Here is a 56,280-nt window from a genome sequence, read left to right as displayed (position 1 = left end):
GCCTGCTATCCGGAAACCCATCCGCAGGCCGAGGACGCGCTCACCGACCTGCGCCACTTCAAGACCAAGGTCGATGCCGGCGCCAACGGCGCCATCACCCAGTATTTCTACAACGCCGACGCCTATTTCCGCTTCGTCGACGACGCCCGCGCCGCGGGCGTCGAGGTCCCGATCGTGCCCGGGATCATGCCGATCTCGAACTTCACCCAGCTGCGGCGGTTTTCGGAAGCCTGCGGCGCCGAAATCCCGCGCTGGGTGGCCAAGCGCATGGTCGCCTATGGCGACGATGCCGAGAGCGTCCGCAAGCTGGGGACCGATGTCGTTGCCGGGCTTTGCCGGCGTCTTGTGGACGGCGGCGCGCCGGGGCTGCACTTCTATACCCTCAACCTCGCGCGACCGACGATCGCGGTGCTCGACCAGCTGGGCTGATCCACCCGCGAACGCTTCTGCGCGGCAGGCCGCCGCTGTACCCTTGGCCGATGCCGTACCTGCGACACCCTGCCCTGGCCGGCGCGCTGCTGTCGGCCGTGGCGATCGCCGCGGCCCTGCCCCCGCCCGCCGCCGCCCAGATCCGGCGCTGCACCACGCCCGACGGCGGCGCGGTGTACACCGACCGCAGCTGCGAGTCCCTGGGCGCGGTCGAGAACCGGCCGCGCACCGGCGGCACCGTCGGCGGCGCCGCGCTCCGCTATCGCGGCGGCTGCTCGCGCCGCCTCCAGGACCTGGTGTTCGAGGTCACGGCGGCGATCGACGCCGGCGACACCAACCGCCTCGCGCGCAGCTACCACTGGGTGGGCATGTCGCACCGCAACGGCTATGCGGTGATCGAGCGGCTGGACGCGATCGCCCGGCGCCCTCTGCTCAACATCTCCGCGCTGCGCCCGGCGGAGGCGGTGGTCGCATCGGCCGATCCCGCGCCGCTGGCCGCCATCGACGGCCGCGCGGCGCTGCCGGCCACGCCGCCCGCACCACGGCGGCCGGTGGCGCTGCGCGTCGACCAGGCGCTGGCCGACGGCATCACGCCGTCCAGCACCACCTTCGGCCTGCGCCGGCACATGGACTGCTGGTGGATCACGCTCTGAGCGCACTGCGGCACAATGCCGCTTCCACACAGCGGAGCGGCGCGATGCAGTACCCGGAATGGATCTGGCACAACGGCGGCATCAAGCCCTGGGCCGAGGCGACCACGCACGTGATGTCGCACGGCCTGCACTACGGGTCTTCGGTGTTCGAAGGCATCCGTGCCTACAGGACGCCGCAGGGCAGCGCGATCTTCCGCCTGCAGGACCACAACCGTCGCCTGTTCGCCTCGGCACGGATCCATGAAATGCAGATCCCGTACACGCTCGACGAGCTCAACGCCGCCTGCCACGAGGTCCTGCGCAGGAACGGATTCGAGCAGGCCTATCTGCGCCCGGTCGCGTGGCGCGGCCTCGGCGGCTTCGGGCTCAGCGCGGAGACGCCGATCGACGTCGCCGTCGCCACCTGGCACATGGGGCCGTACCTGGGCGAAGGCGCGCTCACCGAAGGCATCGACGCCTGCGTGTCGAGCTGGCAGCGGGTCGCGCCCAACACCATCCCGGCCGGCGCCAAGGCCGGCGGCAACTACCTCTCGGGCCAGCTGGTGGCGCGCGAGGCGCGGCGCCTGGGCTTCGGCGAGGGCATCGCGCTGGCATCCACCGGACTGCTGTCGGAAGGCGCCGGCGAGAACCTGTTCCTGGTGTTCGACGGCGCGCTGCACACCACGCCGGTCAGCGCCGCGCTGCTCAACGGCATCACCCGCGACTCGATCATCCGCCTGGCGCGCGACGTCGGCATCGAGGTGATCGAGCGCGACCTGCCGCGCGAATACCTGTACCTGTGCGACGAGCTCTTCATGTGCGGCACCGCCGCCGAGATCACGCCGATCCGCTCGGTCGACGGCCGCCAGGTCGGTGCCGGCAAGGCCGGTCCGGTCACGCTGCGCCTGCAGGAGCTCTTCTTCGGACTGTTCGAGGGCCGCACGCCGGACAAGTATGGCTGGCTGGAGCGGTTGGACGCGTAGCCGCGCGCCCCGCCGGCCTCAGCCGGCCTCGTCCGCGTCGACATCGAAGCGCAGCGTGGCCACCACGCCGCGCTCCGCTCCCGGCACCACCCGCACCTGCCAGTCGTACAGCCGGCACAGCCGGCGCACGATCGACAGGCCGATGCCACCGCCGTGGGTATGCTCCGCGTGGCTGCCACGGTAGCCGCGCTGGAACAGGTGCGCGGCGTCTTCCGCGCTCAGGCCGGGGCCCGAGTCGATCACGTCCACGGCGCGCTCGCGCAGGCGCACGATGACCGTACCTGCGGTGGTGTACTTCACCGCGTTGCCGATCAGGTTGCCCAGCGCCACCGACACCGCCGACTCCGGCGCGTCCACCACCAGGGTGCCCGCCTCGCCTTCCAGCAGCAGCTCCAGCGCCTTGCCGCCGAGCTGGGAGCGGTGTGCCTCCAGCAGCTGCTCGGCCACGCGGCAGACATCGGTGCTGCCGTGTCCACGCTCGGCGCGCGAGAGCAGCAGCAGGGCGCTGATGAGGTCGGTGCACTGCTGCTCGGCGCGCTGGATGCGCTGCAGGCGCGCGACGGTTTTCTCGTCCAGGTCAGGCCGGCTGAGCAGCAGCTCCACCGCGCCCTTGACCACCGCCAGCGGCGTCCGCAGCTCGTGGCTGACGTCGGCGTTGAACTCGCGGTCGCGCTGGACCACCTCGGTCAGGCGCGCGGCGTAGTCGTCGAGCGCGGTGGCCAGCTCGCCGACTTCGTCATCCGGGAAGTGCGGTGCCAACTCGCCGGGACCCGCCTTGTCGCCCGACGCGCCGAGGAGGTTCGCCAGTTCCGACACCGGTCGCATCACCCGCGCCGCCGACCACCAGCCGATCACGCCGGCCAGCAGGGTGAACAGCACCACCGCGGCAATCAGGATCAGCTTGATGCGGGCGCGCACCTCGGCAGTGCTGGTCATGTCCTGGGCGAGGAAGAACCAGTAGTCGGGGTCCTTCTTCACCACCACGCGGTAGACGAAGGGCTCTCCGCTCTCCTCGCCGGTGATGTTGTAGACGCCGGTGTCGAGCTCGGCCCACTCCGGGGGCACGTTGTGGCGACCGCCGGGCCCGTAGACATGCGCGCGCACGCTGCCCAGCGGAGCCCACTGCGCCGTGCGGTCCTCGTAGAAGCGCTGGGCGTAATCGTCCACGTTCTCCTTGAGCACGCTGCCGACCGCCTGGTCTTCCACGACGGCGCCGACGAAGGCCGCCGCAATCGCGAACATCGCCGTCAGCCCGAGTCCGAGCAGGGCGAACGAGAGGATGATGCGGCTGCGCAGCCGACGCCGATAGCGCCGCCGGCCGGGGAACGCCGGCGCCGGAGCGCCGCCCTCAGCTTGCGACATCGGGCGCGGCGATCCGGTAGCCGATGCCATGGCGGGTCTGCACCAGCAAGGTCGGGAACGGCTTGTCGATCACCGCGCGCAGGCCGTGGATGTGCACGCGCAGGCTGTCCGAATCCGGCAGTTCCTCGCCCCAGACGCGGGTCTCGAGCTCCTGCCGGGTGACCACCGCCGGCGAGGCTTCCATCAACGACTGCAGGATCTTCAGCGCCGTGGGATTGAGCTGCACCAGCTTGCCGGCGCGGCGCACCTCGAGGGTGTCGAGGTTGTATTCCAGGTCGGCGACTTCCAGCACGCGCGTCTGCACGCCCTTGCCGCGGCGCGCCAGTGCGTTGAGCCGGACCTCGACCTCCTGCAGCGCGAAGGGCTTGATCAGATAGTCGTCGGCACCGGAGTCGAAGCCGGCAAGCTTGCTGTCGAGGCTGTCGCGGGCGGTCAGCATCAGCACCGGGGTCTGCTTGCGGGCCTCGTTGCGCAGCTTGCGGCAGACCTCGAGGCCGTCCATGCCGGGCAGGTTGAGGTCGAGCACCACGGCGTCGAAATCGTGGACGACCGCCAGGTGCAGGCCGGTGACGCCATCGGCGGCGAAGTCGACCGTGTGGCCGCGGTCCTCCAGGTAGTCACCGATGTTGGCGGCGATGTCCTGGTTGTCTTCGATCACGAGGATGCGCATGCGTGGGTCCTATGGATGGGTCTGTATTGGACCGCGGCGCAGCCCACACGTTCCGATGCGGCCGATTCTTGCACAGGCCGCCGCATGCCCGGCGCGACGACGGCGGCGCGCGCAGAAAAAGGCCCGGGCAAACCGCCCGGGCCGAAATGTATTGCCCCGATGACCGCAATCCACGACTGACGACAGGAGAGATCCGATGACGCACAAGGGATTTCGGTCGGGCCAAGCTACCCGCGCTGCGATTAAAGAGGCGTTAAACGCGACGTTAAATTTTCATTCCGGAACGGCGTCTCACGCGCTTGCGCGACGGCATCCCGGTTCCGGTGGCGCCGGCCGCAACAAAATCGACGATCCGGCCCGCCACGTCCACACCGGTGGAACGCTCGATGCCTTCAAGCCCCGGCGAAACGTTGACCTCGAGCACCAGCGGACCGCGCGCGGACGAGACTAGGTCGACCCCGGCCACGCCCAGGCCCAGGGCCTGCGCAGCCCGTACCGCGACCTCGGCTTCGGCCGCGTCCAGCTGTACGCCCTCGGCGCTGCCGCCGCGATGCAGGTTCGCCCGGAAGTCGCCTTCGGGAGCCTGCCTGCGCATCGCCGCCACCACCTCGTCGCCCACCACCAGGCAGCGCAGGTCCGCGCCGCCGGCCTCGGCGATGAATTCCTGCAGCAGGAAGGTCGCGTACAGCCCGCGCAGCGCGTCGACCACGCTGCGCGAGGCCGAGGGCTTCTCGGTCAGCATCACCCCGCGCCCCTGGCTGCCCTCGGTGAGCTTGATCACGTGCGGCGGCTCGCCGAGCATCGCCAGCAGGTCGTCGGTGTCGTCGGGGTTGTCGCCGAACACGGTCACCGGCATGTCGATGCCCTGCGCCGCCAGCAGCTGGTGGCAGCGCAGCTTGTCGCGCGCGGACATGATCGCCGCCGACGGGTTGGGCGTATGGCAGCCCATCAGTTCGAACTGGTGCAGCACGGCGTTGCCATAGCGGTTGATCGAGGCGCCGATGCGCGGGATCACCGCGCCATAGCCGGCCAGCGACTGGCCCTTGTAGCGCAGCGCGAAGCCTTCCTTGCCGATGCGCATGTAGCAACGCAGCGGGTCGAGCACGCGCACGCTGTGGCCGCGCTGCCGCGCCGCCTCGACCAGGCGGCGCGTGGAGTACAGCTTGCTGTTGCGCGAGAGGATCGCGAGCTTCATGGGCGCCTGCGCGGGGAGGATTGCGGGTGGAGCAGCGTGGAGAACGGCGCGCGCAGAGCGTGTGACGTCAGCGCGTGAGCTTCGCCGCGCCGTCGAGGTACTTGCTGCCCTGCGTCTTCACGACATCGACTTCGTAGCGCTCGGACGCCACGTGCACGTCCTCGAGGGTCTCTTCCAGCTCCTCGACTTCGGACTTGATCTTCGCCAGCGCGTTCTCGAGCGTGTAGGTCAGCTCGTGGATCTTCGCGGTGTCCTCCGGACCGAGTTCGTCCTTGGCAAGGATCGCGGCAAGCTGCGCGTTGTACTCGCCGAGGTTGGTCATCGCTGCGTCCAGCGTGGGCGAAGCCTCGCCCTTGTAGTGGTCGGGGCGCTCGTCGGCCTGGGCGATGAATGGCAGGGACAGCACGAGCAGGGCGCCGGCAAGCAGCGCGGTCGGAAACTTCATGGGGAACTCCTGGGGTCTGGGCAGCGAATGATAATGAATCCCATTACCAAATGCATGCACATGCGGCTGCCGGCAGCACGCCGACGGACAAGGGTCCAGGTCGGGAGCTGGAGCGGGCGAAGGGAACAGCACCCGTTCGCTAACTCGTTTATTACGAACGTCTTTTCCGATCCAAGCGTCACGGAATGGACTCGATTGTGGACTCAAGTCTTCGGCCTGGTCAACGCAGGCCGTTGCGGGTGATCCAAAGCGAGCCAAGCACATCCACCAACAGCCAGAGCATCGGATTTCATTCCGAAGTCTATCTGTCTACTGGCACACCACGCCACAGGTCGCAACGGACAGGCGAGCTGCGTCCTCAAAGGACCGGCTCATCATCGATCGGCGCGGCCTCGTCTTTCACCCGCTCGATGAACCGCTTCATGGGCTCCGAGGGTTCGCCCTGGCGGCGCAGCAGGTAGGTAGAGAGCATCGGTGGGGTGCCGGCCAGGGGACGAATGGAGATGTCCGGGCGCTGTAGGGTCTGCACTTGCGAGGCGATGGCGAAGCCGATGCCGTAGCCGGCGCCGACCAGGGTCAGCATCACGCCGAGGCTGGTCACTTCATCGACCAGCTTGAGCGGCGTGCCCGCGTCCTGCAGCATCGCTTGAATCTGATGGCGGCAGCCCGATCCCGATTCGGGATGGCACAGAACCAGCGGGAACTTCAAGGCTTCGGCCAGCGGCACCTGCATGTGTGCCAGCAAGGGGTGGCGTGCGGGCACGATCACCGACAGTGGATCGGTCCACACCGGCTCAGCGACGAGGCCAGCATGCACCGCGTTTGACAACGCAAAGCCGATGTCCAGCAGATCGTTGTGCAGCATCTTGAGCTGCTGCGCGAACGGCAGCTCGAAGACGCGAATCTCCAGCTCGGGCTCATCCTCGCGGCTGCGTGCCAGCAAGGTGGCGATGTGGGGCTGCGCCAGGCTGTCGCAGATGGCGATGCGCAGATGGCCCTGGTAGCCCTGTGCCGCCGCCTTGGCGCTCTTGACTGCCTGCTCCACGGTGGCCATCACGCGCCGGCATTCGCCGAGGAACACCTGGCCGGCCCAGGTCAGCCGCGTCAGGCGTGTGCTGCGGTCGAACAACTGCACGCCAAGCTGGCTTTCCAGGTCGCGCATCGCACGCGACACAGGCGACTGCTCGATGCCCAGACGCTCGGCTGCACGGGCCAGACCGCCAGATCGTTAGTGCGACGCGGTTGAAGCGGGTATGCGGCCGCACGGCGTTGCCGGCGGGACTGCGCGACCGGCCAGCGACCAGCAAGCTGTTCGCATGGCTGGCCCAGACCCTCAACGGCGATATGTTTCCGCCTTCTTTGGTGAAAACGACACCGGCCGCTCACCACTTGACGCGGGTTGCGGAGTTCCTGGCGGCTGTCGATCCTGAAAGCGGGCAGCTCAGCTTCTTCCCCTACCAGTTCGAGGTGATTCCGATCGAGCTCATCAGCTCGATCTACGAGCAGTTCGCGCACGCTGAGCCGTGGACAGATGGAAAGCGCACAGAAGCGTTGCAAAACGGCGTGCACTACACGCGACTGTCCGTCGTCGTCTCGCTGATCCTCGATGAGGTCATGGATGGCCTATCTGGACGGGAGCGGTGCTGGATTTGACGTGCTGCTCCGGTGTCTTCCAGGCCGAAGCGTTGTGGCGCTTCGTTCATCTTCGCTCGCAAGGTCAGCCGCCCACGAGGGAGGTGATTCGCTCGACGCTCTACGGGCGAGTCTATGGCGTGGACATCAGCGAAGCCGCGATTTGCGTCGCTGCGTTCAGGCGTCCGCGCGCCCCTGCTTTAGTTGCGTGCCCTCGTGAACTGCTCGCTCCCGCACGCATTGAGGCGGCGTTCCGCCAAGCTGCGCTGCCACCGTCCGCTAAAGAGATCGGGTCGCACGGCGCAAGCGGTCGTGTATGGCCGCCCATGCCGGTTCGTCCGGCGGCAGCGCAATCAGCAAGACCTCGCAACTGGTGGCATCGGCCTCGTGCAAAGCCGCGTAAAGCGCGCGCGCATAGTCTTCGGACTGCGAGGGCATCGGCCAGAACTTCGCCACCGGCCAATTTGCGGGGCGCTGCGCAAGCAGCCCGGTACGCCGGCCTGGAAACGGCGCCTCGGCCAGCCCGGCCGGGATCCGGTAGCACGGCGTGCGCGGCGCGTAATGCGAGGCCAGGGCGCCTGGCACGCGAGGCGCTGCCGCAGCAACGGTGCCCGCAAGAAACAGGTGGCGCGCGAGCATATCGGTGGTGATGGCGCCGGGACGCAGAATGCGCGGATGTTCACGACTGAGATCGACGATGGTCGACTCGATGCCGACCAGGCAGGGGCCGCCATCGACCACCGCCGCGATCTTTCCGGCCAGGTGTCGCCGCACATGCGCCGCCGTGGTCGGACTGATTTGACCAAAAGGATTCGCGGATGGCGCGGCCAGGCCCCGACCGAACTGTCGCAAGACGGCCTGCGGTACCGGATGTGCCGGCACGCGTAGCGCGACGGTCGTTTGGCCGCCGGTCACCAGCGGCGAAACCGTTCGCGCGGCAGGCAGCACCAGGGTGAGCGGACCTGGCCAAAAGGCCGAAGCCAGCCGCCAGACCACCTCCGGTACCTCGGTGACCCAGTCCGACAGTTGCTCGGTGGCGGCGAGATGCACGATCAGCGGGTGATCGGCCGGGCGGCCTTTGGCGCGAAAGATCGCGCGCAAGGCATCGGGGTTGGTCGCATCGGCGGCCAACCCATAAACGGTCTCGAAAGGCAGCGCCACGAGTTCCCCCGCCCGCAGCAGGTTCACGGCGGTGGACAGATCGTCCGGGTGGGAAGTAAGTTGCAACATGATCAGGACTCCCGCATTTACCGCGCCATTTGGCCGTCGCCCTGCGGAACGAAGACCGCGCCGCGGGCGGCTTCCAGGACGGCGCGAACCTCCGGATGCTGGATGCGCCGTTCCGTGCTGATCAGCCAGAATGCCTCGCGCACCTCCTCCAGCCGCCCCACCTCGCTGACGCCGTAGCGCGCGCAGATCTCGTCCGAGAGGATCGCGGGCGCGGGGAAATAGCCTTCACCCGCCTGTGCAAAGACCTTCATCAGGGCGCTGTCATCGAACTCCCCGATGACCCGTGGGTACAGGCGTGACTCGCCCAGCCAGAGGTCGATCTCGCCCCGTACCGCCGCGTTCTGACCGGGCAGCAGCAGTGGCGCCCCGTTCAGACAGGCTGGAAAAGCCGCGCCGCGCCGCGCCAGCTCGGGCGCGGCAAAAAAGGCGACGGCACTTTCACCCAGCTTGCGGCTGTGGCCGCGGACCGCCAACCCTGCCGGCATCGGGCGATCGGCCAGCACCATCTCCAGCCGGTGCAGTGCCAATTCCCCGAGCAACCAGTCGATCGTGCCCTCGTGGCACACCAGCCGTATCGGCTTCTCCACCCTCTTCAGCGAAGCCAGCAACCGGTGTGTCAGCGACTTGGGGATCGCATCGGAAATACCGACGCGAAACGTAGCCATCGTCTGCTCCGGGATTGCGTTCGCCCGCAGCGAGGAGACCATCTCGTGACCCAGCGCGAAGATCTCGTCGGCGTAGGACAGCGCAACGCGCCCCGCCTCGGTGAGTTCGAGTCCGCGTCCGGCAGGCTTGAACAAGGCCGTTCCGAGGTCGTCCTCGAGCAGCTTGATTTGGGCGCTGACGGTTTGCGGCGTCAGATGCAACTGATTGGACGCCGCCGCCACACTCCCGGCGTGGGCCACCGCCCAGAAGTAGCGCAGGTGTTTGAGATTCATTATCTGCTATTCGCAACTTTTTACGAAGTGTCTGTGAATTATATTCGACTTTATATGAATCATCCAGACCGTCAAAATTCACCAGGTTACCTTCCGGGTAACAACAGGACGGGTCCTGCACGGCCTTTCGCGCCTCAGGCGCTCGTGGTGAGAAGCGTCCAGTGCCCGCCACCTACGCAGGGGATGAAGACATGCCGACCGAGTCCAGAAGCGCCTTCTTGCTCGTGCGCAGCGATGGGGATCTGGAGCGCGCCAGCGAAGATCTGGCCGCTTACCTGTCGATTCTGGGCCGCCGGTTGCCCGCCAGCGACGTTGAAACCGTGCAAGGCATCTGGATCGACGAAGAAGGCGTGGCGAACTTGCCGTGCGCGCTGGTTCTGCCGGATGCGGCCGGCGCGCGGCGAACCGTCCGTATCCTGGAGACAACAGGGATCAACGGGATCTGGATGCTGTGCTGGCTCGAGACGGCGGCAAGCGCCGTCTCCCGCGTCGACCTGGTGGCGGCGCTGTTGGACTGCTTCGGCCATGAAGACGCGACCACGCTCGCCGCACGCTTCATCCCGGTCTTCGCAGGCAATGCGCCCGACTCCAGCGTGAGCGCGGAGCTGCAGGTGCTCGAAGCACGCTACCCGGAACTCGTGCTGCCGCCGATCTACCAGGACGCCGGCGGCAGCCTGGTCCTGCCATCGGCGCAGCCGCACGATGAAGGAACGCCATCTTGAGCACCCTCGACCCCGTCCTGCTGTTCTTCCTGCTCGGCTTGGCCGCTGGCCTGCTGCGCTCGGAGCTGCGACTGCCCGCGGCCGTCTATGAACTGGTGAGCATGCTGCTGCTGCTCGCCATCGGCCTCAAGGGCGGCATCGAACTCGCCAGGCAACCCTTCGGTGACCTCGCGCTGCAAGCCCTCGCGGTCATGGCGATGGGCGTACTGTTGCCGCTGGTCGCCTTTCCGGTGCTGCGGTTCATGGGGCGTTTCCCCCGTGCGGACGCGGCATCCGTTGCCGCCCACTATGGCTCGGTGAGCGTCGGCACCTATGCCGTCGCCACCACCTATTTCGCCAGCCGGCAGATCGAGTTCGAGTCGCACATGCCGTTCCTGCTCGCCGTGCTGGAGATCCCGGCCATCCTGGTGGGGATCCTGCTGGCCCGCGGGTTCTCCCGTGACATGCGGATCGGCACGGTCGCGCATGAGGTGTTTCTGGGCAAGGGCATCGTGCTGCTCGTCGGCGGGCTGCTGATCGGCTGGGCCGCCGGCCCGGAGGGACTGACTTCCGTCAAGCCGCTGTTCTTCGATCTGTTCAAGGGAATCCTTGCCCTGTTCCTCCTGGAAATGGGGCTGATCACGGCCGCCCAGTTCGGCAGCCTGCGGCGGCACGGCCTGTTCCTCGTGCTGTTCGGCATCGGCATGCCGCTGTTCTCCTCCGTGGTGGGCATCGCGCTGGGTTACGGACTCGGGCTGTCGCTGGGGGGCACGGCCATGCTGGCCATCCTGGCAGCGAGTGCGTCCTACATCGCCGTGCCCGCCGCCATGCGCATTTCGGTGCCGGAGGCCAACCCGACGCTGTCGCTGGCCGCTTCCTTGGGCGTCACTTTCCCGTTCAACGTCCTGGTCGGCATTCCGCTCTATCACGCCATGGCGACGCAAGCATTCGCCCTGACCGGAGGCTAGGTTCATGAACAGTTCGATGCGCAAACTGCTGACCATCATCACCGAGGCCGCCCTGGAGAGCGTCTTGATCAAGGACCTCGAACGCCTGGGAGTCCGGGGCTACACCATTACCGACGCCCGCGGCAAGGGCAGCCGGGGCGTGCGCAGCTCCGCGTGGGATGCGAGCAGCAACATCCGCATCGAGGTCGTATGCGATGCGGCGACCGCCGAGGCCATCGCCGCACATCTGCAGGCCCGCTACTACGAGAACTACGCCATGATCCTGTTCGTGTCCGACGTCGCGGTGCTGCGGCCGGAGAAGTTCTGATGGCAAAAAGAAACTTGGCGCAGGCCGCATCGTGGCTGGGAAATATTCGGGCGCGCACCTGGCTGATCCTGGGCGGGCTCGCCTTCGCCATCGTCGGCCTGCTCGTCTGGGCCGGCATCGCGCTGTTGTCCTGGCTGTGGGCGCAGGCGCCGGTGGCGACGGAGACCGGCAAGCGTTTGGCCGACGAGGCGGCGGCAACGGTTGAACAGGCAGCGCCCGGTCTCAAAGAGCAGGCGGAGCGCTGGCTGCCGGGCATTCAGGAGCAGGCGGACCGGTGGCTGCCGGGCCTCGGCGAAGCGCCGCCCGCGCGCGATGTCAGCGGCACCGACCTCGGCCCGGTCCCGCGCTTCCCAGGCCTGGTGCGCAGTCATTACGCGCGCGATGGCGAGACGACCGAAGTGCGTTACGCCGGCCGCGCGGGTTTCGACGCGGCGCTGGCGCACTATGTCCGGGGCTTCGCCGACGCCGGGTTCGTCCAGGAGGTGATTTCCGCCATGCCAGAGGAGGAAAGGCACCGGTTTCGACATAGTCAGGAGTCCATCGAGTTCGCGCTGATGCGCCGCCCGGGCGGTTTGATCGAAGTTCGTTTGCAACATTCCTCACGGCAATGATGCCAGGGAGCCGAGCATGAAGCGCATCGTCCTGTTTCTCGCCACCAACCTGGCCATTTTGCTGGTGCTCTCGGTCAGCATGCGCCTGCTGGGGGTGGAGCCATGGCTGAACGAACAGGGACTGAACTTGACGGCGCTGCTGATCTTCGCCGCGGTGATGGGCTTCGGCGGATCGCTCATCTCGCTGGCCGTCTCCAAGTGGATGGCCAAGAAGATGATGGGCGTGCGGGTGATCAAGGCGCCATCGAATACGACCGAAGCCTGGCTGGTAGATACGGTTCGCAAGTACGCGCGGCAGGCGGGCATAGGCATGCCCGAGGTAGGCATTTACGACGCGCCCGACGTCAACGCCTTCGCCACCGGGATGAGCAGGAACAAGGCGCTGATCGCCGTCTCCACCGGCCTCTTGCAGCAGATGACGCGCGAGGAGGCAGAAGCCGTGCTGGGCCATGAAGTCGCGCACGCCGCCAATGGCGACATGGTGACGCTGGCGCTGATCCAGGGCGTGGTGAACACCTTCGTGCTGTTCCTCTCGCGGGTGATCGGCCACACGGTGGACCGGATAATCTTCAAGAGCGAGAACGGGCACGGCCCGGCATTCTGGGTGACGGTCATCATCGCCGACTTGGTGCTGGGCATCCTGGCCTCCCTCATCGTCATGTGGTTCTCGCGCCAACGGGAGTTCCGCGCCGACGCGGGCGGCGCGTCACTGGCCGGGCGCGGCGCCATGATTGCAGCGTTGGAGCGGCTCAGTGCGCTGCAGCCTGCGCCCCTGCCCGACAAGATGACGGCCTTCGGCATCGCCGGCGGAGGTGCGTCGGGTCTCAAGCGCCTGTTCATGACCCACCCGCCGCTGACCAAACGCATCGCGGCGCTCAAGGCAGCGCAATGAATGCGCACGCGGCTTGCAGCCCGCCTGTTGCTGGGCGCGGTGGTGGTCTGAGTCCTACTGCCGTTCGATCTGATTTCCCGACTATAGCTGGCCATTGGAAAGGAACCCGCGCCATGTTGAAAATACTCGTTCCGGTCGACGGCTCAAGCAACTCGCTCCATGCGGTGCGGCACGTCGTCAATGAATTCAGGAAGAACGCGGCGTTGGAAATTCATCTATTGAATGTTCAGACGCCATTTTCCCAATACGTTTCACGATTCGTGAGCAGAAGAGATCGCCACGATTTCCATCGCGATCAGGCCGAGTTGGCGCTGCTGCCAAGCAGACAGATGCTAGACAGGTTCGGGGTGCCCTATGAAGCGCACATGGAACTTGGGGAAAAGGCATACGTCATTACCGACGCGGCGCGCCGCCTCCACTGCGACCATATCGTGGTGGGTGCCGCACGCAAGAGCTCGCTGATCCGGATGGTCGAGAACTCGACGATCAACAAGGTGATTGAGCTGACGACCGTCCCGGTCAAGGTTGTGGCAGGAGACCCGGTGTCCCCGCTGGAACGCTACGGCATTCCAGCCGGCGTCGGCACGGGCTTGGCATCGTTGTTCTTTGCAGCCGCCGAATGATTGCCATGAGTCGACTCCCTGGCAACCAAGAAGAACGCGTGCACAAGCTGAGCATGAAAGCAACGGCGCAACAAGCCATCACGAGCAACGCGTCTGCTATGAATGGTGGTTCCAGCGGCGCTGCGGGCATGCCGGATCGGCAGCCGTGGCACGCACTGGGCGTGGACGAGACGGTCGCGCGTATGGAGACGCGTCCGGATGGCCTCACCAACGCGGAAGCCGTGCAGCGTCTGAAGACCTACGGGTCCAATGTGATCCCCCGGGGCAAAGGGGACACCGCCCTCGACCTGATCTGGCGGCAGGTCAACAACCCCTTGATCTGGGTGCTGATCGTGTCGGCGCTGGTGGCGATGGCTGTCGACCCCACCGGCGGGGTCAAGAACGGGCTGGTGATCCTGGCGGTGGTGGTGCTCAACACGATCATCGGCTTCGTGCAGGAGTTCAAGGCCGGCAAGGCGATCGAGGCGCTCAGCCGCATGGTGCCGGAGAATGTTTCCGCCTTGCGCGAGGGCCGCAAACTCACCCTCCCGGCAGCGGATCTCGTCCCCGGCGACATGGTCCTGCTCGCCAGCGGAGACAAGGTGCCCGCGGACATGCGCCTGATCCAGTTGCGCAACCTGCAGATCGAGGAGGCGGCGCTCACCGGCGAGTCGGTGCCGACGGAGAAACGGCTCGCCCCGGTGGCATCCGAGGCGGGCATCGGCGACCGAACCTGCATGGTCTTTGGCGGCACGCTGGTCACCTACGGGACGGGGACCGCGGTGGTGGTCGAGACCGGCGCCAGGACCGAGCTCGGCCGCATCTCCACCATGCTGAGGGAAACGACCGATCTGCAGACTCCGCTCACCAAGGCGCTGGCCAAAATCGGCTGGTACATCACCATCGCGATCGTTGTCATCGCGATCGGAATCCTCTTGCTCGGGACCTGGCGAACCATGGCCGAGACCGGGGTCGAGTGGCTTCCGGCCCTGCGCGAGACGGTCATCTTCGCCATCGCGCTGGCGGTGGGCGCCATCCCCGAGGGGCTGCCGGCGATCGTGACCATCGCGCTGGCGATCGGCGTGCAGCGCATGGCGACGCGCCGTGCCGTGGTGCGCAAGCTCCCCGCCGTCGAGACCCTCGGCTCGACCACCGTCATCTGCTCTGACAAGACCGGGACCCTTACCCGCAACGAGATGACCGTGCAGGAGCTCTGGACGCCCGCCTCCGGCGCCTTTGCCGTGTCGGGCGTCGGCTACGCGCCCAAGGGGCAACTGCAGCGCGAGGGAACGCTCGTCAAGACGGCGCCTGCGGACCTGACTGATCTGCTGCTCGCCGGGGTGCTGTGCAACGACGCCTCGCTCGCGAACGAGGAGGGGCAGTGGAAGATCCATGGCGATCCGACGGAGGGCGCGCTCGTTGTCGCCGCGGAAAAGGTCGCGCTGGACGTGGAGAAAGCGCGGGCGCAACACAAGCGCCTGGATACGATTCCGTTCGAGTCCGAGAACCAGTTCATGGCCACACTCCACGCGCAGGACGGCGGACGCATCCTGCTCAAGGGTGCGCCGGAGGCCGTGCTAAAGCGTTGCGCCACGACGCCGGGCGGCCGTGTGCTCGATATGGAGGCGGTGCTACGCGAGGTCGAAAAGCTGGCCGCCAAGGGGATGCGGGTGCTGGCGTTCGCCGCCCAGCCCGCGCGCGGGCAGACTGGCATCGAGATGCACGACACGCAAAGCGGGTTCACCTTCCTCGGGCTCCAGGGCATGATCGACCCGCCGCGTCCCGAGGCAATCGCGGCGATCGCGCTCTGCCATCAGGCCGGGATTACCGTGAAGATGATCACCGGCGACCACCAGGGCACGGCGCAGGCGATCGCGGACCAGCTCAACATCCTCCCTAAGAATCCCGCAGCACCCAAGGCGATCGCCGGGGCCCAGCTCGCGCAGATGTCCGAAGTGCAGCTGCGTGATGCGGCGGGCGCGTGCAACGTCTTTGCGCGCGTCGCGCCGGAGCACAAGCTCGGCCTGGTGCGTGCCCTGCAGAGCCGCAACGAAGTGGTCGCGATGACCGGCGACGGCGTCAACGATGCGCCCGCGCTCAAGCAGGCGAATATCGGCGTGGCGATGGGGATCACCGGGACCAGCGTCTCCAAGGAGGCGGCGGGGATCGTGCTCGCCGACGACAACTTCGCTTCCATCGCCGCGGCGGTCGAGGAAGGGCGGCGCGTCTACGACAACCTCATCAAGTCGCTCGCCTTCGTGCTGCCGACCAACCTCGGGCTGGCGCTGATCCTGATGTGGGCGGTAGCCTTTTTCCCGTTCGCCGATGTCACGCACGTCATCGACGGCGTCGCCCATACGATGCGCGAGCTGCTGATGCCGATGACGCCGGCGCAGTTGCTATGGATCAATCTGGTAGCGGCGGTGGCGCTGGCGCTGCCGCTCGCGTTCGAGGCGAAAGAGCCCAACGTCATGAGGCGCCCACCGCGCAACCCGGCCGCGCCAGTGCTGAGCGGGTTCGTCGTCATGCGCACCTTCGTGGTGGCGATCCTGATGACCGCCGGGGCGCTCGGGCTCTTCCTCTACGAGTTCCGAGCCGCGGGAGACAGCGGACCCGCAGCGCTCGCCAAGGCGCAAACGATGGCCGTCACCACGGTGATCATGTTCCAGATCTTCTACCTGCTCAACTGCCGCTCGCTGCGTGACTCGATGCTGAAGATCGGGGTGTTCAGCAACAAGACCGTGTTCGTCGGGATCGCGGCGATCCTCGTGCTGCAGGCGCTGTTCGTCTACGCCCCGTTCATGCACGAGATCTTCGCGTCCGCGCCCCTCTCCGCTGGCGACGTGCTTTTGAGCATCGTTGTCGGCGCCCTCATCCTGCCGGTGATCGGTCTCGAGAAGTGGTGGCGAAATCGTGGCTGAAATCAAGCACGGGGCGCGCCGGGGGGCGGCGTGCCATTCCACTGCACCTTCTTCGGCATCCGGGAAAAACAACCCACTGATCGAACTGCTGATCGCTATCGTCATTCCCTCTCTGATCCTGATGAAGCTGAGCGGCCCGGAAGACCTGGGCGCCGTCAACGCGCTGCTGCTGGCGCTGGCTTTCCCGCTGGCCTGGGGCGCGCGGGATTTGCTTACCCGGCGCAAGCTCAACCTGTTCGCCGTGCTCGGTCTGGTCAGCATCCTGCTTACCGGCGGGATCGGCCTGCTGCAACTGGACACGCGGTGGCTGGCCATCAAGGAAGCCGCCATTCCCGGCCTGATCGGTCTGGCCGTGGCCATTTCCGCCCATAGCCGCTACCCGCTGGTGCGGGTGCTGCTGTTCACGCCGGCGCTGATGGATGTCGAGCGGATTCAGCGCGGCCTGGACGAACGCGGCAAGCGTGCCGCCTTCGAGACGCGCCTGCGGGCCGCCACCTGGATGCTGGCCGGCTCGTTCTTTTTTTCCTCCGTCATGAACTACTTTCTCGCCACCTGGATCGTCACCAGTCCATCCGGCTCCCCCGCCTTCAACGAAGAGCTGGGGCGGCTCACCCTGTTTAGCTATCCCATGATCGCGCTGCCCTCCATGTTGATCATGATGGCCGCGCTCTATTTCCTGGCGCGCTCCATCCGCGAGTTGGCCGGACTGAAACTCACCGACGCACTGAAAGGACACGCATGAACAGCAAACCTGAACGCGATGTGGAAAAAACCTACCCCCTGCCGGAGTTCATTGCGAAATTGCGGCGCCTGGCCGATGCGCTCGAACAGGGCGAACGCTTTGAAATCCAGATCGCGGGCGAAAGAATCTCGGTGCCGGTGCGGGCGGTCTGCAACATCGAACACGAACGGGAAGGCGAGTCGGAAGAAATCGAATTCCAGATCAGATGGAAGAACCCGCAATGAACCCCGAACAGCAGAAAGCCATCCTCGCCATCGCCCTCCACGCCGCCTTCGCCGACGGCGCCAAGCACGACCGCGAGCGCGAGGAAATCCGCCGCATCGCCGAGTCGCTGGGCGGCGAAGCGGGCGCGCCTGATCTCGCCCGCCTCTATCAGGACGTGCTGCTCAAGCGCATCAGCCTGGATGCCGCCGTTACCGCGTTGCAAGACCCCGGCGAGCACCCTGAAGGGCATGAACGCCAGCTGGCGTATGAAATGGCGGTGTGCGTGTGCGACGCCGACGGTCGCCAGAGCGAGGCCGAGCAGCGCTTCCTGAACGAGCTGAAAGCCCTGTTGAAGCTCGATGCGGGGCAGACCGCCGCCTTCGAGCGCGAGGCCGACGCCATTGTCGAGCTCAGCGAGGCCGCGGCCCCCGTAGCCGCGGCAGGCGCCGCCGCTGTAGCCGCCGCGCCCGGGCCGGTGGTGGCGGCGCAGCCGAACGTGTCCGAGGCGGAACTCGACAAGTCCATCCTCAACTACGCCTTGATGAACGGTGCGCTGGAACTACTGCCGCAGTCCTGGGCATCGATGGCCATCATCCCGCTGCAGATCAAGATGGTCTACGGCATCGGCAGCGCCCACGGCGTCCAGCTCGACCAGGGCCACATCAAGGAATTCATCGCCGCCGCCGGGGTCGGCCTCACCTCGCAATATCTGGAGCAGTTCGGCCGCAAGCTGCTGGGCGGCCTGCTCGGCAAGGCAGCGGGCAGGACCTTCGGCAAGGTGGGAAGCGCGGCCACCGGCATGGCGTTCTCCTTCGCCACCACCTACGCCCTGGGGCAGCTCGCCAAACGCTATTACGCCGGCGGCCGGGTGATGAATACGGTGATGCTTAAGGATACGTTCCAGAACCTGCTCGGCCCCGCCAAGCAGATGCAAACGCAATACCTGCCCCAGATCCAGCAACAGGCTGCAACGCTCGATATGGGGCGGGTCATGGCCATGGTGCGCGGGCGGTGATCGGCGATGCGGGTTTTCCCCACAGTGCGCGCATCTTTTGGTCAGACTTCTTGAGGCTTTGATTTCATGACGCTTACGGTTGTTGTTTTTCTGGTGCTGGGCCTGGTGCTGCTGGTGGCTGGCGCCGAGTTGCTGGTGCGCGGCGCCGCGCGCCTCGCGGCCCGTTTCGGGATTTCGCCGCTGGTGATCGGACTCACCGTGGTCGCCTTCGGCACCAGTTCGCCGGAGCTGGCGGTCAGCGTTCAGTCCGGTCTTTCGGGACAGGCAGACATCGCCGTCGGCAACATCGTTGGCAGCAACATCTTCAACGTGCTGGTGGTGCTCGGGCTTTCTGCGCTCATCGCGCCGCTGGTGGTTCAGCAGCAGCTCGTCCGCTTCGACGTGCCGCTGGTGATCGGTGTGTCGGTGCTGTTTTGGGTCATGGCGCTCGATGGCCGCATCGGCCTGTTCGATGGTCTGCTGCTCACGGCCGGCATCGTGGCTTATACGGTCTTCGCTATCCGCCAGAGTCGCCAGGAAAGCCCGGAAATACAGGCCGAATATGCGCGGGAGTTCGACGGCGGCGCGAGCGCATGGATCGACCGGTTGCCGGTCCAGATCGTCTTCATCGCCGCGGGCCTGGCGCTGCTCGTGCTCGGCGCCACCTGGCTGGTCGACAGCGCGGTGGCGATCGCGCACGCCTTCGGGGTGAGCGAGATCGTCATCGGCCTGACCATCGTCGCCGTCGGCACCAGCCTGCCCGAGCTGGCCACTTCCCTGGTGGCCGCGCTGCGCGGCGAGCGCGACATCGCCGTGGGCAACGTGATCGGCAGCAGCCTGTTCAATCTCCTGGCAATCGCCGGCATCGCCGCCTTGGTCACGCCCGGCGGGCTCGACGTGGCCGCCGCGCTGGTCCGCTTCGATCTGCCGGTGATGATCGCGGTGGTGCTCGCGTGCCTGCCCATCTTCGCCACCGGCCACCGGATCGCGCGCTGGGAGGGGGCGCTGTTCCTCGGCTATTACGCCGTCTATGTGTCGTACCTGATTCTTGCGGCCACGCAGCACATGGCACTGCCGGCGTACAGCGCCACCATGCTGGGCTTCGTGCTGCCGCTCACAGTCATCACGCTGATTGTGCTGCTGGCGCGCCATCGGACGCTGCCGACCGCTGCGGCGCCATGACCCGCGTTGTCTACGCCGGAACACGCATCGCCCTGCTCACCCAGCACGGCAAGGAGCGCGTGATTGCCTCGGTGCTCGACACAGCGCTCGGCTGCCAGGTGGAACGGGTCGGCGGCTACGACACCGATCTCCTCGGCACCTTCACCCGCGAGATCCCGCGCGCCGGCAAGCAGCTCGAGGCGGCGCGCAAGAAGGCGCGCCTCGGCATGGAGATGTCCGGACTTTCGCTCGGGCTCGCCAGCGAGGGCTCGTTCGGGCCGGACCCGATGGTGGGGATGTTCCCCTGGAACGTGGAGTTCCTCATCTTCATCGACGACGAGCAGGGGCTCGAGATCGTCGGCGTCGCGCAGGGCAAGGCGATCCACGCGCATCTTCTGACCGGCGACTGGACGGCGGCCGAGGCCTTCGCCCGGCAGGCGGCGTTTCCCGCGCACCATCTGGTCGTGCGCCCCGAGGGCGAGAACGACCCGCGCCTGCGCAAGGGGATCGCCGCCTGGGAGGAGCTTAAAGCCGCGTTCGCCTGGGCGCAGGCGCAATCGGCGAGCGGCCAGGTGTTCCTGGAGACCGACCTGCGGGCCCACGCCAACCCCACGCGCATGGAGATGATCCGGCTTGCGGCCGAGGACCTGGTCGCCAAGCTCGGCTCGCCCTGTCCGGCCTGCGGCGCGCCGGGGTTCTGGCTCGTCGAGCGCATTGCGGGCCTGCTCTGTGGCGACTGCGGCGCCCCGACCCGCGAGACCCGCGCCGAGGTGTACGGCTGCCTGAAGTGCGCGCATCGCGAAACGCGCGAGCGCCCCGAGCCGCAGTACGCCGATCCGGGGCGCTGCGATTACTGCAATCCATGAGATCCCATCAATGGCCACAGCACGCCTGACCCTCACCCGTCCCGACGACTGGCACCTGCACCTGCGCGACGGTGATGCACTGGCCGCGGTCCTGCCCGACACCGCGCGGCGGTTTGCGCGCGCCATGGTCATGCCCAATCTCGATCCACCCGTGCGCACGGTGGACGAGGCCCGCGCCTACCGCGCGCGCATCCTGGCAGCGCTGCCGGCGGGCATGGCCTTCGAGCCGTTGATGACGCTCTATCTCACCGACCACACCACGCCCGAAGAGATCCTGCGGGCCAGGGCGAGCGGTTTCGTGCACGCGGTGGGTGAAGCCTTTCTCGTTGGCGCAACAACCAACTCTTCATTTGGCGTCACCGATTTCGCGCGCTGCGACGCGGTGTTCGCGGCCATGGAGGAGACCGGTCTGCCGCTGCTGCTGCATGGCGAGGTGACCGATCCCGAGATCGACGTGTTCGACCGCGAGGCGGTGTTCATCGAGCGACATCTGCAGCGCATCATCGAGCGTTTTCCGCGCCTCAAGGTGGTACTGGAACACATCACCACGCGCGAGGTGGTCACGTTCGTCGAGCGGGCCGGCCCCAACGTGGCCGCCACCATCACTGCGCACCATTTATTGCTGAATCGCAACGCGATGTTCGCCGGCGGCATCCGCCCGCATGCCTACTGCCTGCCGGTATTGAAGCGCGAGCCGCACCGCCAGGTGCTGATTGCCGCCGCCACCAGCGGCAACCCGAAATTCTTCCTCGGCACCGACAGCGCCCCGCACCTGCGCCGCGCCAAGGAGTCGGCCTGCGGTTGCGCCGGCATCTACACCGCGCACGCCGCCATCGAACTGTATGCAGAGGCCTTCGAGCAGGCCGGCGCGCTCGACCGGCTGGAGGCGTTCGCCAGTTTCCACGGCCCCGATTTCTATGGGCTGCCGCGCAATACGGGGCGCATCACACTGGAGCGCCAGGACTGGACCGTGCCCGAGGAGCTGCGTTTCGGAAAGGAAACAGGCGTGCCGCTGCGCGCCGGGGAAACGATTGCGTGGCGGTTGGCAGAGTGAACTCGTAAGGCATTCGTTTGCAAGATTCCACACCCAATGTCCCCGGTCACGGCGCTTTGGGCACGGCTCATATCAGGAGATAAATCATGCCCGACAACCGCAGAAGCAAAACCGTCACCCAAGGCGTGCAGCGCTCGCCCAACCGCGCCCTGTTGCGCGCCACGGGGTTCGACGATGGGGATTTCGACAAACCCATCGTCGGCGTGGCGAACGCGCACAGCACCGTCACGCCGTGCAACATGGGCATCGGCGCGCTCGCCGCGCGCGCCGATGCCGCGTTGAAAAAAGCCGGTGCCATGCCGCAGATGTTCGGCACCATCACCATCTCGGATGGCATTTCGATGGGCACCGAGGGCATGAAATATTCACTGGTGTCGCGCGAGGTGATCGCGGATTCCATCGAAACCGTGTGCAACGGCCAGAGCATGGACGGGGTGCTCGCCCTCGGCGGCTGCGACAAGAATATGCCGGGGGCGATGATCGCCATCGCGCGCCTCAACATCCCGGCGATCTTTGTTTATGGCGGCACCATCAAGCCGGGCCACTATAAGGGCTGCAATCTCACCATTGTGAGCGCCTTCGAAGCGGTCGGTGAGTACACCGCGCATAAAATTGACCAAAACGAGTTACTGGAGATCGAGCGCCGCGCCTGCCCGGGCGCGGGCTCCTGCGGCGGCATGTATACCGCCAACACCATGGCCTCGCTCTTCGAGGCCATGGGCATGAGCCTGCCGTATTCCTCGACCATGGCCGCGGAGGACGCGGAAAAGGCCGACAGCGCGGCGAAATCGGCCGAGGTGCTGGTGCAGGCGATCCGTAAACAAATCCTGCCGCGCGACCTCCTCACCCGCCGGGCGTTCGAGAACGCCATCGCCGTGTTGATGGCGCTGGGCGGCTCCACCAACGCCGTGCTGCACCTGCCCGCCATCGCGCACGCCGCGGGAGTGAAGCTGACACTCGATGATTTCGATGCATTCAGCAGGCGCGTGCCGGTGCTGTGCGATCTGAAACCGTCCGGACGCTACGTCGCCACCGATCTACACCAAGCGGGCGGCATCCCGCAAGTGATGAAGATGCTGCTCGCCCACGGCCTGTTGCACGGAGACGCGCTGACCGTGACCGGCCAGACTCTGGCCGAGGCGCTCGAGAGCGTGCCCGAAGAGCCGCGCCATGATCAGGATGTCATCCGGCCCTGGGGCCGGCCCATGTATCCGCACGGCCATCTCGCCATCCTCAAAGGCAATCTTGCCATCGAGGGGGCGGTGGCCAAGACCAGCGGGGTGAAGGTTCCGAGGATCACAGGCCCCGCACGTGTGTTCGACTCGGAAGAGGCGTGCATGGAAGCGATCCTGGCGCAGAAAATCAAGGCGGGCGACGTGGTGGTGATCCGTTACGAAGGCCCGAGGGGCGGCCCCGGCATGCGCGAGATGCTCTCGCCCACCTCCGCCCTGGTCGGCGCGGGCATGGGTGACAGCGTGGGTTTGATCACCGACGGCCGTTTCTCCGGCGGCACCTACGGCATGGTGGTCGGTCACGTTGCACCCGAGGCCTTTGTGGGCGGCACGATCGCGCTGGTCGAGGAGGGCGACTCGATTACCCTGGACGCGGAACAACGCTTGCTGCAACTCAACGTGCCCGAGGACGAAATCGCGCGCCGAAGCAAAGCTTGGCAACCGCCTGCACCCCGCTACACGCGGGGCGTATTGGCGAAGTACGCCAAGCAGGTATCGTCGGCGAGCAAGGGGGCGGTGACCGATTGAAGCCATGACAGATCTGACTCGAGCGATGGGAGCCGCCCTGGCACAGGCTGCCGATGGGAATTGACAGCGAAGTCAAGGTTGGGCCGGACTGGGCGGACGCGCTGGCCTTCGACCGCGCCCATCTCTGGCATCCCTATGGCTCGATGACCGATCCGCTGCCGGCGTGGCCGGTGATCGGTGCCGAGGGGGTGCGCTTGAAGCTCGCCGACGGGCGCGAACTGGTCGACGGCATGGCCTCGTGGTGGGCGGCGATCCACGGCTATAACCACCCCCGGCTCAACCGCGCGGTGGAGGATCAACTACGGGGCATGGCGCACGTGATGTTCGGCGGTTTGACCCACGCGCCGGCGATCGAACTGTCGCGGCGGCTGGTGGCGCTGACGCCCGCTCCGCTCGAAAAGGTATTTTTGTGCGACTCGGGTTCGGTGGCGGTGGAGGTGGCCATCAAGATGGCGATCCAGTACTGGCAGGCCCGGGGCCGCCCGGACAAGCGCCGGTTGCTCGCTCTGCGTGGTGGCTATCACGGTGACACCTTCGCCGCCATGTCGGTGTGCGACCCGGTAACCGGCATGCACCACCTCTTCAGAGGGACACTGCCCGAGCAGCTCTTCGCGCCGCGCCCCGGCTGCCGGTTCGACGACGCCTGGAATCCGTCCGACATCGCCGGGTTCGCGCGCCTGATCGAGACGCACCGCGACGAACTCGCGGCGGTGATTCTGGAGCCCGTCGTGCAGGGCGCGGGCGGCATGTGGTTCTACCACCCCGAGTACCTGCGCCAGGTGCGCGCCCTGTGCGACGCGCACGGCGTGCTGCTGATCGCCGACGAGATCGCCACCGGCTTCGGGCGCAGCGGGAGGCTGTTCGCCTGCGAGCACGCCGGCATCGCCCCGGACATCCTGTGCCTGGGCAAGGCGCTCACCGGCGGCTACCTGACGCTCGCCGCCACGCTCACCACCGCCGAGGTCGCGGAGACCATCTCCCGCGGCGGCGCCGGCTGTTTCATGCACGGGCCGACCTTCATGGCCAATCCGCTCGCCTGCGCCGTGGCCGTGGCGAGTGTCGACCTGCTGCTGGATCAGGACTGGCAGGCGCGGGTGCGGGACATCGAGCGCCAATTGCGCGCGGAACTGGCCCCCTGTGCCGCGCTGGCGACGGTGCGGGAGGTGCGGGTGCTGGGCGCGATCGGCGTCATCGAGATGCATGCGCCGGTGGACCTGCGCGCGCTGACGCCGCGATTCGTGGAGGCCGGGATCTGGCTGCGTCCTTTCGGCCGCCTGGTCTACATGATGCCGGCCTACGTGATCGAGCCGCAGGACCTTTCGCTATTGACGGGCGCGGTTCGGCGCGTCCTGTCGGAGATCGATGGACGTGGGGCAATGCGATGAGCGGAAGCGGCGACTCGATGGAGCGGCAATTCCTGCGGTTGTTGCGTCACGTCCTCGCGCATGGGGCGCTAAAAAAAGCGACCGCACCGGCACCGGGACGTTGAGCCTGTTCGGCCATCAGATGCGCTTCGACCTGTCGGCACGGCTCCCGCTGCTGACCACCAAGAATATCCACCTCCGTACGGGGAGAACCACGCAATCGGCTTCATGGTGGGCTATGTTCTCTCCGGCTCGCCTCCGGACTCCGCGGATGGCGTCAACGCTTACTTGAGACGAGTTTCGCGCTCGGTAGATCGCCTCGCCCCGAGCGACATCAGTGAAGGGACTTGGCAGAGCCTACATGCGCGCTCCAAGCCGTCGATGCCGATTCGCTTGCATCATGCGTTTCTTGGGTTCGCGGGCACCTCAGCGTCGCGCGCCTGACCTCCGCCTCCTACAGGAGGCAAACGCAATGCTCACAACGGCATAGGCATGAAACCGGCAGGGCCCGACTGCGGTTTCTTTGTCGCGCCACATCGGCACTTGAAGTCGACTGCGACCTTGATCGATTTCAAGGACACCCGATATGCCGGCCCCCTTCTTCAGGGCTTCGCCCCAGCTGCTGATCATCAGCATTGCCCCCGGACTGTGGGCAGTTCTGTTCATGTTCAGCCAGGCTGCGGTGGCGGCGGACGTGCTCGTCGTCACCGACAGCCGTCATCCGGTGCAGGCCCTGGCCGGCGTGCGTGTCATCGAGCTGGACCAGCCGGCGCACATCGAGGCCGAACTCACGGCGCACCTGCCCGCTGACCCAGCCCAGGCGGAGGCCCTGGTACGGCAGCGGCTGCTCGATGGCGGCGCCGACCTGCAGCGCCGAATCGGCCAGGCCTACCAGGGCGTCGCCGATGCCTGGGGACTGGGCATCGTCAAGATCCCTGCTGTGGTGGTCGATCGGCGCTACGTGGTCTACGGCGAGCCCGACGTGGCCCGCGCCGTCGCGCGCATCGACGCCTACCGGAGCGCACGCCCATGAGCCGCCTGATGACTTCCCGGCGCCTGCGCGCCATCGTCGCCTCGCTGATGCTGGGCGCGGCCACCTCGGCGTTCGCCCTGAACACCGCCACCATCGTCTCTTCGGCGTTGTCGCCCGACTGCCTGGAGTACCGTGTCGTCGGCATCTGCTACTGGCTGTACTGCACGCCGTTCGGCTGCTCGGTGCGCACCTCGGTGAAGGTACGCCACTACGTGCCCGATGCCGTCGTGTCGAGCTACAGCAACACGGGTGAGAACCCCTGGCTGGAAGTGCGGGCGATGAGCATGCCGAATCCGACCGCCAAGGCCGGCGGCGACGGCACCACCAACCACGACAACGAGAACAACCTGGCGAAGTTCAAGAACGCTGACGTGATCGGCCACCCCGCCGGCCTGGTGTTCAGCCAGTTCGCCGCCACCTCCGGCTACTCCTGCGAGGGTGCGGGCACGGCCTTCATGCCCTACCTGCTGAGCACGCTCGATACCATCGCCTGGCGCTACAACATCCCCGAAGCGTTCTACCCCGAAGCTCTGATTCCCGGACGGCGCGAGATCGGCACGCGCGCCGGCCTGAACCTGTGGGGCAACGTCTATCCGCGTGGCGGTTTCCTGCACCAGACCGACGACTACAAGAGCGGTGCCGTGGTCGCGCAGCGTGCGGGTGACATCGTGACGCGCCGCGGCCAGATCCACGTGTACCAGCCGCTGCTGGCCAACGCCCGCGACGGCTACTGGCCGGCCGGCGCGCTGATGGAGACCGACGCCTCGACGGGCAAGTGGCAGGAGCTGACGCCCACGCTCTCGAACAGTTGCGTGGTCTTCCCGCACAGCCGCACCCGCGTGCAGGCCCAGCAAGGCGACTACGCCTGGGCCTTGTGGCGGCCGTACTCCTGCTGCCGGCGCCGTGGCCAGGTCTTCCTCGGCAGCGTCGATTTCATGTGAGGAACCCACGATGAACGCCTCCCTCCCTGACTTCCTGCGCCGCGCGAAGTCGCACCTGCGGGCCACGCTGCTCGTGGCGGCCATCACGCTGGCCGTCGGCGCCGCCTGGGCGCAGACCCGCATCGACCCCAATGGCGTGAATGTCAGCGGCAGCGTGATCGGCGACGACGTGCTCTACAGCATCGGCGGTGGCCGCGCCGTGTCCATGGGCGGTGCGGGGAACATGCAGAGCATCGGTGTCGGCATCGGCTGGAACAGCAACCTCATCTGCGGCGACATGAGCATCACCACGACGCTGCAGAACCAGTTGAACGGCCTCACCAATGGCTTCCAGACGATCATGTCGAACGTGATCCAGAACGCTACTGCCGCGGTGGCGTCGCTGCCGGCGCTGATCATCCAGCGCGCAGATCCCGGGCTCTACAACCTGCTCACCAACGGCATCTTGCAGGCGCGGCTGGACTTCGACCGCTCCAAGATGACCTGCCGTGCGATCGCCGAGCGGATGGCCGACATGGCTGGCGGTCAAGCCGGCTGGAACCAGCTCGCCGAGGGCCTGGCGCTGCGCGATGCGGTCGCCAGCACCGATGCCGTGTCCGCCATCGAGCAGGCCGAGACCAACCGGGGCAACAACGGCGTGCCCTGGGTTGGCGGCAGCAATGCCGGCGGCAACGGCCAAAGCTCGATCAAGGTGGTGGGCGACGTGACGCGTGCGGGCTACAACCTGCTCAACGGCCGCAGCGTCGGCGATGCGTCGCCGATTGCGTCCAGCGCCTGCGGCAACCGCCTGACCTGCCAGACTTGGCCATCGCCGCAGGCGGCCTCGGCCTGGGCGATCCGCGTGCTGGGCGAGCGTGAGCAGCGCACCTGCGAGAGCTGCACCAAGACGCAGACCACCCCAGGCGTCGGGCTCACGCCGATGATCCAGGAAGAGTACGAAACCAAGCTGCAGTCGCTGCAAGAGCTGGTGACAGGGGCGCGGCCGACGACGCCGGCCCATCTCGAAGCCGCCGGCAGCAGCTCGCTGCCGATCACCCGTGGCGTGATCGAAGCGCTACGCGACGAGCCCGATCAGGACGTGCTGGGCCGGCGTCTCGCATCCGAGGCCGCACTGTCGAGCGTGCTGGAAAAAGCCTTGCTGCTGCAGCGCACGCTGCTGACGGGCAAGAAGGAGCCCAACGTCGCAGCCAACGAGCTGGCCGTGCAGGCGGTCGATCAGGAGAACGCCGCGCTGGAGCAAGAGATCAACAACCTCAAGACCGAGCTGGAGCTGCGGCGCACGTTGGCCGGCAACTCGGCGATGGCGATCATCCAGCGCCACAGCACCCGCGCCGCCGGCTCGCGCGGTGTCTTCGAGGGCGACACCACACGCGACCGGCTGCGGGAGATCGAGAAGCCGCGGAGCGGTACGCCATGAGCCGGCTGGCCTGGCTGCGGCTGCCGTGGCTGTTCAACCGCCGCGTTGGCGTGGCGCTGCTGTGGACCTTGCTGGTGGTCGCCGCCGCGGTGGCGGTGAACATCGCGGGCATCCACGTGGTCGGCGGCGTCGATGGCTGGGAGAACTGGTTGAGGGCGCATGCGGGCCACTTCTTCCTGTGGCGGCTTCTGCTCTACGCAGCAACAGCCTACGGCTGGTGGTGGATGCGCGGGCGCCTGCGGCAACGTGAACCGTCGGCCGAGGCGCATAAGCGCCTGCTGCGCACGGAGATCGCGGCCGTGATCTCCGTGGTCGCGCTGGAAGCCAGCCAACTGTTGCGGCACGGCTGAGACCGGGAGGCAGGCATGACGCTCTACACCACGGACTACCTGGAGTATTACCTGACCCTGGTGGCTTGGGTGGTCAACAACGGCATCTGGAGCATCCTTGTGACCAGCGGCGTGTTCGCGCTGCCGTTCGTGGCCATCGTGATCCAGGAATGGCTCAAGGCCCGCAGCGAAGGCGCTGACGAGGGCAACAAGGGCGTGCTGTCGTCGATGCGCATCGAGAACCGGGTGTGGGTGGCGATCGTAGTCATCATGTTCGCCGGCATCCCGTTCATCCCGGTGGATCTCGCCACGATCAAGTTCGACACCACGCGCTCCGCGCAATGCCAGGTCAACGTCCCGCTGCCCAACGACACGGGCTGGTCCAACGTCTACACAGCGCTCAACAACCAGAGCGCGCTGGTGCCGGTGTGGTGGTTCTTCATGCATGCGCTGTCGAAAGCCGTGACGGGCTCCGCGGTGGCGGCGATTCCCTGCGGCACGGACCTGCGTCAGGTTCGCATGGATGTGGATGCCACGCGCATCGACGATCCGGTGCTGGCACAGGAGGTCGCCGACTTCACGCACGACTGCTACGGGCCGTCGCGAGCCAAGCTGTTCATGAACCGGCCGACGCTCTCCGAGGAACAGATGAACGACGTCACCTGGATCGGGTCGAGTTATTTCCTCGACACGCCCGGCTTCTATGACACCTATCGCGCCAAGACCCCACGCACGGCCTGGCCCTACGACGCGACCCGCGATGCGGGGCTGGCACTGGTGGACAGCGGCGGCGGCTATCCGTCCTGCCGACAGTGGTGGGCCGATGGCGGCCAGGGACTGCGCAGCCGGCTGCTGGCGCAGGTCGACCCGGACCTGCTGACCCGCATCGGGCGCTGGGCGGGCTTCCTGTCGCAGAGCGAGGTCAATGACTCGGTGATCCGTGCCGTGGTCTCACCGCGACAGCAGAAGATGAACCAGGGCGCCGTCTACACCGACTACGGCGGCCAGATCGACAAGACGCTGCCGAACATCGTCACGCGCGGCGCGGGCGACCTGGGGCTGACCGTAGGCTCGCTGGGCTTCTTTCCCGCGATGGACGTGGTGCGCCAGGCGCTGCCGATAGTGCTGACGATGCTCAAGATGGCGCTCGTCATCTGCATCCCGCTGGTGCTGCTGATCGGCACCTACGACCTGAAGACGGTGGTGACGGTGAGCTGCGTCCAGTTCGCGCTGTTCTTCGTGGATTTCTGGTTCCAGCTCGCGCGTTGGATCGACAGCACGATCCTGGACGCGCTCTACGGCTGGGGGTTTGGCGCGGACAGGCCGCACGCCAACTTCGACCCATTGATCGGCCTGAACAATGCGTTCGGTGACATGCTGCTGAACTTCGTCATGGCGATGATGTTCATCGTGCTGCCGACGTTTTGGGTGATGGCACTGGCCTGGGCTGGTGTACGGGCAGGCAATATCCTTGGAGCGCTTACCGTTGCTACCGGCGACGCAAAGGCGGCTGGAGGTAGTGGCTCTCGCCTTGCGATGACGGCTGCATCGAAAGGCGGTGCGAAGTAAGACGCATCCTTTCGCACCGAATGGGGCAGCTACGACTCGTCAGAGTCGCCCATGTCGTGGCGCCACTCGTTCTTGTCGTACAGACCATGGCCAGAGTGTCCTTCACGCCACTCTGGCTGGTTCTCATCATCCACATCGGCATTCCGCGCGAGCCATGCCGCGACTACCGCAAAGGCCAGCAGCAGGACGAGCCAGGATACGGTGTAGAGCAGCATGCCAAGCACGGCCAGCTTGACGATCCAGAGCACCGCCGTCGCCGCGCCCGCGGGCACCCCGCGCGTCACCAGCCAGCCGGCGACACGCTGCTCGCGGCGCAGGTATCCACGCCAGGCACGGCCAGCCCCCCGGCCCAGCCGGTGGCTCCAGCGCCCGTTGTGCGTGTTGGTGGTCATGTTCATGTGCCTCGGCTTCAGTGGTGCCTCACCTCATGGAGCGGCCGGTTCGGGCTTGCCCTCCAGCATAGACCGCGACCAGGAGGGCGGGTGGGTTGCGGCTGGCAGAGCCAGGCTGGCTCGGGTGTCGCCAATATGATTAGATTTTGCACTGGAAATCAAACGTTATGCTACTTTCCCTGCGAATTCTTGCGATACCTCTAAGGGTTGATTGGATTCCGTGCTATTTTTATAGCATGGATGGAAATTCTAGGCACCAGGTAATCAAGCGGCTGCAAGCGGGGCTCCCCCGCGGGGCGCCGTTCGACCTTGCCACCCTGAGCCAGTTCGGGGTGTCGCCCCAGCTCGCCGCCCACTATGCCGACGGCGGGTGGCTCGTGCGCCTGGCCCATGGCGTCTATGCCTTCCCGAACGATGAGTTCGGGGTCTACGGTGCGCTGAAGTTCCTGCAACAGCGCGTGCCCGGCCTACACGTCGGCGGCAAGAGCGCCCTGGCCCTGCAGGGCGTGCGGCACAACCTGGGCAGCCGGGAGGTCTTGGTGCTGTGGGGCGACGGTCGTTTCGCGTTGCCGGCCTGGTTCACTTCGCGCTTTCCGGCCCGCTACGTCCACGCCCGCCTGTTCGACTGGCCGGACACGGCGCTGGTCGGCAAGACTCTGACCACGCCGCCTGGCCTGCCCGAGGATCTGCGGGTGGCAGCCCCCGAGCGTGCCGTTCTGGAGATGCTGTACGAAGCCGGCGTAAAGCAGAGCCTCGAAGAGGCCCGTAACCTCTTTGACGGACTGCGTTCCCCCCGCAAGGACTTGCTCGGGCAACTGCTGTCCTGCTGCGCCAGCGTGAAGGCCGTGCGCCTGTTCCTCACCTGGGCGCGCGACACCAGCCTCGTGGATGTCGATGCTCTGCTGGAGCAGTACCCGGTTCGCACCGGCAGCAACACGCGCTGGATGAGCCGGCTCGATGACGGCACCTTGCTGAGCCTGAAACCTCATGGATAAGACCTACGCGGACACCGTTCGCCTGCTGCTGGCCGTCGCGCCCGACGTGTTCGCCAATGACATCTTCGCAATGAAGGGCGGCACGGCCATCAACCTCTTCGTGCGGGACATGCCGCGCCTGTCGGTAGACATCGACGTGGTGTACCTCCCGTGGCAGACGCCGCGCGACGAAGCGCTGCAAGCCATCAACCAGGAGCTGGCCGCCATCGCCACGCGCGTTGCACCACTGGGCGTGCAGACACGCCTGGTTCGCGCCAAGGACCTGGGGGACACCAAGCTGATCGTCGAGAACGACGCCAACCAGGTGAAGATCGAGGTCAACGTCGTGTTCCGAGGCAGCGTGCTGCCCGTCGAGCGGCGGCCGCTGAGCGCCAAGACCAGCGATCTGTTCGGCGTCGAGTTCGAGCTGCCGGTTCTGGCACCGGACGAGTTGTACGCCAGCAAGGTGGTGGCGGCGCTGGATCGGCAGCACCCCCGCGACCTGTTCGACGTGTGGCAGCTCTACGAATCGGGCGACATCAGCGACGGCATGGTCGAGTGCTTCGTGATCTATCTGGCGGGCCACAACCGGCCGCCCCACGAAGTGCTGTTCGGCAACGACAAGGACATCGCAGGCGAGTACGAGCGGGCCTTTGTCGGCATGACCGAAGTGGACTGCTCCCTGGAGATACTGCTCGACGCTCGCGCCAGGCTGCGGCGCGAGCTGCCACAGCGACTGAGCACCGCGCACAAGCAGTTTCTGAGCGGGCTGGTGCGCGCAGAACCGGACTGGTCGCTGGTGCAATGCCCGCACGCCGCTCAACTGCCGGCACTGCGCTGGAAGCTGAGCAATCTCGAAACCTTCCGCAAGCGTCGTCCCGACGACTTCGCAGCGCAAGCTGCCGCCCTCAACACCGGCTTGGGCCAGAGCTGACGAACATCCCGCAGCGCCCCACTTGCCGGGATTGCCCCATGCCGCATTCATCGTGGCACCCGCGAAGCAGCGACCCTATACCCGAAGGCTTCCGACAAAGGCCAAAGGGCTGGGAAGGGGCAAGGGAAGGGCGCCAAGGGGAAAGGCCCTATCCTGAAAAGGCCAAAAGGCGCCCCCGAGCAGCCCGTCATCCGGGGTTCGTCATGCTCTCGCTGTTCCAGCGCAAACGGGTGCCACCCACCGCCGGCACACCGCCCACATCCGCCATCGAAACTCCGAAAGGGTTGATGCGGCCGGAGTCGGCCGCATCGCTGCTGGCGACGCCGCGCCGGCAGAAACTGCTGGAACACATCTGGCAGCGCACATCGCTCTCGCGCCGACAGTTCGCCACGCTCTACCTCGCCCCACTGGAGCGCTACGCCGAGCTGGTCCAGCAGTTCCCGGCCTCCGAGAGCCACCACCACGCCTATCCGGGCGGCATGCTGGACCACGGCCTGGAGATCGTCGCCTACGCGCTGAAATTGCGGCAGTCTTACCTGCTGCCTGCGGGCGTGACGCCAGAGGCACAGGCGGCCCAGGCCGAAGCCTGGACCGCAGGCACGGCCTACGCGGCCCTGCTGCACGACATCGGCAAGATTGCGGTCGATCTGCACGTCGAGCATGCCGACGGCAGCCTCTGGCATCCCTGGCACGGCCCGCTGCGAAAGCCCTACCGCTTCCGTTACCGAAAGGAGCGTGAGTACCGCCTGCACAGTGCCGCCACCGGGCTGCTCTACGCGTGCCTTCTCGATCGGGACATCTTCGACTGGCTCAGCGGCTATCCCGACCTCTGGGCCGCGCTGCTGTATGTGCTGGCCGGCCAGTACGAGCACGCCGGCACGCTCGGCGAGCTGGTCGTGCAGGCCGATCAGGCATCGGTCGCCCAGGAACTCGGCGGCGATCCCAGCAAGGCGCTGGCGGCGCCCAAGCATGCGCTGCAACGCAAATTGCTTGACGGCTTGCGCTACCTGCTCAGGGAAGAGTTCAAGTTGAACCAGGCCGGCCCGGCGGACGGTTGGCTGACCCAAGATGGCTTGTGGCTGGTGAGCAAGACCGTCTCCGACAAGCTGCGCGCACATTTGCTGTCACAGGGCATCGACGGCATCCCGGCGAGCAATACGGCGGTGTTCAACGTGCTGCAGGATCACGGCATCGTGCAACCGACGCCGGATGGGAAGGCGATCTGGAAGGCTACCGTCACCAGCGACGCCGGCTGGTCGCACGCCTTCACCTTCCTGAAACTCTCGCCGGCGATGATCTGGGATGCCGCCGACCGGCCGGCGCCGTTCGCAGGCCGTGTGCAGCTCGAAGAGGAACAGGCGGTGGCCGATGGGCCGCACGTGGAAGGCATCGAAGCTGCACCCGCGAGCACGGCGCCGATCGCATCCGCAGCCACGGACACCGGCGTGGCCGCGCTGCTCGACCTGCTGGGCGACACCGCTCCACCCACGGCACCGGAGACCCCGAGTTGCCCTGTTGCCGAGGCCGAACCGGCCCCTTCGACCGTGCCCCCGCCGCAGATGAGCCTCGCGCCTGCCCAGGATCGCGCGGAGCCCTCTGGGGCGCACTTCATGGCCTGGCTGCGTCAGAGCATCCAGACGCGCAAGCTCATCATCAACGACGCCAAGGCCCTGGTGCATACCGTCGCCGGTACGACCTACCTCGTCAGCCCCGGCGTGTTCCAGCGCTACGCGCAGGAGTACCTTCAAGTCGCCACGCTGGCCAAGCAGGAGAAGGTGGAGGGGTGGCAGTGGGTACAGAAGCGCTTCGAGAAGCTGGGACAGCACCGCAAGCAGCCCAGCGGGCTGAACATCTGGACCTGCGAAGTCACCGGGCCTCGCAAGTCGCGCCGACTGCACGGCTACCTGCTCGCCAGCCCGGATACGCTGTTCCAGGAGACGCCGCCAGACAACCCATACCTGCGGCTCCTCAACGAAGCCGCAAAGCGCGAAGATTCAGCCCTTGGGGGCAAGGACGACGATCAGGAGTAGGCATGCGACCGCTGTGCAGGCCGACTTCAATCCGCGGATGGGGCCGACCCTGCCAGCTTGGCTTCGGTCATAGTCATCAAGTGGGCGGAACTGCATTTCAGCGCACGGGCGATCTTGAGGATGAGCGGGAGCGTGGGGACATGCTCGCCGCGCTCGATCTTGCCCATGTGCGACCGTTCGATGCCGGCCATGTGGGCCAGCGTTTCCTGAGCGATACCCTGGTTGGTTCTTTCTTCCCGCACGGCGGCCCCAAACGCGATGGCTGGTTCCGCTTCGTAGGTAGTGGTGCCGGTGGGGCGGCCTCTTTGGATCGATCGCTTTTGCATTGCCAAAAGCGTCGAACATGGTCAATATTTAAACCACGTTAAACTTAACTCATTCAACGGTTTCGAGATCAGTTGCGACGAGTTCACCGCCTGGGGAGAGCTGGACGTGGAATCGAGTGACATCACCGCCGAAATTCGCATGGCCGTCCTCGGCGAATGGGTGCCTCCCCAACTCGCCGACGTGCTCGCCCTGCAGCGTGCCGAAGAGCCGGAGACCCATGCCGTCCTGGCCGGATGGACAGATCCCGGTCGAGGCGCGGAGCTGCCGGGCGACGGCTTCGACTTCGCCCTGTCTGCGGCTGCCTGGCAGTGGCCTGGCTGGATATGCGAGCCGCTGTGGCATGACACGCTGGCGGTCGCCGTGGCCAAGCGCTCCCACCTGCTGGCCTACCGTGAAGTGCCGTGCCAGGAAGTGCTCAAGCAGCCCTCGATCTGCTCGCAGTCCACCGCCGATGAACCATGGCGCATGACCGTGCAGCGCGTGTTCGAGAACGCGCTGCAAGAGCGAGAGCAAACGGTGGAGACATTCGACGTGGCGATGACGCTGGTTGCCGCCGGGTACGGGATCGCCATTGCGCCTGCCGCGAGACTGGCGAGCTACCTACGCCGAGGTATCGCCGTGCGGCCGCTGGCGGGCGCACCAACGATCGTGATGGCTTACCTGCTCCGTCGCAACGCTTCCTTGTCGGACACCCAGGCAAGATTCGCCCGCCGCGCGCGCTTGGTGTCCTGACAGACGCGCGGGGATCGCGGTTTCGCCACGATCCCGCACCTGTTGCTAGGCAGCCCCGACTCGTTGCGGGGTCCATTCGCTTTCCTTCACGGCTGTGCTCACGGCCATGACGAGCTTGTCGAGATTGCTGGCAGTCACACCCTCCAGTGCCGAACGCTCCCGCAGCATCGAGCGCGGTTGCAGCAGTGCATGGTAGATCTGCCAGGGGTCCGCACCCCTGGTCAGCTTCAGGACGGACTGGATCAGCTCGTGCTTGTGTGGGTCGAGGTGCCAGTCCGGCACGCGCTGGCCGCGGTTGCCTACGTTCAACGCCAGCAAGTTGCCCGCCTTGATCTCGTAGCTGATCCATCTGCGGGATTTGCCCGCCATCTTGGCAAACGCAGCGACGGGGAGGTTGTGCGGCGCTTCGAAGACATCGAACAGCTCCATCCTCTCGCGCTGAATGTCCGAAGGCACCAGCGGCGCGGCCGATCGAGGGGGTGGAACCGCCGGCAGCCGATGCGCGGCGGCAGAAACCAACGGCATGGCGTCACCCGGCTTCGTCACGAGCAGGATTGGCGAAGCGGCAACCGGCGTGGAGGGTGCGCTTGCGGTTTGCTCACTCGGGAATGCGGGCACGCCTTCCAGATGCACGGTGAGCGGCATGCTGGCCGCCTCGACCTGGCTCTGCTCGAAGAGGTCGAGTCGATCGGCCCAGTCCTGCATCATGCGACGACGCTGCTCCACGTACTCGGCATGGTTGTAGGTCGCGCTGACCTTGTTGGGATCGACATGCGAGAGCTGCGCATCCACCCAGACCTTCGGGTAGCCGATCTCGTTGAGCGCAGTGGACATCGTGCCACGGATACCGTGTCCGGTCAGGCGTTCCTGATAGCCCATGCGTTTGAGCGCACCATTGAGCGTGTTCTCGCTGATGCGCTTTTTCAAGTCGCTGTCGTGCCGGAACAGGTAGCGCTGCGCCGGCTTGAACTCATCCAGCAGGTGCCGGACGATCTCCACGGCCTGAATCGACAGCGGCACGATGTATGGCGGGATGTCCTTCGGCTGCTGCCGCTTCTTGCGCATATCCACCTGGAGTTGCTTCACGACGTCGGGCGGGATGATCCACAGCCCACGGTCCAGGTCGAATTGATCCGGCATCGCCTGTCGCAGCTCTCCGGTTCGCACGCCGGTCAGCAGCAATAGCCGCAGCCCGAGCTGGGTCTGCCGCCTGCCGCGATAGCTGCGCAGCCTCTGCAGCAGCTTTGGCAACTCGGCCATGCGCAGGAACGGGTTGTGGTTGACGGGCGGCAGTGGCAGCGCCACCACGTCGAGATCGGAGGCAGGGTTCTGCTCCAGGCCCGGCACGATCACCAGTGCGTAGCGGAACAGTTGGTTGAACCACGCCCTGACTTTCTCGGCGACGGAGAGCGCCCTGCGTTTCTCGATTCTGGCGATCACCTCCAAGAGGTCGGGACGCTTGATCTCATAGATCGACCGCTTGCCCAAGGTCGGCAACACATCCTTGTCGAAGATGCGCGGAAGTATCGAGAGGGTCGTCTGCCGGCCTTCCTTGAGGCTGAGCCCGCGATGCTTGAGCCACTTGCGATACACCGCCTCGAAAGTGTTTTCGTCGGCGAGCCGGACAGCGGTGCGCTTCTGCTTGCGGTGAACGCGAGGATTGATGCCTTTGGCCAGCAGGGCGCGGCCGTCATCGCGTAGGCTGCGGGCCTCTCGAAGCGTCACCTCCGGGTAGGTGCCGAGCGACATCCGCTTCTGCTTGCCCGCCCAGTAGTAGCGGAAGTGCCAAGTCCTGCCCCCTGCCGCCGTGACGGCCAGGGAGAGGCCATCCAAGTCAGGGAGGGTGTATGCCTTGCCAGTTGCCTTGGCCTGTCGAACGGCCAGGTCTGAGAGTGCCATGCTCTTGCTCCTGAACATGAGTCAGGAACCAGATACTGGTCACGTCGACCTCGCCCCTCCATCAACAATCCGGAATCAGCCGCGCCCTCAAAAATGGACTTGTTTATGGACTCAAAAGTCCCGGCTGTAGGCGGATCGCAGTGGACCACGGCAGAACGTCAAAGAGAGGAAAAGTCTTTGTGTGGCAACGACTTGCAGACTCTCTTGGACTTCTGCGGAAGTCCGCAGATTGATGCAGTGGAGCGGGCGAAGGGAATCGAACCCTCGTCAGTTGCTTGGGAAGCAACAGCTCTGCCATTGAGCTACGCCCGCACGAGGCGGCCAGTCTAGGACCTGGCCGCCGGACTTGGCAACGCCGCGCGGGGCCACCCGCGCGGCGCCTGGCCGCTCAGAAACCGGCGCCGACGCTGGCGAACACCATGGCGTGCTTGCCGCCCTTCTGGCCGTTGTTGAGGCTGGCGCCGATGTTGGCATCCATGCCGAACAGGCGGGTGCGCGCGCCGAAGGTCAGGGTCACCCAGGACTGGTCGTATTCCACGCCGGGCACCGCATAGGGCAGCGAGCCGGCGATCGACTGCGAGCGGGCGAAGGCCTGGCCCGCCTCGTCCTCGAACTCGCGGTCCATGGTGATCCGCGCGTACGGCGCGAGGTGGTCGTGGATGGTGTAGGCAAGCTGCCAACCCGCGCTGCCGACGGTGGAATCGAATTCCTGGTCGAGATAGGCCAGCGAGGTCGACAGCGTCGGGTCGCTTTCGTTGAAGCCGTCGACCTCGATCCGCTGCGCGACCACGCCCAGCACCGGGCCGTGGCGCATCGCGCCTTCGCCGAACTCCCAGCCGCCCTGCAGCGCCAGCGTGATGTTGCTGCCGTCGGTGGAACCGCTGTGGGTGCGAAGTGCCGGGCCCAGTGGCACCTGGCGCTCGATGTCGAAATCGAGGCTGGTGTAGCTGAGCTGGCCGTTGGCCCACGCGCCCGATTCGCCGGTCCAGCCGAGGTAGCCGCCGATGGACAGTTCGGTCTGGTCCCAGTTGCCGCGGCGCTTGCCCCAGTCGTTGCCCTGCGCGCCGTAGCCGAGGAAGCCGCCGTAGACCAGGCCGTTGTCGCCCCAGTCCATGCCGACGGTCAGCGCCGGGCCTACGCCGTCGTAATGGTCACCGTGCGCATAGCGCTGGAAGTCGCCGCGCAGGTCGGTCCACCAGCGCGAGCCGGAGGCGTCGCCGCGGCCTGCCAGCTGCGCGCCCACGCGCGCGGCGCGGTTGCGCCCGGTGCCGGCGGCCGAATGCGGCAGCACCGCCATCTGTCGCGGGCCTTCGATCGCGGCCAGGGCCAGGTCGGCCAGCGCGCGGTGGGCACCGCTGGCCGGATGCACGCCGTCGGCGAACAGGTAGGTCTGCGGCGCATCGGGGCTGACCAGGCTGGTCGGGTTGCAGGTCAGCGACTGCGCGGTGATCTGCGGCATGCAGGCGGTGCCGGTGACGTTGCTGATGCCGAACGCCGCCGGATTGGCCGCGATTTCGCGCAGGAAGCTGAAGGTGTCCACCGGGATCACGCTCAGGCCGTTGGCGGCCAGGGCGCCGAACAGGGCGTCGTTGTACATGGTGGCGAGCGCCGTGCCCTGCGCCTGCGCACCCGGACCCTGGGCAATCTGCGCCGGGGTCAGTCCCAGGTCGGGCGTATTGGGCACCAGCACGTAGCGCGCGCCGGCGGCCTGCAGGCTGCCGATGATGCCCACCTGCGCCGCCACCGCGCCGCCGATGATCGCCTGGGCGTTGCCCGGGTCGGCCGCGACCGCGAACAGGTCGTTGGCGCCGCCCCAGACCGTATACAGCGCATCCGGGTCGGCGCGGCCGCCATTGGCGGCAAGGTAGCCGGCCGCCTGCGTCGCCAGCGAGGGCGTGAAGCCGAGGGCGCCGTTGGCGTCGACGCCCATCCGGGCGCCGCCGGCGGCGTGGTTGTCGCCGGCCTGGCCGTTGCCGTTGGCGCTGGCATCGGTGCCGTAGTGCAGCGCCAGCCACTGCGCCCACACCAGCCCGGGATTGGTGGTGAACTGGCCAGTGACCGCCTGCACTTCCGGCGGCAGCAGCGGCCGGAAGTAGCCGGCGTCCGTCAGGCTGTCGCCGAAGAACACCGTCTGCGAGAACGGCTGCTCGTTGGCGGCAGCGGGAAGCACGGCCAGCGCGAGCGCGGCGGCCAGTGCGGTACGGACGGTGCGGGACTTCGACATCGAGTGCTCCTGGGGGACGGATCGCGGCGCGGTCGCCGGTCATGAAGCCGTCATCGTTCCATGCCGGGGGCGGCGCGCTCAATGTGCACTGCCGCATGACCGGGTTTCGGCCCGGCATGCAATCGCACCGGCGGCGGGCGACAATGGCGCCATGGACATCATTCTCAACGGCGAGCCGCAGGCCCTGCCCGGCCCCTGCACCGTCCTCGCCCTGCTCGAAGCCCGGGATCTGGCCGGGCGCAAGCTGGCGGTGGAGGTCAACGGCGCCATCGTGCCGCGCAGCCAACATGCCGAACACGCGCTGAAGGACGGCGACCGGATCGAGATCGTGCACGCCCTGGGAGGCGGCTGAACGGCATCGGTTGCGCAATAATGGCGCAATGACCAGCCAACACACCCAGGGCGACGATCCCCTCGTCATCGCCGGCACGCCCTTCCGTTCCCGCCTGCTCACCGGCACCGGCAAGTTCAGGGATCTCGAAGAAACCCGCCTGGCCACCGAGGCCGCGGGCGCCGAGATCGTCACCGTGGCCATCCGCCGCACCAATATCGGCCAGGATCCGAACGAGCCCAACCTGCTCGACGTGCTGCCGCCGGACCGCTACACCATCCTGCCCAACACCGCCGGCTGCTACACCGCCGAGGAGGCCGTGCGCACCCTGCGCCTGGCCCGCGAGCTGCTCGACGGCCGCACGCTGGTGAAGCTGGAGGTGCTGGGCGACAGGAAGACCCTGTATCCGGACGTGGTGCAGACCCTCAAGGCCGCCGAGCTGCTGGTCGCCGAGGGCTTCGACGTCATGGTCTACACCTCCGACGACCCGATCCTGGCCAAGCAGCTGGAAGAGATCGGCTGCGTGGCGGTGATGCCGCTGGCCGCGCCGATCGGCTCCGGCCTGGGCATCCAGAACAAGTGGAGCCTTCTGGAGATCGTCGACAACGCCAAGGTCCCCATCATCGTCGACGCGGGCGTGGGCACTGCGTCCGACGCCGCCATCGCGATGGAGCTGGGCTGCGACGGCGTGCTGATGAACACCGCGATCGCCGGCGCCCGCGAACCGGTACTGATGGCGCACGCGATGAAGCTCGCCGTCGAAGCCGGCCGCGCCGCCTTCCGCGCCGGCCGCATCCCGCGCAAGCGCTACGCCAGCGCATCCTCGCCGGTCGACGGCCTCGTCGGCTGATGACGCGCGCCTCGTGACCGACCCGTTCTCCAGTCCCGGATCGAAGGCACCAGCCAAGCCCTTCACCATCGAGGACGGCCACCGCCGCGTGCGCAGCTTCGTGCTGCGCCAGGGCCGCTTCACCCCGGCGCAGCAGCGTGCCTTCGACGCCCTGTGGCCGCGCTTCGGCCTGGACTACGCGGGCGCTCCCCGCGATTTCGACGCCAGCTTCGGCCGCGGCGCGCCGCGGATCCTCGAGATCGGCTTCGGCAACGGCGAAGCGCTGCGCTACTCGGCCGCACATGACCAGGCGCGCGACCACATCGGCATCGAGGTCCACGCCCCCGGCGTCGGCCGGCTGCTCAACGCGCTGGCCGAGGATGGCGCCGACCACGTCCGCCTCTACCACCACGACGCGGTGGAGGTGCTGGAGAACGAGATCGCCGACGCCAGCCTCGACGAGGTCCGCATCTACTTCCCGGATCCCTGGCACAAGAAGCGCCACAACAAGCGCCGGCTGGTGAACCCGGCCTTTGCCGCGCTGCTGGTGCGCAAGCTCGCAGCCGATGGCCGCTTGCACCTCGCCACCGATTGGCAGGACTATGCGGAGCAGATGTGGGACGTGCTCGACGCGACGGAAGGACTCCGCAACCGCGCTGGGGAGCGCGGCCACGTTCCGCGGCCCGAGTGGCGGCCGCAGACCCACTTCGAAAGCCGCGGCCAGCGCCTGGGCCACGGCGTGTGGGACCTGCTCTACGACAGGACCGGGGACTAGACGCAGCACATGGACACGCTCGCACTCACCACCGACATGAAGCTCGTCCTCGGGCTGGTGGCGCTGGTGATGGTGCTGTTCCTGTTCGAGCGCGTGCGCGCCGACCTCGTGGCCCTGGTGGTGCTGGTGGTGCTGGGCCTGACCGGCCTGGTCGCGGCCGAGGACATCTTCAGCGGCTTCTCGTCGAACGCGGTGATCAGCATCATCGCGACCATGATCCTGGGCATGGGCCTGGATCGCACCGGCGCGCTCAACCGCCTGGCCGCGTGGCTGATGCGCCGGTCGAAGGGCGAGGAAAAACGGCTGCTGCTCTACACCTCGGCGGTCGCCGGCATCAACTCGTCCTTCATGCAGAACCCGTCCGTGATGGCGCTGTACCTGCCGGTGGCCTCGCGCCTGGCCTCGCGCACCGGCCTGCGGCTGTCGCGCTTCCTGCTGCCGATCTGCGCCGCGATCATCATGGGCGGCTCGCTGACCATGGTCGGCAACTCGCCGCTGATCCTGCTCAACGACCTGCTGGTCGCGGCCAACGCCAACCTGCCGTCCGGCGTGGCCACGCTCGAACCGCTGCCGATGTTCGCCCCGCTGCCAATCGGCCTCACCCTGCTGGTGATCGCGCTGGCCTACTTCCACTTCTTCGGCGACAGGCTGCTCGGCCGCGGCGGCGAGAGCGACGGCAGCGTGACCCCGGCGCGCACCCAGAGCTACTTCGCCCGCGCCTACGGCATCGAGGGCGACGTGTTCGAGCTCACCGTCAGCGCCGACAGCCCGCTGGTGGGCATGGCCCTGGGCGAGGCCGAGAACGTCCACGGCGCACCGCTGCTGCTGGCGCTCAAGACCGGCAACGACTCGCGCCTCGCGCCCCCGGCGGACGCGCGCATCTGGGTTGGCAGCGTGATCGGCGCCATGGGCGCGCGGCAGCAGGTGGCCGATTTCGCGCAGAACAACATGCTGCGCATGTCGGGGCGGCTGCGCGAGTTCGGCGACCTGTTCAACCCCAGCCGCGCCGGCATCTCGGAAGCCGTGGTGCCGCCGACCTCGAAGTTCATCGGCAAGACCTCGGCCGAGCTCGCGCTGCGCAAGAACTACAGCATCAGCCTGCTGGCCGTGAACCGCGACAAGGAGGTGCTGCGCGAGGACATCCGCAACCTGCCGCTGCGCGCCGGCGACATGCTGGTGCTTCACAGCATCTGGCAGGACCTGGCGCTGACCGCGGCCAACCGCGATTTCGTGGTGGTCACCGACTTCCCCAAGGGCGAGCAGCGGCCGCACAAGTTCAAGGTGGCGATGGCGATCTTCGCGGTCACGATCCTGGTCGCACTGGGCTCCGACCTGCCGACCTCGGTCGCGCTGATGACCGGCGTCGCCGGCATGCTGGTCTGCGGCGTGCTGAAGATGGACGAGGCCTATTCGGCGATCAGCTGGAAGACCGTGTTCCTGATGGCCTGCCTGATCCCGCTGGGCTGGGCCATGGACACCAGCGGCGCCGCCGCCTGGATCGCCGGCCACACCATCGAGCAGTTGCCCGACGGGCTGCCGGTGTGGGTGATCCAGTTCACCGTGGCCATGCTCACGGCGACGTTCTCACTCGTGATCAGCCACGTCGGCGCGACCATCGTGATGGTGCCGCTGGCGATCAACCTGGCGCTGGCCGCCGGCGGCGACCCGACGTCGTTCGCCCTGATCGTGGCGCTGGCGGCCTCGAACAACCTGGTCACCTCGTCGAATCCGGTGGTCTCGATGGTCACCGGCCCCGCCGACTATTCCTCGCGCGACCTCTGGCGGGTGGGCTCGGCGCTCTCGGTCGCCTACCTGCTGGTGGTGGTGACGATGGTGAACCTGATCTTCTGACTCAGGCCAGCCAGACCGCGCCGTCGCGCACGTCCACCGCCACCGCGCGCAGCGACTCGCCGCGGCAGGGGCCGGCCTCGCACACGCCGCCCACGGTCTCGAAGCTGGCGCCGTGCACCGCGCACACCAGCAGCCCCTCCTTCGATACCAGGAAGCGGCCCGGCGCCCAGTCCAGGCGGCGCCCCGCGTGCGGGCAGACGTTGAGCCAGGCGCGCACCGCGCCGGCACCGTCGCGGTGGACGATGATCGACTCCGCGCTGCCGTCGACCTCCGCCTCGCCTTCGGCGAAGCCGCCCGGGGGCAGGTCGTCCAGCGCCAGCAGCGGCGCCTCCGCCGCTCCGGTTAACGCTTCACTTACATCTTCGGGCACCATCGGTCCGATACTCGTCCCATCACCAAGACTTCACATTCTGGCACTTCCGCATGATCAACCGCAGCTTCCGCCACGTCCACGCCCGCTTCGATGCCAGCCAGTTCGGCGCCATGTTCGCGCCGCGCAAGCCCAGGCATCCGTTGATGCGGCTGGCCGTGGGCCTGCTCGGGCTGGCGCTGCTGGCCGTGCTGCTGGTGCTCGGCGTGGTGGTCGGCACGGCGATGCTCGCCGTCGGCCTGGCGCGCCGCCTGCTGGGCCGCCGCGCCAAACCGCAGGCGCACACCGGCAACGTGGTCGACGCCGAATACCGCGTCGTCGACAAGCCCGCGCACACGCTGCCCTACTGACCATGTCCGACGTGATCCCCGCGCCGGCGCCGGTCCGCGTGCCGGTCCGCGGCGGCGGCAGCTTTCCCGTGCGCCGCGTGTACTGCGTGGGCCGCAACTTCGCCGACCACGCGCGCGAGATGGGCGCGCAGGCCCCGGCCTCGAAGGCCGAGCGCGGCACGCCCGTGTTCTTCATGAAGCCGGCCGACGCCGTGGTCACCAGCGGCACCGTCCATTACCCGCCGGCCACCGCCGACCTTCACCATGAAGTCGAACTGGTGGTGGCGCTGGGCCGCGACGCGCCCGACGGCCTGCTGGACCGTGATGCGGCGCAGGCCCTGGTGTTCGGCTACGGCGTCGGGCTCGACCTGACCCGGCGCGACCTGCAGGGCGCCGCCAAGAAGGCCGGCCTGCCGTGGGATACCGGCAAGGGCTTCGACGAGTCCGCTCCGCTGAGCGAGCTGGTGCCGGCCGCCGACATCGGCGAACTGGCGCCGCGGCGCCTGTCGCTGGCCGTGAACGGCCGCGAACGCCAGGCCGCCCCGCTCTCGGACCTGATCTGGGACGTGCCCGACATCCTGCACGAACTCTCGAAGCTCTACGCACTGCGCGCAGGCGACCTGGTGTTCATGGGCACGCCTGCGGGCGTGGCCGCCCTGTCGCCCGGCGACGAATGCGAAGCGCGCCTGGACGATGCCATCGTCCTGCGCTGCCGGATCGCGCCGCCGGGTGTAGGCTAGGCCCGCCTCCACCGCCAACCAGGGAGAAACGCGATGGGCATGATGAGTGAGTTCAAGGAATTCGCGATGCGCGGCAACGTCATCGACCTCGCGGTGGGCGTGGTCATCGGCGCGGCCTTCGGCAAGATCGTGACCGTGCTGGTGGACAGCGTGATCATGCCGCCGATCGGCTGGCTCATCGGCGGCGTGGACTTCTCGGAGCTCGCCTACACCCTGGAGGAAGCGGGCGTGGACGCGGCTGGCGAGGTCGTGCCTGCGGTGGCGATCGGCTACGGCGAGTTCATCAACGCGCTGATCCAGTTCATCATCGTCGCCTTCGCGATCTTCATGGTGGTCAAGGCGATCAACCGCCTCAACCGCAAGCCCGAGGAAGCGCCGGCCGCGCCGGAAGAGCCGTCCGAGGACGTGATGCTGCTGCGCGAGATCCGCGATTCGCTGAAGAGGTAAGTCCGCCCCGCAGGGCAGGACTTGTCGCACATCGGTACGGGGCCGCGGGTTGCTAAGCTCGCGGCCCCGTCCTTTTTTACAGCGGAGCGTCATGCGCCTGGTCCCGATGTTGCTCGCCGCGGCGGTTGCCGCCGCCACCTTTCCCGCTCCGGCCCGTGACGCCGCCGCGGACGCCACGCCGGCCGGTGCCGAAACCCGCATCCCGGATGCAGCCATGGCCCTTGCCGGCCAGCTGCGCGACACCGCGCTGGCCAGCAGCCTGGCCTGGGACATCACCGAGTCGCTGACCACCGAGATCGGGCCGCGCCTGGCCGGCAGCGAGGCCGACGCGCGCGCGGTGGAATGGGCGAAGGCCAAGTTCGCCGAGCTCGGCTTCGACCGCGTCTGGACCGAACCCGTCACCTTTCCAAAGTGGGTGCGACGCAGCGAACGCGCCGACGTGCTGGGCCCACACGCGCAGCCGCTGGCCTTGACCGCGCTGGGCGGCAGCCCGGGCGGCACCGTGGAGGGCGAGATCGTGCGCTTTGCCGACCTCGCCGCGCTCGAGGCCGCACCCGCGGGTTCGCTGGCCGGGAAGATCGCCTTCGTCGACTACCGGATGGAGCGCGCGCGCGACGGCAGCGGCTACGGCCCGGGATCGCGCGTGCGCAGCCGCGGGCCCTCGGAGGCGATCCGCGCCGGCGCCATCGGCTTCGTCATGCGCTCGGCGGGCACCGACTCGCATCGCAACCCGCATACCGGCATCACCCGCTTCGACGAGGGCCTGGAGCCGGTGCCGTCCGCGGCGCTTGCCGTGCCCGATGCCGACCAGCTCGCCCGCCTGCTCGCGCGCGGTCCGGTGCAGCTGCGCCTGGCCCTGGACTGCGGCTGGGACGGCGAATACACCTCGCAGAACGTGATCGGCGAAATGACCGGCAGCAGCCTTCCGGACGACGTCGTGCTGATCGGCGCCCACCTCGACTCCTGGGACCTGGGCACCGGCGCGGTCGACGACGCCGCCGGCATCGGCATCACCATGGCCGCGGCCGTCCATGTCGCCGCCCTCGAGCGACGCCCTGCGCGCAGCATCCGCGTGGTCGCCTTCGCCAACGAAGAGCAGGGCCTGCACGGTGGCTACGCCTACGCCGACGCGCACGCCGCCGACATCGCCCGCCACCAGATCGTGGCAGAGAGCGATTTCGGCGCCGGGCGCATCTACGCCTTCAACACCAGCGCATCCGCGCACGCCGAAGCCGCCGAGGCGCGCATCGCCGAGGCGCTGGCGCCGCTGGGCATCGAACGTTCGGACGCGGGCGGTCCCGGCCCCGACCTCATTCCGATCACGCGCAAAGGCGCGGCCTGGGCCTGGCTGGGACAGGACGGCACCGACTACTTCGACCTGCACCACACGCCCGACGACACCCTGGACAAGATCGACCCTGACGCGCTTGCGCAGAACGCGGCGGCCTATGCTGTGTTCGCCTGGCTTGCGGCCGAGGCGGAAGGCGACTTCGGAAGCGCACAGGTGGCCACGGCAGCGTCGGACTGAAGGCGGCGGCACCGCGCCATCAGCTTCATCGGCGCGGTGCGCAGGCAACGGCAGGCGACGGCACCCCGCCCGCGCCGCGCATCCAGCCGGTCCATTCCTGCGCGCCGGGACGCAGGCGCATCGCCAGCCCGGACACCGTGCCGTCACCGTCCACCAGCAGCAGGCGTCGGCACGGCGCGTCCGTCACCAGGCGCAGCCGCCGGCCATCGGCCCCAAGCCTGTTGGCCACCACGGCCACCTCCTGCGCGCCGGGCGCCGGAAGACGCGGCGCATCCGCCGGCAGCTGCCGGCCGAGCCACCGCGCCTCGGGCCATGCGAACACGGCAACGCCTGCCTCGCGCGCGACTGGCAGCGCCCGGGCGAGCTCATCAAAGACGGTTTCGCCCAGCGCAAGATCCGGCTCGACCACGCCCACCGCAGCAGCCATCGCAGACTGCTCGGCGACCGTTCGCGCCTTGGCACCGAGCACTGCCATCCAGGCCTGGCTTGGCAGCAGCAGCAGCGCCACCAGCACCGTACCCGCCAGCGCCCGCCTCCCGTGACGCGCACCTGCCGCCGTGGCCAGTAGCAGGCCGGCCCAGAACAGGCTCGACCACACCACGTAGCGCGGGGCCAACAGCTGTCCGGGATGGGCCTGGAAATAGTCCAGCCTGACCAGCACGATCATCGCCCCCACCGCGATGGCGAAACAGGCAGTGCCGATGCCGGCGTACATCGCAAGGCTGCGCGTGCGCCATGCGCGCCCGGCCAGCAGCCCGAACCAGGCCAGGCCCAGCAGCCCGGCCAAAGCCTGCGGCCACGGCGCCGCCAGCGCCGGACCGAAGGCGGAGCGGTATCCTTCCGCGAGCGCCTGCGCCGGGACCCGCGCCGCCGCCGCCGGCAGTTGCGCGGCAACGTCGGGATCCAGCAGCGGCCACGCCGCGTAGAGCAGCGGACCCGCCAGCCAGGCCAGCAGCATGGGCAGCTGCTGCAGCGGCGCCAGCCGGGCGCCATCACCACTGCCGCCGCCGAGCTGCAGAAGCAGCAGCGAGACCAGCAGGCCCGCGGACAGCACGGCCCACTGTCGCCAGCCACCACGCCGCAGCCACAGCACCGCGGCAAAGCCCGCATAGCAGGCGATGCCGCTGCCGAACGAGAACGTCGCCGCGAGCCCGCAGAGCGCCGCCGCGCCCGCTCCCCCGGCAAGGCCGCGCCCACGCACCAGCGCGTGCAGGCCGATCGCGAGGAACAGGGTGACGAAGTAGGCGTGCACCGACTCGTTGCCGTGGCCCAGCGCGCGCACGTTGCCCAGCCAGAACAGGCCGAGCACGACCGCAAGCAGGCCGGCGAGACGCGCCTGCGCGGAGGCGAAGCCGCGGATCAGGTGCCAGTACACGAGCAGCGTCGCCAGCGCCAGCACGATGCCGGCCAGCACCTGCAGCCCCTGCCCGGCATCGAACAGCCGCAGGTCCAGCACGCGCACGATGTTCGGCAGCACTTCGTGGTGGCCGTTGTCGGACACCAGGACGTCGCGGGGGAAGGATTCCCCCAGGAAGCGCGCCAGGTGGCGCCAGCCGTCCGCATACGGCACCCGCGGCGCCAGCAGCCACATCGCGAGCACGCCGGCCGCCGCATACAGCAGCACCAGGACGCGCGCCGCGAGCGACAGGACGCTTTTGCCAGCGCCTTCCCCCCCCGCCGTTTGCCGCATCAACGCGCCCGGTACCACTGTGCCAGCAGCACGGCCGTGGCCGCGGCCACGTTGAGGCTCTCCACCGCGCCCGTGCCCGGGATCGACAAGCGCAGGTCGCAGGCTTCGGCGAGCGCCGGCGACATGCCTTCGCCCTCATGGCCGAGCACGTAGACCAGGCGCTGCGGAAGCGCCGCGGCGAACGCATCGTCGCCGCCTTGCACCAGCGTCGCCGCCAGCGCGAAGCCGGCACCGCGCAGCTGCGCGATGGCGTTGTCCTCGCGGCCCAGGCGCACCAGCGGCACGGCTTCCGCGCCGCCCTCGGCCACCCGCGCCGCCGCACCCGACAGCTGCAGCGGCGAATGCTTCGGCAGCAGCACCGCGGCGCCGAAGTTCGCCGCCGAGCGCAGGATCGCGCCAAGGTTGTGCGGGTTGCCGACCCCGTCCAGCCACAGCGCGCAGGCCGGGCCTTCGCCAAGGTCGCCGAGCCACGCGGTGAGCGGCACCGGCGCCTCGCGCAGCACGTCGGCGACCACGCCCTCGTGGTGGCTGCTGGCCGCCAGCTTCCGCAGGTCGTCCTCCTCGACGACGCGGTAGCCGACGCGATTGGCCACGCACCACTTCAGCAGCGGCTGCAGGCGCGGGATCAGCGCCTCGGCCAGGTACAGCTTGCGGATCGCCGCCGGGCGGCGCGCGAACACGGCCTGCACGGCGTTGAAGCCGTGCAGGCGGACCTCGTCGGGGGCTCCGGCCCTGGCCATCGCGCGCCTACTTCTTCCGCACCCAGAAGGCGGCGTTGCGGATGCCCAGCGCCTCCGGGTCGAAGGTCGGATCGCGCCCTTCCTTCCTCTGCCGCTCGTAGTCGCGCAGGGCCAGCAGCGCCGGCTTCTGCAGGATCAGGATCGCGACGATGTTGAGCCAGGCCATCAGCCCCACGCCGATGTCGCCCAGGGTCCAGGCCGCGCCGGCCGAACGCACCGCGCCCAGGATCACCGCCACCAGGATGGCGATGCGCAGCACCAGGGTCATCCACGGCCGGTGCACCTTGCGGTTGATGTAGGCGATGTTGGTCTCCGCCATGTAGTAATAGGCGACGATCGTTGTGAAGGCGAAGAACAGCAGCGCCAGCGCCACGAAGCCGGCGCCGTAGCCGGGCAGTACGGATTCCACGGCCGCCTGCGCGAAGCCCGGGCCGGCCTCGATGCCCGGCAGCGCCTCGACCAGCATCGTGCCGTCGGGCGTGCCGACGTTGTACATCCCGGTCGACAGGATCATGAACGCCGTGGCCGAGCACACCAGCAGCGTGTCGACGTACACCGAGAACGCCTGCACGTAGCCCTGCTTGGCCGGATGCGAGACCTCCGCGGCCGCGGCCGCGTGCGGCCCGGTGCCCTGCCCGGCCTCGTTGGAATAGATGCCGCGCTTGACGCCCCACTCCACCGCCAGGCCCAGCACGGCGCCGAAGCCGGCCTCCATGCCGAAGGCGCTGCGGAAGATCAGCGACACCATCTCCGGCACCTGTTCGACGTTGAGCACCAGGATCACGAAGGCCACCAGCATGTAGGCCAGGGCCATGAACGGCACCACGAACTCCGCGAAGCGCGCGATGCGCTTGACGCCGCCGAAGATGATGAAGCCCAGCGCCAGCACCACGCCGGTGGCGGTCACCGTGGGCGCGATGCCCCAGGCGTTGTCCATCCCTGAGGCGATGCCGTTGGCCTGCACGCCCGGCAGGAAGAAGCCGGTGGCGACGATGGTGACGCCCGCGAACAGCCACGCGTACCACTTCTGCCCCATCGCCTTTTCGATGTAATAGGCCGGGCCGCCGCGATACCGGCCTTCATCGTCTTTTTCCTTGTAGATCTGCGCCAGCGTGGACTCGACGAAAGCCGTGGAGGCGCCCAGGAAGGCCATCACCCACATCCAGAACACGGCGCCGGGGCCGCCGAACGCGATCGCGGTGGCCACGCCGGCGATATTGCCGATGCCGACCCGGCCGGAGAGCGACATCGCCAGCGCCTGGAACGAGGACACGCCCGCCGCGGACGATTTGCCCGACAGCAGCAGGTGGACCATTTCCGGTACGTGGCGGATCTGCATGAAGCGCGTGCGGATCGAGAAGTACAGCCCCGCACCCAGGCACAGCGCGATCAGCGCCTTGCTCCAGATGAGGCCGTTGAGGGTTGCAAGGAACTGGTCCAAGGGCTGGCTCCGGTGATGGACGTCGATGCACCGGCGGCAGGCAGGTCCCGGCCGGAACCGGCCCGATTCTCCACGATCAGCGCCGAAACGCGAAACGGCCGCGCGCGCGGCCGTGTCCTCAGGCGAGGCCGCCGACGCTGGGGACCTCGCGCTCCTGGCGCTCGAGCTCGTGGGCGACGGCCTCGGGCGAGCGCGTGAACGGCGCCAGCAGGATGTAGACCGCCGGCACCACGAACAGCGACAGCAGGGTGGAGAAGGCCACGCCAGCAATCACCACCACGCCGATGGTGGCGCGGCTGGCCGAGCCCGGGCCACCGGCCAGCACCAGCGGCAGCGCGCCCGAGGCGGTGGCGATCGAGGTCATCAGAATCGGGCGCAGGCGCACGCTGGAGGACTCGACGATGGCCTGGGCCACGTTGCGCCCCTCGTCGCGCAGCTGGTTGGCGAACTCGACGATCAGGATGCCGTTCTTCGCCGCCAGTCCGACCAGCATCACCACCCCGATCTGGCTGAAGAGGTTGAGCGTGCCCCCGGTCAGGGCCAGGCCGATCAGCGCGCCGAGCACGCCCAGGGGCACCGTCAGCATGATCACGAACGGATGCACGAAACTCTCGAACTGCGCCGCCATCACCAGGTAGACCACCAGCAGCGCGAGGGTGAAGGTCAGCAGCACGGCGCCACCGGCCTTCTGGAACTCGCGCGACTCGCCCTTCCAGCCCACCTGGGCATAGTCGGGCAGCTCGGTGCGTACCACGTCGTCCAGGAACGCCAGCGCGTCGCCCATCGGGAAACCGGGCGCCAGGCCCGCGCTGATGGTGATCGCGCGCATGCGGTTGAAGCGGTTGAGGCTGCCGGCCTCGGCAAGCTCGCTCAGGGTGACCAGGTTCGACAGCGGCACCAGGTCGCCGCTGCGCGCGCGCACCTCGATCGCCGCAAGGTCGGCGGGCTCGGCACGCCCGGAGCGCCCTGCCTGCACCAGCACGTCGTACTCCTCGCCGTCCTGCACGAAGGTGGTGACGCGACGGCTGCCCATCATCGTCTCCAGCGCGCGACCGATATCGGTGACGCTGACGCCGAGGTCGGCGGCACGCACGCGGTCGATGATCACCCGCATCTGCGGTCGCGTTTCCTTGTAGTCGGAATCGACCGAGAAGAAGCCCGGATGCGCCTCCATGCGCTGCATGACCACGTCGCGCCAGCCGGCGATCTCTTCGTACTCGGGGCCGCCGAGCACCAGCTGTATCGGCTGCCCGCGGCTGCCGACCAGACCACCGCCCACACGCGGCTGCGCCCGGACGCCGCTGAGCGTGTCGAGTTCGGAGCGCAGCGACTCCGCGACTTCGGCGGTGCTCTGGTCGCGCTTGTTCCAGTCTTCGAGGAAGACGATCACGTTGCCGGTGTGCATTTCCTCGCTGGCGCCCCAGCCACCCGGCGCGCGGGTGTTGTAGCGGAGGATCGCGCTGCCTTCCTCGGCCACGCGCGCGGCGAACACCTTCTCCACTTCCCGGACCTGCTCCACGGTGTAGTCGTAGCCCGCACCCTCGGGGCCGACGATGGAAACGAAGAACGAGCCGCGGTCTTCCGCCGGTGCCAGCTCCGACGGCACCACCTGCAGCAGGCCCCAGGCCGACGCAAGGCAGGCCAGCATCACCAACGCCACCCCGGCCAGCGTCCGCCGCGGGCGCAGCCCGGCCATCCAGGTCACGCAGCGCCGGTACGCCCCGGTCACGGCTGCGAGGCGCGCGTTGAACCAGCGGTTGACTGGGTTCAACTTCTCCTCGCTGTGCGGGCGCACCATTTTAGAAGCCATCATCGGCGTCAGCGTCAGCGCCACGAAGGCCGACAGCGCCACCGCGCCGGCCAGCGCCACCGACAGCTCGCGGAACAGGCGCCCGGTGTTGCCCTCCATGAAGCCCACCGGCAGGAACACGGCGACCAGCACGGTCGTGGTCGCGATCACCGCGAATGCCACCTGGCGCGTGCCGCGCACCGAGGCCACCAGCCTGGGTTCGCCCAGGTCGACGCGACGCTGGATGTTCTCCAGCACCACGATCGCATCGTCCACCACCAGGCCGATCGCCAGCACGAATGCCAGCAGGGTCAAGAGGTTGATCGAGTAGCCGAACAGCAGCAGCGGGATGAAGGCCGCCAGCAGGCAGACCGGCACCGTCAGTGCCGGGATCAGCGCGGCGCGGAAGCTGCCCAGGAACAGCCAGATCACGATCAGCACCAGGGCGATGGCCTCGGCCAGGGTCCAGTACACGCGCTTGATCGACTCCTCGATGAACACCGTATCGTCGTAGGCGACGAAGATGTCGGTGCCCTCGGGCAGCGTCTTCTGGATTTCCACCGCCGCCGCCCGCGCCGAGCGGGTCACGTCCAGGGCGTTGGCGGTCGAGGTCTTGACAATGCCCAGGCCGATGTTGGGCTGGCCGTTGCTGTGGTAATAGGCGCGACGCTCGGCCGAGGCCAGCTCGATCTCGGCGACGTCGCCCAGGCGCACCACGTAGCCGTCGTCGCCCTTGCGCAGCGGCATCACCTCGAAGTCGGCCGGTTCGACGTAGCTGCGCTCCACGCGCAGGGTGAAGTCGCGGCTGCCCGACTCGATGCGGCCAGCGGGAAGCTCGACGTTTTCCGCGCGCAGCGCGGCCTCGATGTCGTTGGGGGTGATGCCGCGCGCGGCCATCGCCGCGCTGTCCAGCCACACGCGCATGGCGTAGCGCTGGCGGCCGCCGATACGCACCTGGGCGACGCCGTCCAGGCTCGAGAGGCGGTCGACGATGTAGCGGTCGGCGTAGTCCGACAGTTCCAGGGTGTCCATCGACACCGAGCTCATGTTGAGCCAGATGATGGTGTCCGAGTCGCTGTCGGCCTTCTCCACCTCGGGCGGGTCGGCCTCGTCGGGCATGCGGTCGGCGACGCCGCTGATGGCGTCGCGGACATCGTTGGCGGCGGCCTCGATGTCGCGGGTGAGGGTGAACTCCAGGGTCACCGACGCTCGCCCGTTGCGGCTGCGCGACTGCAGGGTCTCGATGCCCTCGATGCCCGACAGGGCGTCCTCCAGCACCTGGGTGACACGGGTCTCGACCACCGCCGCCGAAGCGCCGGGATAGTTGACGTCGACGGAGACGATCGGCGGGTCGATCGCAGGCAGCTCGCGCAGGGTCAGCCGCGAGAACGCCATGATGCCGATCACCATCAGCATCAGGCTCATCACCGTGGCGAACACGGGGCGGCGGATGGAAAGGTCGGACAGCAGCATGGCTCAGCCCTCGCCGGGTCCGCCGGCCTCGTCGGTGTCGACGACGCCCGGACCGGCTTCGACGATCGGGCTGCCGTCGCGCAGCTTGCCGGTGCCGTCCACCACGATGCGGTCGCCGGGCTCGATGCCGCCGATGATCTCGGCCAGGCCGCGCGCACGCGAACCGATGCCGACCACCACCTGCTCGACCGTGTCGTCCGGCCTGACCCGGTAGACGAAGGACTCGCGGCCCACCTGCACCACGGCGATCTCCGGCACCATCAGCGCATCGCGCTCGGCGCGCTCGAGTTCGATCTGCATCAGCATGCCCGGGCGCAGCAGGCGCTCGGGGTTGGCGAAGTCCGCGCGCACGCTGAAGGCACGGCTGGTCGGATCGACGCGCGAACCGACGTTGCTCACCACGCCTTCGAAGCCGCGGTCTTGCCAGGCGGTGCTGGTGCCGGTGATGCGCTGGCCTTCGGCCACGTGCGACAGGTGCGCTTCGGGCACCGGGAAATCGACGTAAACCGAAGACAGGTCATCGAGCGTGGCGATCACCGTGCCGGGCGTGATCAGCGCACCCGGGCTGACCTGGCGGATGCCGAGCACGCCGGCGAAGGGCGCGCGGATCACGCGGTCCTGCAGGTTGGCCTCGATCTGCCGCACCTGGCCCAGCGCGCTGTCGCGCGTGGCGCGCTGGGTGTCGAGCGTGGCGCGCGCAATCAGTTGCTGCGCGGCCAGCTCCTGCTGGCGCTTCAACATGCTGTCGGCCTCATTGGCGGTGGCGCGCGCCGCAGCCAGCGCCGCGTGTTGCTGCTGGCCGCTGAGCGTGACCAGCGGAGCATCCGCGGCGACGAGGTCGCCACTGTCGAAATGCACGCGCTCCACGACCTCGCTGACCTTCGCCGTCACCTCCACCGACTCGCGCGCCTGCACCGTGCCCAGCGCGCGGATGCGGTCGTTGAACGGCTGCACCGCAACCGTGGCCGTGGTGACCACCACCGGCGACGGGCCGCCCTGGCCGCCCGCATCGCCCTCGGCGCCGCAGGCCGCGAGGGCCAGGGCAAGCACGATGGCGCAGCAGGCCCGGAGGCTTGGGCTGGAGATCGGGGCGGGGACTTCGGGCATTGTCTGTGGGGCGACGGAAAGGTGAAGCGCTCAATTCTATCGACACCATGTGTCTGCGACGTATGCCATCAGGCCCGGACATGGAATGCGGCATTCCGGTCAACCTGTGGCGCCCTCGTGCGTTACGGCGCACTCTGGGGCCGCCGCGGGCCCGGCCGGCGGTACGTCCCCCACACAACCAGGACGACCCCATGATCCACGAAAGCATCCTCGACACCATCGGCCGCACCCCTGTAGTGCGGCTGCACCGCCTCGCACCCGAGGGCGTGGCGCTGTATGCCAAAGTCGAATCCTTCAACCCCGGCGGCTCGGTCAAGGACCGACTGGCCCTGGCCATCATCCTCGATGCCGAGCAGCGCGGCCTGCTGAAGCCCGGCGACACCGTGGTCGAAGCGACCTCGGGCAACACCGGCGTCGCCCTGGCCATGATCTGCGCGGCGCGTGGCTACCCCTTCGTGGCCACGATGGCCGAGAGCTTCTCCGTCGAGCGGCGCAAGCTGATGCGCGCGTACGGCGCCAGGGTCATCCTGACCCCCGCCGCCGAGCGCGGCACCGGCATGGTGCGCAGGGCCAAGGAACTGGCCGACGAGCACGGCTGGTTCCTGGCCAGCCAGTTCGCCAACCCGGCCAACCCGGCATACCACCGCAACACCACGGCCGCGGAGATCCTGCAGGACTTCGCCGGCCGCCGGTTCGACCACTTCGTCACCGGCTGGGGCACCGGTGGCACCCTCACCGGCGTCGGCGAGATGCTCAAGCTGGCGCGGCCGGACGTGGAGGTCGTGGCCGCGGAACCAGCGGTGGCGGCCCTGCTGCAGGGCGCGGAATTCACGCCGCACAAGATCCAGGGCTGGACCCCGGACTTCGTGCCCGAGGTGCTCAACCGCGAGATCGCCGACCGCGTGCTGTCGGTGACCGATGACGTCGCGATCGCCACGGCGCGCAGGCTGGCGGCGGAGGAAGGGATCTTCGCGGGGATCTCGGCGGGCGCGACCGTCGCGGCGGCGCTCGACGTGGCCAAGGGTGCGAAGGACGGCGCGGTGATCCTGGCGATGCTGCCGGATACGGGCGAGCGCTATTTCTCGACGCCGCTGTTCGAGGGAGTATCCGAGGGAAGTGATGACGAGTGGTTGGCAGGGTTGCCCTGACCGTCAGTCGAAAAAGTTCATCTCCCAACTCCGGGGAAGCGGTTTCGACGAGGTGTCTGCTTCTTTCGTTACGCCTCGCCGTGACCTGGAGGGCCCCGTCGCGGCCGGGAGGCCTTCGCGGCTTCGCCCCCGGCATCCGCCTGGCGGCGGATGCCTCCTCCTTGACTTCCCCGCGAAGGCCTCCGGGCCACGACGGGGCTCGGCTTCGGCTGCAGATGCGCGTGCCCG

The 56,280-nt window shown here is 67.9% G+C and carries 54 protein-coding genes, 1 tRNA gene and 1 pseudogene (1 of these 56 only partly in view); 38 read left to right on the top strand and 18 right to left on the bottom strand.

What is annotated here, in order from left to right; translation table 11 throughout:
* The 3 genes in view from metF to E2169_RS09830 are tightly spaced (at most 50 nt apart) and all read left to right on the top strand, a layout consistent with a single transcriptional unit that may run on beyond the window.
* Positions 1-429, top strand: the 3' portion of a protein-coding gene (metF, locus tag E2169_RS09840) for a methylenetetrahydrofolate reductase [NAD(P)H] (RefSeq protein WP_132986439.1). Its footprint begins 396 nt before the window's first position; only the last 429 of its 825 coding nucleotides appear in the window; the start codon falls outside the window, past its left edge; the stop codon is at positions 427-429.
* A gap of 50 nt (positions 430-479) precedes the next feature.
* On the top strand, positions 480-1,082 hold the full coding sequence (locus E2169_RS09835) for a hypothetical protein (RefSeq protein WP_132986437.1): 603 nt from the start codon (positions 480-482) through the stop codon (positions 1,080-1,082).
* A gap of 44 nt (positions 1,083-1,126) precedes the next feature.
* The gene (locus E2169_RS09830) at positions 1,127-2,044 is read left to right on the top strand and encodes a branched-chain amino acid transaminase (protein ID WP_132986436.1); all 918 of its coding nucleotides are present in this window, start codon (positions 1,127-1,129) and stop codon (positions 2,042-2,044) included.
* 18 nt (positions 2,045-2,062) lie between these two features.
* Here E2169_RS09830 and E2169_RS09825 read toward each other — a convergent pair whose 3' ends face one another.
* The 5 genes from E2169_RS09825 to E2169_RS09805 all read right to left on the bottom strand — a co-directional run bounded on the left by E2169_RS09825 (position 2,063) and on the right by E2169_RS09805 (position 6,911).
* On the bottom strand, positions 2,063-3,406 hold the full coding sequence (locus tag E2169_RS09825; protein WP_229659163.1) for a sensor histidine kinase: 1,344 nt from the start codon (positions 3,404-3,406) through the stop codon (positions 2,063-2,065).
* Positions 3,393-4,076 (bottom strand): response regulator transcription factor, encoded by a 684-nt coding sequence (locus E2169_RS09820; RefSeq protein ID WP_132986434.1) that lies wholly within the window; start codon positions 4,074-4,076, stop codon positions 3,393-3,395. Before E2169_RS09820 ends, E2169_RS09825 begins: the two co-directional genes overlap by 14 nt.
* Positions 4,077-4,341: 265 nt before the next feature.
* Complete coding sequence (rimK, locus tag E2169_RS09815) at positions 4,342-5,271, bottom strand: 30S ribosomal protein S6--L-glutamate ligase (protein WP_132986433.1); 930 nt, start codon at positions 5,269-5,271, stop codon at positions 4,342-4,344.
* Between the two features lie 67 nt (positions 5,272-5,338).
* Positions 5,339-5,716 (bottom strand): DUF6746 family protein, encoded by a 378-nt coding sequence (locus E2169_RS09810; protein ID WP_132986432.1) that lies wholly within the window; start codon positions 5,714-5,716, stop codon positions 5,339-5,341.
* Between the two features lie 358 nt (positions 5,717-6,074).
* The gene (locus E2169_RS09805; RefSeq protein WP_425480550.1) at positions 6,075-6,911 is read right to left on the bottom strand and encodes a LysR family transcriptional regulator; all 837 of its coding nucleotides are present in this window, start codon (positions 6,909-6,911) and stop codon (positions 6,075-6,077) included.
* 47 nt (positions 6,912-6,958) lie between these two features.
* On the opposite strand from E2169_RS09805, the gene E2169_RS09800 reads away from it, so the two are divergent.
* Positions 6,959-7,369, top strand: coding sequence for a hypothetical protein (locus E2169_RS09800; protein ID WP_229659165.1), 411 nt, complete (start codon positions 6,959-6,961; stop codon positions 7,367-7,369).
* A 258-nt stretch (positions 7,370-7,627) separates the two neighbouring features.
* On the opposite strand, the gene E2169_RS09795 is transcribed toward E2169_RS09800, so the two are convergent.
* Together E2169_RS09795 and nhaR are read right to left on the bottom strand one after the other, a co-directional pair.
* The gene (locus E2169_RS09795; RefSeq protein ID WP_033470498.1) at positions 7,628-8,578 is read right to left on the bottom strand and encodes an L-threonylcarbamoyladenylate synthase; all 951 of its coding nucleotides are present in this window, start codon (positions 8,576-8,578) and stop codon (positions 7,628-7,630) included.
* Positions 8,579-8,595: 17 nt separating this feature from the next.
* Positions 8,596-9,516, bottom strand: a complete 921-nt coding sequence (gene nhaR / locus E2169_RS09790) for a transcriptional activator NhaR (protein ID WP_048512752.1) — start codon at positions 9,514-9,516, stop codon at positions 8,596-8,598.
* Between the two features lie 161 nt (positions 9,517-9,677).
* Here nhaR and E2169_RS09785 point away from each other — a divergent pair, with 161 nt between their 5' ends.
* The 21 genes and pseudogenes from E2169_RS09785 to E2169_RS09680 all read left to right on the top strand — a co-directional run bounded on the left by E2169_RS09785 (position 9,678) and on the right by E2169_RS09680 (position 29,952).
* A complete protein-coding gene (locus E2169_RS09785; RefSeq protein WP_132986430.1) occupies positions 9,678-10,238 on the top strand; it encodes a hypothetical protein in 561 nt (186 codons plus the stop codon).
* The gene (locus E2169_RS09780) at positions 10,235-11,185 is read left to right on the top strand and encodes a sodium-dependent bicarbonate transport family permease (protein ID WP_042928645.1); all 951 of its coding nucleotides are present in this window, start codon (positions 10,235-10,237) and stop codon (positions 11,183-11,185) included. The genes E2169_RS09785 and E2169_RS09780 overlap by 4 nt, the downstream gene beginning before the upstream one ends.
* Before the next feature lie 4 nt (positions 11,186-11,189).
* On the top strand, positions 11,190-11,492 hold the full coding sequence (locus tag E2169_RS09775; protein WP_042928643.1) for a P-II family nitrogen regulator: 303 nt from the start codon (positions 11,190-11,192) through the stop codon (positions 11,490-11,492).
* Entirely contained in the window at positions 11,492-12,103 is a 612-nt protein-coding gene (locus tag E2169_RS09770; RefSeq protein WP_048512751.1) for a hypothetical protein, read from the top strand. The genes E2169_RS09775 and E2169_RS09770 overlap by 1 nt, the downstream gene beginning before the upstream one ends.
* 16 nt (positions 12,104-12,119) lie before the next feature.
* A complete protein-coding gene (gene htpX / locus E2169_RS09765) occupies positions 12,120-12,995 on the top strand; it encodes a protease HtpX (RefSeq protein ID WP_132986429.1) in 876 nt (291 codons plus the stop codon).
* A 113-nt stretch (positions 12,996-13,108) separates the two neighbouring features.
* Positions 13,109-13,618, top strand: a complete 510-nt coding sequence (locus E2169_RS09760; protein WP_042928640.1) for a universal stress protein — start codon at positions 13,109-13,111, stop codon at positions 13,616-13,618.
* 38 nt (positions 13,619-13,656) lie between these two features.
* A complete protein-coding gene (locus tag E2169_RS09755; RefSeq protein ID WP_198299133.1) occupies positions 13,657-16,518 on the top strand; it encodes a cation-translocating P-type ATPase in 2,862 nt (953 codons plus the stop codon).
* Complete coding sequence (locus E2169_RS09750; protein ID WP_207918383.1) at positions 16,511-17,260, top strand: VC0807 family protein; 750 nt, start codon at positions 16,511-16,513, stop codon at positions 17,258-17,260. The genes E2169_RS09755 and E2169_RS09750 overlap by 8 nt, the downstream gene beginning before the upstream one ends.
* A complete protein-coding gene (locus tag E2169_RS09745) occupies positions 17,257-17,484 on the top strand; it encodes an amphi-Trp domain-containing protein (protein WP_042928639.1) in 228 nt (75 codons plus the stop codon). Before E2169_RS09750 ends, E2169_RS09745 begins: the two co-directional genes overlap by 4 nt.
* Positions 17,481-18,479: a YcjF family protein gene (locus E2169_RS09740; RefSeq protein ID WP_033470479.1), complete on the top strand. Its 999-nt coding sequence runs from the start codon at positions 17,481-17,483 to the stop codon at positions 18,477-18,479. The genes E2169_RS09745 and E2169_RS09740 overlap by 4 nt, the downstream gene beginning before the upstream one ends.
* A gap of 66 nt (positions 18,480-18,545) precedes the next feature.
* On the top strand, positions 18,546-19,640 hold the full coding sequence (locus tag E2169_RS09735; RefSeq protein ID WP_132986428.1) for a calcium/sodium antiporter: 1,095 nt from the start codon (positions 18,546-18,548) through the stop codon (positions 19,638-19,640).
* Positions 19,637-20,485, top strand: coding sequence for a DUF6671 family protein (locus E2169_RS09730; protein WP_042928636.1), 849 nt, complete (start codon positions 19,637-19,639; stop codon positions 20,483-20,485). Before E2169_RS09735 ends, E2169_RS09730 begins: the two co-directional genes overlap by 4 nt.
* 10 nt (positions 20,486-20,495) lie before the next feature.
* Positions 20,496-21,539 carry a dihydroorotase gene (gene pyrC, locus E2169_RS09725; RefSeq protein WP_033470473.1) on the top strand — a complete coding sequence of 348 codons (1,044 nt, stop codon included), beginning with the start codon at positions 20,496-20,498 and terminating at the stop codon, positions 21,537-21,539.
* Between the two features lie 86 nt (positions 21,540-21,625).
* Complete coding sequence (ilvD, locus tag E2169_RS09720; RefSeq protein WP_086077262.1) at positions 21,626-23,299, top strand: dihydroxy-acid dehydratase; 1,674 nt, start codon at positions 21,626-21,628, stop codon at positions 23,297-23,299.
* A 53-nt stretch (positions 23,300-23,352) separates the two neighbouring features.
* A complete protein-coding gene (gene bioA / locus E2169_RS09715; RefSeq protein WP_086077261.1) occupies positions 23,353-24,684 on the top strand; it encodes an adenosylmethionine--8-amino-7-oxononanoate transaminase in 1,332 nt (443 codons plus the stop codon).
* 17 nt (positions 24,685-24,701) lie between these two features.
* A pseudogene (locus E2169_RS14475) lies at positions 24,702-24,868 on the top strand (thymidylate synthase); the annotation flags it as partial.
* Positions 24,869-25,327: 459 nt separating this feature from the next.
* On the top strand, positions 25,328-25,696 hold the full coding sequence (locus tag E2169_RS09700; RefSeq protein WP_425480547.1) for a TIGR03757 family integrating conjugative element protein: 369 nt from the start codon (positions 25,328-25,330) through the stop codon (positions 25,694-25,696).
* Positions 25,693-26,637 carry a TIGR03756 family integrating conjugative element protein gene (locus E2169_RS09695; protein ID WP_033470467.1) on the top strand — a complete coding sequence of 315 codons (945 nt, stop codon included), beginning with the start codon at positions 25,693-25,695 and terminating at the stop codon, positions 26,635-26,637. Before E2169_RS09700 ends, E2169_RS09695 begins: the two co-directional genes overlap by 4 nt.
* A 10-nt stretch (positions 26,638-26,647) precedes the next feature.
* Positions 26,648-28,054: an integrating conjugative element protein gene (locus E2169_RS09690; RefSeq protein ID WP_033470466.1), complete on the top strand. Its 1,407-nt coding sequence runs from the start codon at positions 26,648-26,650 to the stop codon at positions 28,052-28,054.
* Entirely contained in the window at positions 28,051-28,404 is a 354-nt protein-coding gene (locus E2169_RS09685; RefSeq protein ID WP_132986427.1) for a hypothetical protein, read from the top strand. Before E2169_RS09690 ends, E2169_RS09685 begins: the two co-directional genes overlap by 4 nt.
* Positions 28,405-28,419: 15 nt before the next feature.
* Entirely contained in the window at positions 28,420-29,952 is a 1,533-nt protein-coding gene (locus E2169_RS09680; RefSeq protein WP_042928630.1) for a conjugal transfer protein TraG N-terminal domain-containing protein, read from the top strand.
* Between the two features lie 29 nt (positions 29,953-29,981).
* Here E2169_RS09680 and E2169_RS09675 read toward each other — a convergent pair whose 3' ends face one another.
* On the bottom strand, positions 29,982-30,350 hold the full coding sequence (locus tag E2169_RS09675) for a DUF3742 family protein (RefSeq protein WP_042928628.1): 369 nt from the start codon (positions 30,348-30,350) through the stop codon (positions 29,982-29,984).
* Positions 30,351-30,580: 230 nt separating this feature from the next.
* On the opposite strand from E2169_RS09675, the gene E2169_RS09670 reads away from it, so the two are divergent.
* From E2169_RS09670 to mobH, 3 genes are all read left to right on the top strand, one after another.
* Positions 30,581-31,339 carry a type IV toxin-antitoxin system AbiEi family antitoxin domain-containing protein gene (locus tag E2169_RS09670; protein ID WP_165942393.1) on the top strand — a complete coding sequence of 253 codons (759 nt, stop codon included), beginning with the start codon at positions 30,581-30,583 and terminating at the stop codon, positions 31,337-31,339.
* On the top strand, positions 31,332-32,252 hold the full coding sequence (locus E2169_RS09665) for a nucleotidyl transferase AbiEii/AbiGii toxin family protein (RefSeq protein WP_132986425.1): 921 nt from the start codon (positions 31,332-31,334) through the stop codon (positions 32,250-32,252). Before E2169_RS09670 ends, E2169_RS09665 begins: the two co-directional genes overlap by 8 nt.
* Positions 32,253-32,455: 203 nt before the next feature.
* A complete protein-coding gene (mobH, locus tag E2169_RS09660) occupies positions 32,456-34,282 on the top strand; it encodes a MobH family relaxase (RefSeq protein WP_042928624.1) in 1,827 nt (608 codons plus the stop codon).
* Between the two features lie 26 nt (positions 34,283-34,308).
* Here the strand turns inward: mobH and E2169_RS09655 are convergent, their stop codons facing one another.
* Positions 34,309-34,608 (bottom strand): helix-turn-helix domain-containing protein, encoded by a 300-nt coding sequence (locus E2169_RS09655; RefSeq protein ID WP_042928622.1) that lies wholly within the window; start codon positions 34,606-34,608, stop codon positions 34,309-34,311.
* A gap of 106 nt (positions 34,609-34,714) precedes the next feature.
* On the opposite strand from E2169_RS09655, the gene E2169_RS09650 reads away from it, so the two are divergent.
* On the top strand, positions 34,715-35,341 hold the full coding sequence (locus E2169_RS09650) for a substrate-binding domain-containing protein (protein WP_042928621.1): 627 nt from the start codon (positions 34,715-34,717) through the stop codon (positions 35,339-35,341).
* 45 nt (positions 35,342-35,386) lie between these two features.
* On the opposite strand, the gene E2169_RS09645 is transcribed toward E2169_RS09650, so the two are convergent.
* The 3 genes from E2169_RS09645 to E2169_RS09635 form a co-directional block, all read right to left on the bottom strand.
* Complete coding sequence (locus E2169_RS09645) at positions 35,387-37,240, bottom strand: tyrosine-type recombinase/integrase (RefSeq protein ID WP_132986424.1); 1,854 nt, start codon at positions 37,238-37,240, stop codon at positions 35,387-35,389.
* Positions 37,241-37,478: 238 nt separating this feature from the next.
* Positions 37,479-37,552: transfer RNA gene (locus tag E2169_RS09640), tRNA-Gly, on the bottom strand.
* A gap of 76 nt (positions 37,553-37,628) precedes the next feature.
* Entirely contained in the window at positions 37,629-39,464 is a 1,836-nt protein-coding gene (locus E2169_RS09635; RefSeq protein ID WP_132986423.1) for an autotransporter domain-containing protein, read from the bottom strand.
* A gap of 151 nt (positions 39,465-39,615) precedes the next feature.
* Between E2169_RS09635 and thiS the strand changes: the two genes are divergently transcribed.
* The 4 genes from thiS to E2169_RS09615 are packed head-to-tail and all read left to right on the top strand — an operon-like array spanning position 39,616 to position 43,250.
* Positions 39,616-39,816: a sulfur carrier protein ThiS gene (gene thiS, locus E2169_RS09630; RefSeq protein ID WP_132986422.1), complete on the top strand. Its 201-nt coding sequence runs from the start codon at positions 39,616-39,618 to the stop codon at positions 39,814-39,816.
* 28 nt (positions 39,817-39,844) lie between these two features.
* A complete protein-coding gene (locus tag E2169_RS09625) occupies positions 39,845-40,645 on the top strand; it encodes a thiazole synthase (RefSeq protein WP_132986421.1) in 801 nt (266 codons plus the stop codon).
* A gap of 13 nt (positions 40,646-40,658) precedes the next feature.
* Positions 40,659-41,399: a tRNA (guanosine(46)-N7)-methyltransferase TrmB gene (gene trmB, locus E2169_RS09620; RefSeq protein WP_132986420.1), complete on the top strand. Its 741-nt coding sequence runs from the start codon at positions 40,659-40,661 to the stop codon at positions 41,397-41,399.
* 9 nt (positions 41,400-41,408) lie between these two features.
* Complete coding sequence (locus E2169_RS09615) at positions 41,409-43,250, top strand: SLC13 family permease (RefSeq protein ID WP_132986419.1); 1,842 nt, start codon at positions 41,409-41,411, stop codon at positions 43,248-43,250.
* Position 43,251: 1 nt separating this feature from the next.
* Here the strand turns inward: E2169_RS09615 and E2169_RS09610 are convergent, their stop codons facing one another.
* Entirely contained in the window at positions 43,252-43,623 is a 372-nt protein-coding gene (locus tag E2169_RS09610) for a Rieske (2Fe-2S) protein (protein WP_132986418.1), read from the bottom strand.
* Between the two features lie 50 nt (positions 43,624-43,673).
* Between E2169_RS09610 and E2169_RS09605 the strand changes: the two genes are divergently transcribed.
* From E2169_RS09605 to E2169_RS09590, 4 genes are all read left to right on the top strand, one after another.
* Positions 43,674-43,970: a hypothetical protein gene (locus E2169_RS09605; protein WP_132986417.1), complete on the top strand. Its 297-nt coding sequence runs from the start codon at positions 43,674-43,676 to the stop codon at positions 43,968-43,970.
* A 2-nt stretch (positions 43,971-43,972) separates the two neighbouring features.
* Entirely contained in the window at positions 43,973-44,689 is a 717-nt protein-coding gene (locus E2169_RS09600; RefSeq protein ID WP_132986416.1) for a fumarylacetoacetate hydrolase family protein, read from the top strand.
* Between the two features lie 33 nt (positions 44,690-44,722).
* Complete coding sequence (gene mscL, locus E2169_RS09595; RefSeq protein WP_132986415.1) at positions 44,723-45,136, top strand: large-conductance mechanosensitive channel protein MscL; 414 nt, start codon at positions 44,723-44,725, stop codon at positions 45,134-45,136.
* Positions 45,137-45,242: 106 nt separating this feature from the next.
* A complete protein-coding gene (locus E2169_RS09590) occupies positions 45,243-46,664 on the top strand; it encodes a M28 family peptidase (protein WP_370465149.1) in 1,422 nt (473 codons plus the stop codon).
* A gap of 25 nt (positions 46,665-46,689) precedes the next feature.
* On the opposite strand, the gene E2169_RS09585 is transcribed toward E2169_RS09590, so the two are convergent.
* The 5 genes from E2169_RS09585 to E2169_RS09565 all read right to left on the bottom strand — a co-directional run bounded on the left by E2169_RS09585 (position 46,690) and on the right by E2169_RS09565 (position 54,904).
* Positions 46,690-48,288, bottom strand: coding sequence for a hypothetical protein (locus E2169_RS09585; RefSeq protein WP_132986413.1), 1,599 nt, complete (start codon positions 48,286-48,288; stop codon positions 46,690-46,692).
* 65 nt (positions 48,289-48,353) lie between these two features.
* Positions 48,354-49,166 carry a TrmH family RNA methyltransferase gene (locus E2169_RS09580; protein ID WP_370465150.1) on the bottom strand — a complete coding sequence of 271 codons (813 nt, stop codon included), beginning with the start codon at positions 49,164-49,166 and terminating at the stop codon, positions 48,354-48,356.
* Positions 49,102-50,535: an alanine/glycine:cation symporter family protein gene (locus tag E2169_RS09575; RefSeq protein ID WP_132986411.1), complete on the bottom strand. Its 1,434-nt coding sequence runs from the start codon at positions 50,533-50,535 to the stop codon at positions 49,102-49,104. Before E2169_RS09575 ends, E2169_RS09580 begins: the two co-directional genes overlap by 65 nt.
* A gap of 118 nt (positions 50,536-50,653) precedes the next feature.
* Positions 50,654-53,797, bottom strand: a complete 3,144-nt coding sequence (locus tag E2169_RS09570; protein WP_132986410.1) for an efflux RND transporter permease subunit — start codon at positions 53,795-53,797, stop codon at positions 50,654-50,656.
* Between the two features lie 3 nt (positions 53,798-53,800).
* Positions 53,801-54,904: an efflux RND transporter periplasmic adaptor subunit gene (locus tag E2169_RS09565; protein ID WP_132986409.1), complete on the bottom strand. Its 1,104-nt coding sequence runs from the start codon at positions 54,902-54,904 to the stop codon at positions 53,801-53,803.
* A 191-nt stretch (positions 54,905-55,095) separates the two neighbouring features.
* Between E2169_RS09565 and cysK the strand changes: the two genes are divergently transcribed.
* Positions 55,096-56,052: a cysteine synthase A gene (gene cysK / locus E2169_RS09560; RefSeq protein WP_132986408.1), complete on the top strand. Its 957-nt coding sequence runs from the start codon at positions 55,096-55,098 to the stop codon at positions 56,050-56,052.
* The last annotated feature ends 228 nt before the right edge of the window (positions 56,053-56,280 follow it).

This window comes from Luteimonas terricola (assembly GCF_004352845.1).
Classification (GTDB): Bacteria; Pseudomonadota; Gammaproteobacteria; order Xanthomonadales; family Xanthomonadaceae; genus Luteimonas; species Luteimonas terricola.
Note: the sequence above shows the minus strand (reverse complement) of the source record. Positions and strands in the feature narration are given on the sequence as shown.

Coding starts and splice junctions, on each gene's coding strand:
- E2169_RS09835 (WP_132986437.1), top strand. CDS start 480: ATGCCGTACCTGCGACACCCTGCCCTGGCCGGCGCGCTGCTGTCGGCC.
- E2169_RS09830 (WP_132986436.1), top strand. CDS start 1,127: ATGCAGTACCCGGAATGGATCTGGCACAACGGCGGCATCAAGCCCTGG.
- E2169_RS09825 (WP_229659163.1), bottom strand. CDS start 3,406: ATGTCGCAAGCTGAGGGCGGCGCTCCGGCGCCGGCGTTCCCCGGCCGG.
- E2169_RS09820 (WP_132986434.1), bottom strand. CDS start 4,076: ATGCGCATCCTCGTGATCGAAGACAACCAGGACATCGCCGCCAACATC.
- rimK (WP_132986433.1), bottom strand. CDS start 5,271: ATGAAGCTCGCGATCCTCTCGCGCAACAGCAAGCTGTACTCCACGCGC.
- E2169_RS09810 (WP_132986432.1), bottom strand. CDS start 5,716: ATGAAGTTTCCGACCGCGCTGCTTGCCGGCGCCCTGCTCGTGCTGTCC.
- E2169_RS09795 (WP_033470498.1), bottom strand. CDS start 8,578: ATGTTGCAACTTACTTCCCACCCGGACGATCTGTCCACCGCCGTGAAC.
- nhaR (WP_048512752.1), bottom strand. CDS start 9,516: ATGAATCTCAAACACCTGCGCTACTTCTGGGCGGTGGCCCACGCCGGG.
- E2169_RS09775 (WP_042928643.1), top strand. CDS start 11,190: ATGAACAGTTCGATGCGCAAACTGCTGACCATCATCACCGAGGCCGCC.
- E2169_RS09770 (WP_048512751.1), top strand. CDS start 11,492: ATGGCAAAAAGAAACTTGGCGCAGGCCGCATCGTGGCTGGGAAATATT.
- htpX (WP_132986429.1), top strand. CDS start 12,120: ATGAAGCGCATCGTCCTGTTTCTCGCCACCAACCTGGCCATTTTGCTG.
- E2169_RS09760 (WP_042928640.1), top strand. CDS start 13,109: ATGTTGAAAATACTCGTTCCGGTCGACGGCTCAAGCAACTCGCTCCAT.
- E2169_RS09745 (WP_042928639.1), top strand. CDS start 17,257: ATGAACAGCAAACCTGAACGCGATGTGGAAAAAACCTACCCCCTGCCG.
- E2169_RS09740 (WP_033470479.1), top strand. CDS start 17,481: ATGAACCCCGAACAGCAGAAAGCCATCCTCGCCATCGCCCTCCACGCC.
- E2169_RS09735 (WP_132986428.1), top strand. CDS start 18,546: ATGACGCTTACGGTTGTTGTTTTTCTGGTGCTGGGCCTGGTGCTGCTG.
- E2169_RS09730 (WP_042928636.1), top strand. CDS start 19,637: ATGACCCGCGTTGTCTACGCCGGAACACGCATCGCCCTGCTCACCCAG.
- pyrC (WP_033470473.1), top strand. CDS start 20,496: ATGGCCACAGCACGCCTGACCCTCACCCGTCCCGACGACTGGCACCTG.
- ilvD (WP_086077262.1), top strand. CDS start 21,626: ATGCCCGACAACCGCAGAAGCAAAACCGTCACCCAAGGCGTGCAGCGC.
- bioA (WP_086077261.1), top strand. CDS start 23,353: ATGGGAATTGACAGCGAAGTCAAGGTTGGGCCGGACTGGGCGGACGCG.
- E2169_RS09700 (WP_425480547.1), top strand. CDS start 25,328: ATGTTCAGCCAGGCTGCGGTGGCGGCGGACGTGCTCGTCGTCACCGAC.
- E2169_RS09695 (WP_033470467.1), top strand. CDS start 25,693: ATGAGCCGCCTGATGACTTCCCGGCGCCTGCGCGCCATCGTCGCCTCG.
- E2169_RS09690 (WP_033470466.1), top strand. CDS start 26,648: ATGAACGCCTCCCTCCCTGACTTCCTGCGCCGCGCGAAGTCGCACCTG.
- E2169_RS09685 (WP_132986427.1), top strand. CDS start 28,051: ATGAGCCGGCTGGCCTGGCTGCGGCTGCCGTGGCTGTTCAACCGCCGC.
- E2169_RS09680 (WP_042928630.1), top strand. CDS start 28,420: ATGACGCTCTACACCACGGACTACCTGGAGTATTACCTGACCCTGGTG.
- E2169_RS09675 (WP_042928628.1), bottom strand. CDS start 30,350: ATGAACATGACCACCAACACGCACAACGGGCGCTGGAGCCACCGGCTG.
- E2169_RS09670 (WP_165942393.1), top strand. CDS start 30,581: ATGGATGGAAATTCTAGGCACCAGGTAATCAAGCGGCTGCAAGCGGGG.
- E2169_RS09665 (WP_132986425.1), top strand. CDS start 31,332: ATGGATAAGACCTACGCGGACACCGTTCGCCTGCTGCTGGCCGTCGCG.
- mobH (WP_042928624.1), top strand. CDS start 32,456: ATGCTCTCGCTGTTCCAGCGCAAACGGGTGCCACCCACCGCCGGCACA.
- E2169_RS09655 (WP_042928622.1), bottom strand. CDS start 34,608: ATGCAAAAGCGATCGATCCAAAGAGGCCGCCCCACCGGCACCACTACC.
- E2169_RS09645 (WP_132986424.1), bottom strand. CDS start 37,240: ATGGCACTCTCAGACCTGGCCGTTCGACAGGCCAAGGCAACTGGCAAG.
- E2169_RS09635 (WP_132986423.1), bottom strand. CDS start 39,464: ATGTCGAAGTCCCGCACCGTCCGTACCGCACTGGCCGCCGCGCTCGCG.
- thiS (WP_132986422.1), top strand. CDS start 39,616: ATGGACATCATTCTCAACGGCGAGCCGCAGGCCCTGCCCGGCCCCTGC.
- E2169_RS09625 (WP_132986421.1), top strand. CDS start 39,845: ATGACCAGCCAACACACCCAGGGCGACGATCCCCTCGTCATCGCCGGC.
- E2169_RS09615 (WP_132986419.1), top strand. CDS start 41,409: ATGGACACGCTCGCACTCACCACCGACATGAAGCTCGTCCTCGGGCTG.
- E2169_RS09610 (WP_132986418.1), bottom strand. CDS start 43,623: ATGGTGCCCGAAGATGTAAGTGAAGCGTTAACCGGAGCGGCGGAGGCG.
- E2169_RS09605 (WP_132986417.1), top strand. CDS start 43,674: ATGATCAACCGCAGCTTCCGCCACGTCCACGCCCGCTTCGATGCCAGC.
- E2169_RS09600 (WP_132986416.1), top strand. CDS start 43,973: ATGTCCGACGTGATCCCCGCGCCGGCGCCGGTCCGCGTGCCGGTCCGC.
- mscL (WP_132986415.1), top strand. CDS start 44,723: ATGGGCATGATGAGTGAGTTCAAGGAATTCGCGATGCGCGGCAACGTC.
- E2169_RS09590 (WP_370465149.1), top strand. CDS start 45,243: ATGTTGCTCGCCGCGGCGGTTGCCGCCGCCACCTTTCCCGCTCCGGCC.
- E2169_RS09570 (WP_132986410.1), bottom strand. CDS start 53,797: ATGCTGCTGTCCGACCTTTCCATCCGCCGCCCCGTGTTCGCCACGGTG.
- E2169_RS09565 (WP_132986409.1), bottom strand. CDS start 54,904: ATGCCCGAAGTCCCCGCCCCGATCTCCAGCCCAAGCCTCCGGGCCTGC.
- cysK (WP_132986408.1), top strand. CDS start 55,096: ATGATCCACGAAAGCATCCTCGACACCATCGGCCGCACCCCTGTAGTG.